The following is a 56961-nucleotide window of genomic DNA, read 5'->3' as shown; positions in this document are numbered from 1 at the left end:
ACTTCCGTCACGGTCTCTTCGAGGGTCAGCCCCTTGTGCGTGATCAGACTGATTCCGAGATTATGGACCTCCGCACCCGCTATTTCCTTCGGAAAGGAGCACAGGTCGTTGTACCAGGCGGCGAAATCCTGACTCAGCAATGCCGCCCGCCGAAAGGCCGGGTGCTTTCTCACGGAGTCCGGAAGTTCCGTTCCGGCACTCGGTTCCAGCAGATCGGTCCATATCGAGTGCGCGAAGGTGAGCCGCCGCAGTTCGAGATACTCCTCGACCGTCGGGATCCGCCCCTCGGCACGGTTGCGGAATTCCTGGTCGTACGCCTCTATCACCTGGTGGAAATGCCGTGCGAACCGCGCGTTCCAGGTGCCGGGCAGAAACGCGTACAGCCGCCCCACACTGTCCGCGAACCCCGCGACCAGCGGGTCCTCGTGGTGCCGGTGGTCCTCGGGGGAGTCCAGCGCCGTGTGCAACCGGATCCTGAGCCGGCGCCAGGCGGCCGGGCGGTGGTGGACGATGTCGCGGTCGTGGCGGTCGTCCCAGACGAAGAACCAGGCGCTGAAGTCCGCGATCGCCTGGAGGACATTGTCCGGGGCACCCGTGTAGTACCCGGCCATGAGGTCGGTGTAGCAAAGGCCGTCGGCATATTCCGCGACCTTGTCGGCCGGCATCAGCCGCTTCTCCAGCAGCCAGGCACGGGTCTTCTCCTGGAGCCTGGGCCAATACGGATGGAGTTGCCTGGGAAACGCTGCTTCGATCACCGGGAGAGAGAGCGACGGTGGAACCGGGGCCGCCGTCGATGTCGCTGTGGTGCTGTCCGAGAAAGCATGCACGAACAAACTCCTCTCAGCCGCCGTTCCTGCAGTCGCGCACACCCCTCCCGCTGAGCCCGGCGTGCGCCGTCGCGTATCCCCGCTCTCCCATTCAGCACCATAACTGACCGTTCTGGGAATGGATTTGCTTCTTTCACCACCCCTGGATGCCGCGAGTCTCACTCTTTATGACTGGATTTGGATCAGTACCTGCCTGTATGGGATCGAACAGGTGCCGGACATACGAACGGCGCCTGGTCAGGAAGGTGTCCCTGAACAGGCGCCGTGCGTAAGTGACTTGTGGGGCCCTCGACGAGGCTCAGTCGTTCGCGACCACGGGGTAGCGGGGCTCGTTCTCGGCCATCTGCCGCAGCGCGTCCTTGCGCTCCCGCTTGGAGAGGCGGTCGATGTAGAGGTAGCCGTACAGGTGGTCGGTCTCGTGCTGCAAACACCGGGCGAAGTACCCGGTGCCGCGCACCTTGATCGGGTTGCCCTTCTCGTCCTGCCCGGTGACCTCGGCGTAGTCGGGCCGGGCGAGCGGCGCGTACGCGGTCGGCACGGACAGGCAGCCCTCGTTGCTGTCGTCCAGCCGACGCCGGTCGGCGGGCAGCTCGACGAGCTTCGGGTTGCACACGACACCGACGTGCCGCCTGCCCTCGTCGTCCATGCAGTCGTAGACGAAGACCTTCAGATCGACGCCGATCTGGTTGGCGGCGAGTCCGACGCCCTCGGCGGTGCGCTGCGAGGCGAACATGTCCGCCACCAGCTGGTCCAGCTCCGCGCCGAACTCGGTGACGTCCTTGCACTCCCTGTGCAGCACCGGGTTCCCGACGACGGTGATCGGCCGCGAGGTGCCGCGCTCACGCCAGGCGTTCTCCCGCTCCTCCGTGTCCTCGGTGTCGACGACGAACCCCTCGTCGTCCACGGGGAGCACGCCCGCGTGCTGCTGCTCGGTGTCCTGCTGGGCCATGACCTACGGATCGCCTTCCTACACAAGAAAAGAGGGTGTGATGCTGATACAGGGTACGGGGGAGCGCCCCTTCAGGGGCGCGGGACTGTGCCGATATGCGGCTCCGCCGCGTGGGCGCGATCAGCCACGACGGAGCCGCAGCCTGCCGACGCCATCGCTCCTACGGCGACTAGCAGACCTCTTCCAAGTCCCGCCAATCCCGCGAATCCGGACTGTCCGCGACCCACCCGTCCAGCAAACCCCGCACCAAGGAGGCCGGGGCGGCAAGGCCACACTCCCGCTCCGGCACCCACAGCTGCCCGTCGGTCCGATGCCCGAGCGGCCCAGGATGCCCCGGCTCACTGTGATCGTGGGGATCGAGATGCTCCCCGTCCCCCTCGTCCGACGGCATACGCGACTCGGAGCACATCCGGCACAGCAGCCGCACCGACGAAGACCAGTCCTCCGCGGCGAAGCCGGCGTCCGCGGCGAGCTGCTCCAGCGCGTCCCGGTCGGCCTCCGTGGCGGCCTCCAGGAGGACCACCCACGTCGGCACCGGCGACGGCGCCCACAGCTCGATCTCGTCGAAGACGGGGTAGGCGTGCCCGGCCGACGTGGTCCGCTCCCCGTGCGGCACCCCGTCGTGCAGCACGACCTCGCCCCAGCGCCGCCCGGACGACGGCAGCGGGATGGACAGCACCTCGATCCGCGCGGGGTCCAGCCGCCGCCCCCAGACGACCTCGGCCTCCCCCTCCGGGGACAGCCGTACGGCCGCGCTGCCGAGGTCCATGCCGACCGGCTCACCGGAGTCGGTCGCGGCGCCGGGCACCCGCAGCCCGTACGCCTGCCAGGCCCGCCGGGCCAGCGGCCAGTCCTGCAGGGCGGTGGCCGCGATACCGACGTTCCACCAGTCGGGCGCCCCGGTCTCCCGGTCGAGCAGCGCCACCGCCCGCAGCCCGGCCGCGCGGGCCTGCTCCCAGTCGTGCCGGAACTTGTGCAGCAACGCGAGGTTGAACCAGGACTCGGAAAGCCAGGGCTCCAGATCGGCGGCCCGCGTCAGCAGCGCGCCCGCGTCCTCGTACCGGCCGTCGCCGATGAGCGTGAACGCGCGGTCGGTGGCCTGCCGCCAGGAGGCGGAGGGCCGGTGCCGTCCCTTGCCGAAGATCCTCACGATTCCCGCCTGCCAGTTCCGTGGAGTGGGCTGGCTAGTGCTCGCCCCCGGACACACTCTCATTCGCATCCAACCACGTACGGCTGGAAGGGCGCTCATTACCCATGGGTTACCCAACCACAGGGGGTGTCAGACAGTCTCTGGACAGCACCCGTGCGAGCGATCTGACCACCTCCGGCGCATAGTCCCCGGCGGTACCCAGCCGCAGCTCCTCCAGCGCCTTCAGCGGCCCTCCGGGCCCGGCGTCGCGCGTCTTCTCCTCGTAGGCGTTGACCGCCCGCACGATCCGCGCGGCGACCGGCTGCTCCGGGCAGGGGTCGGCGAGCCGCTCCACGACCATCGCCACCTGCGGGTTCACCCCGGTCTGCCGTACGACGGCCCCGCCCAGCAGCGCGATCCGGCGCTGCTCCTCGACGGGCAGGACGGCGGTCGCCCCGGCCGGCACCGGGTCGACCAGGCTGAGCTGCCCGATGTCATGCATCAGGGCCGCGTACTCCAGCACGGTGAGCTCGGCCTCGGAAAGTCCCAGGTCACGCCCCACCTCCCGGCTGAGCGCGGCCACCCGCCGGGCGTGTCCGGCCGGGGTGTACCCGGCGATCTCGGTGGCCCGGGCGAGGGAGGCGATGGTCTGCCGGTAGGTGGCCCGTACGGCGGCGTACCGGTGCAGGGACATCTGGGTGAGCAGAAGGGGGAGCGAGAAGACGGGCAGCGCCCACAGCCCGGCCACGGCGACCGCGAGCGCCGTCACCGCGCCCGTCGCGCAGACGGCCGAACCGATCCCGAGCGTCGCCCTCAGCTCGTCCCGCAGCAGCGGCCCGAACGGCCACCGGGTGCGGGAGTGCGCGAGCGCGGCGGCGAGGAGGACGTCGCACAGGGTGGTGAGGGTGAGGATCGCGAGCAGCAGCAGGGCGTAGGCGGTGCCCCAGCCGTGGAACGTGCCCTGGTTGTACAGCGGTTGGAAGCAGACGGCCGCGAAGCCGACGGTGAGGACGCGCCGGGCGAGGTGGTCGAGGACGGGGCGGCCGCGCGCGATGTGCGGCACGCTGCCGAGGAGCGAGGCGATGAGGACGACGCCGATCACCTGGGCGACGCCGTGCTGGGTGGACCGTCCGTCGTTCTCCCCCAGCAGGGCGTACGACAGCGCGGCGGCGGCGCCGAGCGGTGCGGCCTCCCTGCTCGCCGCTCCCGTCCAGCGGGCGAGCTCGCCGAGGGCGACGAGGATCCCGAAGGCGAGCGCCGTGCCGCGTTCGACGAGGCCGCCGGCCAGGGTGTCGACCAGGCAGACGGCGACGAGGAGGACGGCGCTCGCGTGCACGAGAGCGAGCAGGAGGCGCGGTCTCGGGGCGCTCATCGATGCGCGTCCGGAGTGCTGGGGACGGGTGGGCGGGGCGGGGGCACACACGTCTCGTCGGCGGTCACGGCAGGATGCCATCCCTGCTGTTCCACGGCTCGGACGAGGGCCGTGACCATCCGGGGGTCGAAGTGCGAGCCCGCGCACTTCTCCAGCTCCCGCAGGGCGACGGGCACGGGCCTGGCTCTCGAGTACGACCGGTTCGACGTCATCGCGTCGAACGCGTCGGCGACCGCCACCACCCGCGCCGACTCCGGGATCTGACCGCCCGCCAGCCCGTAGGGGTACCCGCTGCCGTCCAGCCGCTCGTGGTGGTGCAGTACGGCGGCCCTGGCCTCGCCGAGGAAGGAGATGCCCCGGACCATCTCGTGCCCGTACTCGGGGTGCAGCTCGATCACGCGCCGTTCCTCGGGCGTGAGCGGCCCGTCCTTGCGCAGCAGCCGCGTCGGCACCCCGAGCTTTCCGACGTCGTGCAGGATCCCGGCGAAGCGGAGCACCTCGACGCGTTCGTCGGCCATGCCCAGTTCACGCGCGATCATCATCGTGGCCTGTCCGACCCGCTCGCTGTGCCCCCGGGTGTAGCCGTCCTTGATGTCGACGGCCTGGACCAGCGCGCGGATGGTCGCCTGATGGGCCGCGCGTTCCCGGTGGTACTGGGCGAACACCCACCACGACACGCACATCGGCAGCAGCACGAGCAGCGCGGCGACCGGGCCGTAGGGGCTGCGCCACAGCACGGCCATCATCAGCCCGGCCAGACCGTGCACGGCGATCGGCGCGAGCGAGCGCAGGAACAGCCCGCGCCAGGCACGCCGAGCGGGGACGCGGTCGGCGAGCTTCAGGATGCCGCCGTCGAGCGCCGTCAGGACCAGGCAGAACGCCAGCACCGCGGCGCCGGCGGGCGCGAGCGCGTACGGGAAGTCGGACGCCTGGACGGCGTCGTGCTCGCCGAGCGCCCAGTGCACGCGGGCGGCCACCCACACCGCGATCACGAGCTGCGCCGCCCGCCACACCCGTCGCAGCGGGTCCGGCCGGCCGGCGACCGGGGCGATCAGTGCCCCCGGCACCGCGACCAGGGCGGCGGCGGACGGAGGCAGCAGGAAGGCGCCGGCGAGGAGCACGGGATAGAAGGAGCCGGACAACCACGCGCCGCCGGCGTACAGCGCGGCGAGCAGGGCCGGCGCCCACCAGGGGGTGGGCGTCGTCGGCAGGGTGTGCAGACAGAACAGGGCGCCGAGGGTGACACAGACGACGTAGCCACGGACCCGTGCGGGTGTCGCCCTGGGTGTCGCCTCCATAACGCCCCTCCCCGGCAACGCGCTTCAAGCACGGGACCCTAGGGCGGGCGGGGGAGGTCCGCAGTCCGGGACAGCGGGATTAGCACGTTCGGGTGACGGCCGTGCGTTCAGGATTCCTGCGGCGTCGCCGTCACGTCGTGGTCGGGGACGGCCTGGCCCGAGCGGATCAGGTCGAGTCGGCCCAGGACCTTGGCACGCAGGTCCGTCGGCACGTCGTCGTGTCCGCAGCAGCGCTTGACGAGCTTCTTCACGGCCTCTTCGAGCCCGTACTTCTCCAGGCACGGCGAGCACTCGCGAAAGTGCTGCTTGAACTTGTCGCGATCGACGTCCGGCATCTCACTGTCGAGGAACTCGTAGAGATGATCGAGTACCTCACTGCAGTCCGTCTCGTGCGGCTCTCCGCAGCTCATGAGCCCGAGCCTTTCGCTTCGTTCGACTCTCCGGCGCCGGCCGGGACCAGCCCGCGCTCACGCGCGTAGTCCTCGAGCATGCCGCGCAGTTGACGGCGGCCCCGGTGCAGCCGGGACATCACCGTACCGATGGGTGTCCCCATGATGTCCGCGATCTCCTTGTACGCAAAGCCCTCGACATCGGCGAGGTACACGGCGATACGGAATTCCTCGGGGATGGCCTGAAGTGCTTCCTTCACGTCCGAGTCGGGCAGGTGGTCGAGCGCCTGCGACTCGGCGGAGCGCAAGCCCGTCGACATGTGCGACTCGGCACGCGCGAGCTGCCAGTCCTCGATCTCCTCGGCCGCGGAGCGCTGGGGTTCACGCTGCTTCTTGCGGTACGAGTTGATGAAGGTGTTGGTGAGGATCCGGTACAGCCACGCCTTCAGGTTGGTGCCCTCGCGGAACTGGTGGAAGGACGCGTACGCCTTGGCGTACGTCTCCTGCACCAGGTCCTCGGCGTCGGCCGGGTTGCGCGTCATGCGCAGGGCGGCCGAGTACATCTGGTCGAGGAATTCGAGCGCGTCCCGCTCGAAGCGCGCGCTGCGCTCGGCGGTCGTCTCCGCGGACGTGTCCACGCTCATGCCCTGGCCCTCGGGCTGCTCCGCCTGGCCGTTGTCGGTCCCTGCGTCGGTACCGGGAACCGGACCCACCTCCTCAAGATTGCGGGCAGGGCCGAATCCGGTCCCACCTGAATCGGAGGATAGACGACCTGCCGTACCTGCCGCCCCTCGAATAGGAGCGGTCTTGGCCGCGTGCAGCACCGTCCAGTCCAGGTCGGCGCGGCTGCCGCGGCTCGAATCCAATGCTGCCGGGCGAAGCCCGTCCACGGGGTGGTGGTGGGAGACGGGCGGGCAGTGGGTCGAACCCATGCGGCGGACTTCCTCTCCTACGACGTCGGCGCCGGTGCTTGAGCACCGTCTGTCCGCCACAACAGAGGCCGGGCCCCCGGCATTCCCGGGCCTTTACCCGAGTGACCCGACCCACTTCAAGACACCGTCCGTGACAATCGCCACGGCCTCGTCCTGATCGAGGGGCGCCCGCTTGGGCATGGCGAACCCGTGGTCGCCGTACGGCACCTCGACCATCTCGAAGTCCCCGTCCGGGAACTCCTCGGGTTTCCCGAACGGATCGTTGCCGCCCTGTACGACGAGCGTCGGCACCCCGGCGCCGAGCAGCTCGTCGGCGCGGGATCTGTCGGGCTTGCCCGGTGGGTGCAGCGGGAAGCTGAGGGCGAGGACGGCGTGCGCCCCGAGTTCGACGGCCGTACGGCAGGCGACGCGGGCGCCGGCGCTGCGGCCGCCGGAGATCACGGGGAGCCCGGGCGCGGTGAGCGCGGGCCACAGGCCCCGCCAGCCGACGTCGAGGGTCTTCGGCGCGGGCGCCACCTTCTTCCCGGCCACGCGCCAGGGCTGCTCGACGCGTGCGACGGTCACCCCGTGGGCGGGCAGGACCTCGGCCAGCGCGCGTAGGTCGCGGGCCTCGATGCCGCCCCCGGCTCCGTGGCTCACCGCCAGCACGAGCCGGGGCTTCCGCGCCGGGTGCCAGGTGATCCGGGCGTCTCCCGCGTCCGTACCAACGATCTCGGTCGTCACATCAGTCACATCAGAACAGTGTGCCCTCTTCGGGCCCGTCCAGTTCCTTCAGCAGCTCCGGGCCGTTGTTGCGGACGTTGCTGACCAGCGTGGAGACGGGGTAGGCGCGCATCAGGCCGGCCGGCGGCGGGGTGAGCAGCGTGCGCAGTTCCTCGGGGTCGGTGCGGGCCGGGTCGAGCCAGGCGTCCCAGCGGTCCGGGGTGAGCATCAGCGGCATACGGGGGTGGATGTCGGCCAGCGAGTTCGGGCCCTCGGGTGACGTCACCGCCAGCGGCGTCGTCTCCGCCTCCGTCGTGATGACGGAGCAGGTCACCCACCAGGCCTGCGGATGCTCGTCCGGCAGCGTCCTGTCCCGCCAGAACTCGTACAGCCCCGCCATCGCGAAGACCGACCCGTCGGCGGGCAGCACGAAGTACGGCTGCTTGCGCGGCCGTTTGCGCCGGCCCTCCTGCTCCAGGTCCAGCTCCTGCCTGCCGGTGACCCACTCGTAGTAGCCGTCGGCGGGGATGACGCAGCGCCGGGAGGTGAAGGCCCGCCGGTACGACGGCTTCTCGTGGACCGTCTCCGCGCGCGCGTTGATCATCTTGAAGGCGGTCTCCGGGGTCTTGGACCAGCTCGGCACCAGCCCCCACTTCAGCTTGCGCAGCTGTCGAACCGGCCGCGGGTCCGGAGCGTCTTTCAGAGGGCGGTCGAGGACGACGTGGACCTCTTTGGTGGGGGCCACGTTGTAGTCGGGCTCCAGGGTTTCCTCGGGCTCCCATTTCTCGATCTCAAAGATTCCTGCGAGATCCTCGGGTCCACGACTGGCTGCATACCGTCCGCACATACGTGCCACACTGCCAGGCCCGCCCGTCGCCCGGCCACCACCCCTCGACCACAGGGAGTCATCGCCCTACATGGACAGCACCGCATCCGCCTCGCTCGCCTCCCTCTGGGACGAGGTCGCCGGCACCCAGCCCGACCCGGATCTGTGGGTGGTGGTCGCCACGCTGGTCGCCGCGCTCGTCGTGGTCGTCCCGCACGTCCTGTGGCGCCTCTCGCGCAACGCCATCACCATCGCCCACGAGGGCGGCCACGGCCTGGTCGCCCTGCTGACCGGCCGCACCCTGACCGGCATACGTCTGCACTCCGACACCAGCGGCCTCACCGTGAGCCGCGGCAAACCGCACGGCATCGGCATGATCCTCACGGCGGCCGCCGGCTACACCGCTCCCCCGCTCCTGGGCCTGGGGGGCGCCGCCCTCCTGGCCGCGGGCCGCATCACGCTGCTGCTGTGGCTGGCGACGGCCCTGCTGGTCGCGATGCTGGTGATGATCCGCAACGCGTACGGGGCACTGACGGTGTTCGTCACGGGTGGCACGTTCGTGCTGGTGAGCTGGCTGACCGGTCCACAGGTGCAGGCGGCGTTCGCGTACGTGGTGGTCTGGTTCCTGCTGCTGGGCGGGGTACGACCGGCGTTCGAGCTGCAGGCGAAGCGGGCGCGGGGTGGCGCGGGAGACTCGGACGCGGACCAGCTGTCGCGACTGACGCACGTGCCTGCGGGCCTGTGGCTGTTCCTGTTCCACGCGGTGTCGCTGTGTTCGCTGATAGGTGGGGGCAGGTGGCTCTTGGACGTATGACGCGCCCCGCAGGGGCGCAGGTCATAGGGGCGCGGGCCGGGGTCAATTTGCGGCTCCGCCGCGTGGGCGCGACCAGCCCCGGCGGCGCCGCACCCGAACGACGGCCTCCTTATAAAGTGAACCCATGGCCCAAAACCCCGCCGCACCCACCGCCCTCTGGCCCGCCCCGCACGCGAGCGGAGCCGTCGACGCGACGGTCCACGTGCCGGGGTCCAAGTCGGTCACCAACCGCGCCCTCGTCCTGGCAGCCCTCGCCTCGGAGCCGGGTTGGCTGCGCCGCCCCCTCCGCTCCCGCGACACCCTGCTGATGGCCGGCGCGCTGCGGGCGATGGGCGTCGGCATCGAGGAGGGCGTCGGCCCCGAGGGCACCGGCGAGGCCTGGCGGGTGCTCCCCGCGGGCCTGCGCGGACCGGCCACGGTCGACGTCGGCAACGCCGGCACCGTGATGCGCTTCCTCCCGCCGGTGGCCGCGCTGGCCGACGGGCCCATCCGGTTCGACGGCGACCCCAGGTCGTACGAGCGTCCCCTGCACGGCGTGATCGACGCCCTGCGTGTCCTCGGTGCCCGGATCGACGACGACGGCCGGGGCGCGCTGCCGCTGACGGTCCACGGCGGGGGTGCCCTGGACGGCGGCCCGGTGGAGATCGACGCCTCCTCGTCGTCCCAGTTCGTGTCGGCACTGCTGCTGTCCGGCCCGCGCTTCAACCAGGGCGTCGAGGTCCGGCACATCGGTTCCTCGCTGCCCTCCATGCCGCACATCCGCATGACCGTCGACATGCTGCGCTCGGTCGGCGCCCAGGTCGACACCCCGGAGTCCGGCGGCGAGCCGAACGTCTGGCGGGTCACGCCGGGCGCCCTGCTCGGCCGCGACCTGACCATCGAGCCGGACCTGTCCAACGCCCAGCCGTTCCTGGCAGCGGCGCTGGTGACCGGCGGCAAGATCCTCATCCCGGACTGGCCGGCCCGCACCACCCAGCCCGGCGACCGGCTGCGCGAGATCTTCACCGAGATGGGCGGTTCCTGCGAACTCACCGAGTACGGGCTCGTGTTCACCGGTTCGGGCGCGGTCCACGGCATCGATGTCGACCTGGGCGAGGTGGGCGAACTCACCCCGGGCATCGCGGCGGTCGCCGCCCTGGCCGACTCCCCCTCCACCCTCCGCGGGGTCGCCCATCTGCGTCTGCACGAGACGGACCGCCTGGCCGCGCTCACCAAGGAGATCAACGAACTCGGCGGCGACGTCACCGAAACCGCCGACGGCCTGCACATCCGCCCGCGCCGGCTGCACGGCGGCGTCTTCCACACCTACGAGGACCACCGCATGGCGACGGCCGGCGCGATCATCGGCCTCGCGGTCGAGGGCGTACGCATCGAGAACGTGGCGACGACGGCGAAGACCCTGCCGGACTTCCCCGAACTGTGGACCGGGATGCTCGGGGCGTAGGGACGCGGGGAAACAGCCATGCGCCGCTACGGCAAGCACACCGACGAGGACGACATCCGCACCCGCCCGGGCCGCCGGAACACCCGGCCCCGGACGAACATCCGGCCCAAGCACGAGGACGCCGCCGAGGGCATGGTCCTCACCGTGGACCGGGGCCGCCTGACCTGTCTCGTCGAGGACCGGGTCGTGATGGCGATGAAGGCCCGCGAACTCGGCCGCAAGGCCGCGGTGGTCGGGGACCGGGTCGCGCTGGTCGGCGACCTGTCCGGCAAGAAGGACACACTCGCGCGGATCGTACGGATCGAGGAGCGGACGTCGTTGCTGCGCCGTACCGCCGACGACGACGATCCCTATGAGCGCGTCGTCGTCGCCAACGCCGACCAACTCGCCATCGTCACCGCCCTCGCCGACCCCGAGCCGCGGCCCCGGCTGATCGACCGCTGTCTGGTGGCGGCGTTCGACGGCGGCCTGGAACCGCTGCTCGTGATGACGAAGTCGGACCTCGCGTCGCCGGACGAACTCCTGGAGCTGTACGGGGCGTTGGACATCCCGTACGTCGTCACCAGCCGGGAGGAGCTGGCGGTCGGGGGCGCGGCGGACCGGGTGCGGGAGTATCTGGAGGGCCGGGTCACGGCGTTCGTCGGTCACTCGGGTGTGGGCAAGACGACGCTGGTGAACGCGTTGGTGCCGGAGGAACGCAGGCGTACGACGGGCCATGTCAACGCGGTGACGGGGCGGGGGCGGCACACCACGACGTCGGCGTTGGCGCTGCCGCTGACGGTGACGGACGGCTGGGTGATCGACACTCCCGGCGTCCGCTCCTTCGGCCTGGCTCATGTCGACCCGTCCCGGGTCATCCACGCGTTCCCCGACCTGGAACCGGGAACCGAAGGCTGTCCGCGTGCGTGCAGCCATGACGAACCGGACTGCGCGCTGGACGGATGGGTGGCGGAGGGTCACGCCGATCCCGCCCGCCTGTACTCGCTGCGACGGCTGCTGGCGACGCGGGAACGCACGGAAGGCGACTGACCTCCGCGTTGTTTGTCCTCCTGCGAGTCCGGTAAAGGCATAATCGCACCGAGCCTGATCCAAGCCAGACGAAGCGGTCACAGAACGTGGGCATACGGGAGGACAGCACATGGCGTGGCTGCTGGTCATCGTGGCGGGGCTGCTCGAAACCGGTTTCGCCGTCTGCCTGAAACTGTCGCACGGCTTCAGCCGGCTCTGGCCGACGGTCGCCTTCTGCGTCTTCGCCCTCGGCAGTTTCGGTCTGCTGACGCTGTCGCTGAAGAAGCTGGACGTGGGGCCGGCGTACGCGGTGTGGACGGGGATCGGGGCGGCGGGTACGGCGATCTACGGGATGATCTTCCTCGGCGATCTCGTGTCGACGCTGAAGATCGTATCGATCAGTCTGGTGATCGTAGGGGTCGTGGGCCTGCAGCTGTCGGGCTCGGCACACTGATCTCCCCCGCCTCGGTCATCCCGCCAACTGCCGGTGCAGCGCGCTGCGTACGAGGTCGGCGACGCCACCTTCGCCGGGCGGGGCGGCGACGCAGGAGAGGGCCAGCCTGACGACGAGTTCGCATGACCGCGCGAGGTCCGCGATGTCGGACTTGTTGATGCCAGGCCCGGAGATGACCACCACGGCCCGGTCACGGACGAGGGCCACGAAGTCGCCGGGAGACGGGAGCGGGCCGTCGGCGCGGCGCTGTGCCGGTACGGCGGAGGTGGACGGTACGGCGGACAGCGTCGGTGAGGGCAGGCGCTCGCTCCAGCAGCCGGTGAGCATGGCGCGGACGAGGGCGTTGTCGCGGGCGAGTGCGGCGGTCCACTCCGCGGTGGCGGTGAGGCGTTCCCTGGCGTCGCTGTGGGTGGCCAGGGCGCGTTCCACACCGGCCAGGTAGCCGTCGGCCTCCCTCCTGACGAGCGCGCGGGCCAGCCCCTCCTTGCTCCCGAACTCGTTGTACAGCGTCTGCCGGGACACCCCGGCCGCCGCGGCCACGTCCACCATCCGCACGGCAGACCACGGCCGACGCGCCAGCGCCGTGTACGCGGCGTCCAGCAGGGATTCCCGCGCTGCAGGCATCATCGCCTCCCTGGGCCGAGCGGCTCTGCGCCCAGATTTGACGCGCACAGAGTCACTGTCAAGGGTTCACGAAGGCACGCGGGGGCGCGCGGGCCGATGCCTGCGGCGGCCTGTAGCGCGGTTCGGTGGGTTGGGGGGTCCACCCACCCACAGCGGCGACCCAGCCCCAGACACCCCCAGCCCATCCGGCGCATGAGGACGAGGCCCTGCCGTCCCGAGCCCGGCCCCACCCACAGGGGCATTTTCAGCCCGTCCGGCGTTTGAGGACGACGCCCTGCCGTCCCGAACCCCCACCCACCCACAGGGGCATATCCAGCCCATCCGGCGCATGAGGACGACGCCCCGCCGTCCCGAACCCCCACCCACCCACAGGGGCATATCCAGCCCGTCCGACGTATGAGGACGAGGCCCCGCCGTCCCGAACCCCCACCCACCCACAGGGGCATATCCAGCCCGTCCGACGTATGAGGACGAGGCCCTGCCGTCCCGAACCCCCACCCACCCGCAGGGGCATATCCAGCCCGTCCGACGTATGAGGACGAGGCCCGGAGGGCCGATGGTGGGGGTTTGGGGCGGCAGCCCCAGGGGGGTCGAAGGGGCAGAGCCCCTGGGGATGGGACGGGTAGGGGCGGCGGGGGCGAGGAAAGGCCGGGGGACTTGATCGGCTGGGCCTGTAGCCCCACCCCGACCACGACAGATACCGTTCGTTCCATGCCGGACTACCTCGACGACCTCCGCCTCGCCCACGTCCTCGCGGACAACGCCGACGCCGCCACCATGGACCGCTTCAAGGCCCTCGACCTCAAAGTCGAGACCAAGCCGGACATGACCCCGGTGAGCGAGGCCGACAAGTCCGCCGAGGACCTCATCCGCGGCCAGCTGCAACGCGCCCGCCCAAGAGACGCCATCCTCGGCGAGGAGTACGGCATCGAGGGCACCGGCCCCCGCCGCTGGGTCATCGACCCCATCGACGGCACCAAGAACTACGTACGCGGCGTCCCGGTCTGGGCCACCCTCATCGCCCTCATGGAGGCAGGCGAGGGCGGCTACCAGCCGGTCGTCGGCCTGGTCTCCGCCCCCGCCCTCGGCCGCCGCTGGTGGGCAGCCAAGGGCCACGGCGCCTACACCGGCCGCAGCCTCTCCTCCGCGACCCGTCTGCACGTCTCCCAGGTCTCGAAGCTGACGGACGCCTCGTTCGCGTACTCCTCCCTCAGCGGCTGGGAGGAGAAGGGCAAGCTGGGCGGCTTCCTCGACCTCACCCGCGAGGTGTGGCGCACACGCGCGTACGGCGACTTCTGGCCGTACATGATGGTCGCCGAGGGGGCGGTGGACATCTGCGCCGAGCCCGAGCTGTCCCTGTGGGACATGGCCGCCACCGCGATCGTCGTGACGGAGGCGGGCGGCACCTTCACCGGCCTCGACGGCCGTCCCGGCCCGCACAGCGGAAACGCCGCCGCGTCGAACGGCCTGCTGCACGACGAGCTCCTCGGATACCTCAACGAGCGCTACTGAACGCCCTCTTGTTGACCCCCTCTTTACCTGGCACCCTGAAAGTCCCCCCACTTGTGAATTTGTGCACCGTTCAATAGGCGCCTCCGGCGCCGGGCGTGAACAAACGGTGCGGGGGCACTTCAGGAGGTGGCTCCATCCATGCTCGTACGTGACGCCATGAGCACCGTGGTCCTCACCATCGGCCCCACCCACACCCTTCGCCAGGCCGCCGCGCTGATGTCCGCCCGTCGGATCGGCGCCGCCGTGGTCCACGACCCCGACGCCGGCGGCATCGGCATCCTCACCGAACGCGACATCCTCAACTCCGTCGGCCTCGGCCAGAACCCCGACCACGAACGCGCCCACGACCACACCACCAACGACGTCGTGTTCGCCGCCCCGGCATGGACCCTGGAGGAGGCGGCCCGCGCCATGGCGCACGGCGGCTTCCGGCATCTGATCGTCCTGGACCACGGCGAGCCGGTCGGCATCGTCTCGGTCCGCGACATCATCCGCTGCTGGGCACCCGCACGACAGCACGTACCGGCCTGACCACGCACGACGGGCCGGGCCCCCGAAGGAACCCGGCCCGTCCGCCACGGCAGGCGGTCCAGTGCTGGAGTCAGCCGCGCATGCCCTCGGAGCAACTCCGGCCGCTCCCGCCCGGTCGCCAGGACGATCTCAGCGCTCATTTAGATACTGTCTAAGTCAAGCCGAGATCTAAAGTCACACCCATTCGGAACCTGGTCGTCCTCTGTTAAAGTGTTCCGTATGAGCGACCTTCTGGAACGGCTGCGCGGACGCGGATGGCGTATGACCGCGCAGCGGCGCGTCGTGGCCGAGGTCCTCGCCGGTGATCACGTCCATCTGACGGCCGACGAGGTGCACGCGCGAGCCGTGGCCAAGCTGCCCGAGATCTCCCGCGCGACCGTCTACAACACGCTGGGCGAGCTCGTCACCCTCGGCGAGGTGCTCGAGGTCTCCACCGACAAGCGCGCCAAGCGATACGACCCGAACGCCCACCGGCCCCACCACCACCTGGTGTGCGCCCAGTGCGGCGCGATCCGGGACGTGCACCCGACGGGCAACCCGATGGCCGACCTCCCCGACTCCGAGCGCTTCGGCTTCACGGTCTCCGACGTCGAGGTGACGTACCGCGGCACCTGCCCGAACTGCGCGAAGGCCTAGCACCACCCTCGTCGAGCCCCGGCACCGATGCGTGCCGGGGCTTCGTGCTGCCCGCGCGCGGGCGGGGTTCCCGAATCTGACGGTCCGTCATATGGTCTACGGCACCCACACGTCCGTTCCGCACTCCGCGAGGAGACCGAAGTGGGAGAGCCGTACCCCAAACTGAGAGCGACCCACCTGACACGCGCCTTCGGCCGAACCCCCCACACCGTCCACGCCCTCGGCCCCCTCGACCTGACCGTCGCGCCCGGCGAGTTCGTCTGTGTCGTCGGCCCCTCGGGCTGCGGCAAGTCCACGCTGCTGCGGATCGCCGCGGGACTGCTCCGCCCGAGCACCGGCACCCTGGAGATCCGTACGACCAGTGCGCGGCCGGCCGCCATGATCTTCCAGGACTACGGCATCTACGACTGGAAGACCGTCCGCGCCAACGTCCGCTTCGGCCTGGACATCCAGCGCGTCCCGCGCCGCGAGGCGAACGCCCGTGCCGACGACTGGCTGGCCCGCATGGGCCTGTCGGACTTCACGGACGCCTACCCGGCCGCCCTCTCCGGCGGTATGCGCCAGCGCGTGGCCATCGCCCGGGCGCTGGCCGTGGAGCCCGAACTGCTGCTGATGGACGAGCCGTTCGCGGCCCTCGACGCCCAGCTGCGCACGATCCTCCAGGACGAGCTCCTCGACCTCACCCAGTCGCTGAGGACGACCACGCTGTTCATCACGCACAGCCTGGAGGAGGCGATCGTCCTCGGCGACCGCGTGCTGGTCATGTCCGCCCGCCCGGGCCGGATCATCGCCGAGCACCGCCCGCCCTTCCCCCGCCCGCGCACCGGCGACATCCGCGCCACCCCCGAGTTCACGGCGCTGAAGAGCGAGCTGTGGGACCTGCTGCGGAAGGAGGCGGTACCGGCATGACGACACTCACGAAGCCGCCCTCCGGTTCCGTCCTGGTCCGGCGCCCCGGCCCGCGGGAACTCCACCCCGTCCGCACCCACCGCCGCAGGCGAGCCCTGGAGCTGTCCCTGGCGCTCGCCGTCCCCCTCCTCCTCGTCCTCCTGTGGCAACTGGCCGCCACCCGGGCCTGGATCGACGACCGCGTCTACCCGGCCCCGTCCACGATCCTCGCCGACGGCTGGGACCGTGCCGCGGCCGGCAACCTCTGGCCTGATGTGTGGGCGACGCTGAAGCGCGTCCTCGCCGGATACGCGGCCGGCACGGCGGCGGGCTATGCCCTGGGCCTGCTGATGGGCTCCCTGTCTCTGGTACGAGCCGCCTTGGAGCCCCTCCTGGACGCGCTCTACGTCGTACCGAAGCTGGCCCTGCTGCCGATCTTCCTGAACATGTTCGGCCTGGGCGAGGGCCCGCAGGTCGCCCTGGTGGCGGCGACGGTGTTCTTCTTCGTCTGGATCTCCACGATGTCCGCGGTGATGTCCATCCCGTCCGGCCACCGTGACGCCGGCCAGGTCTTCGGCGCCTCGCGGTGGCAGATGTTCCGCCACGTCCTGCTCCCGGCGTCGCTCCCCGCCGTCCTGGTGGGCGCTCGGATCGCGGCGGGCGTGGCGGTCCTGGTGATCGTCGCGTCGGAGCAGATCGCCGCGACCGACGGCCTCGGCCATCTGATCTTCGACTCGCGCGCGCTCTTCCAGAACGACGTGATGTTCGTCGGCATCGTCTGCGTCGCGGTCCTCGGAGTGCTCTTCTCCGAACTGATCCGCTTCGCCGGCCGCCTGCTCACCCCATGGGCACCGAGGGACCGGGGACGGGGCCAGTCATGAAGGGAAGGGGGCACGCCATGCACAAGAGAACCCACGCCTACGGCACCGTCCTCACCGCGGTCACAGCCGCAGCCGCACTGCTGGCGTCGGCGGCCTGTTCCTCACCGTCCAGGCCGGACCCCTCCTCGAAGGCGGCCGCCGGACAGCGCACGGTCCGCCCGGTGGACGGCTGCGGCGCGAAGTCCTGGACGGACCCGAAGGATCTCTCCCCGACCCGCGCCCCTGCCCGCTGCCTCCCCGGCTCCCCTCCCCCACAGCCACTGCCCGAGCCCCGCAAGCTGACGATCGCGACGGGAACGCTGAGCGCGGAGTACGTGGCTCCCCTGCGAGTCGCCCTCGACAAAGGTGAGTTCAAGAAGGAGGGCCTGGACGTCGAACTGAAGGTCCTCCCCACCCCGGACGCGCTGCCCCTGCTGGCCAAGGGGGACATCGACGCCCTGTGGGCGGCCCCGGAGGCGGCCGTCATGAACGGCATCAAGGGCGGCTTCGACATCAAGTGGGTCGCCGCGAACTTCTCCCCCGATCCCAGGTCGAAGAGCGGCCTGTGGGTCCGCCTGAAGCAGGGTGAGAGCGCCGGCCGCGTCACCATGGCGGACCGCAGGCTCGGCACGATGATCGGCAAGGGCTCGGTGATCGCGTACGCCATGGAGAAGGCCCTGGAACAGCACGGCGGCGGCCTGGCCGACATCCAGTACCAGCAACTCGGCTCGGCCGACGTCCTCACGGCCCTGCAGAACGGCGGCGTCGACTCCGCCTGGCTCCTGGACCCGGTCTGGCGCAAGGTGGACGGCCGACAGGGCTACGCCTTCCTCGGCGGCCAGCCCCAGGGCGAACCCCTGGGCGGCATGCTCTACGGCCCCACCCTGCTCCAGGACGACCTCGACGCCGGCGTCGCACTCCTCAGGGCCTACATCCGCACGGTGAATTCGTACTTCGCGTCCGACTACAAGCAGAATGCGACTTTCGTCACATACCTTTCCAAACTCCTGAAGTCAGACGCATCCATCCTCCAGTCCGCCCCACCCCTCCGCATGGACTGGGAAATCCGCTCCGGCACGACCACCCGACTCCAGTCGGCCTACAAGGCCCAAGGCGTGGCGGAGGGCACCCCGCTACCGGAGTCACGCACCGTGAACCGCGCCCTGTACGAGGAGGCAGTGGGCCACGCGCCCGAGCGCTGAAACACCCACTAAAACCATGAAAAAACCTGGGGCCGGAACCCTTTCGGATTCCGGCCCCAGGCCTTCAGTAGCGGGGACAGGATTTGAACCTGCGACCTCTGGGTTATGAGCCCAGCGAGCTACCGAGCTGCTCCACCCCGCGTCGGTGAATGCAACATTACGTCAACCGACCGGCCAGAGCAAATCGCTTATCTTCCAGCCCCCCGCGCACCCGCAGGGGCGACGCCACACCAGGCACCCCCCACCCGTCCGGCGCTTTGAGGACGAGGCCCGGAGGGCCGTTGGCGGGGTCTGGGGCGGCAGCCCCAGCGGGGTCGAAGGGGCGGAGCCCCTTCAAGGGATGGGACGGGCAGGGGCGGCGGGGGCGAAGACCCCGGCGCCAACCTCACGCCGACAGTTCCTCCCGCAGAGCGTCCCGCAACCGCGCCGCCCGCTCCGCAACCTCCCGCGGCCCCAACACCACCGCCCGATCAGCCCACCGCTGCCCCTCCGCCAACTCCCCACGACGCGCGTAGACCAGAGCGAGCCGCAACGCCGACCGCCCATGCCCCGCATCCGCCGCCCGCGTCCACCACACCGCCGCCTCCGGCTCACTCCCCTCCCGAGCCAACAGCAGCCCCAGATTGAACGCCCCGTTCCGCGACCCCGCCTCGGCAGCCTTCCGGTACCACCGAGCCGCCTCCACCACATCGCCCCGCGCCGCCGCGAGCATCCCCACCCGCACCTGCGCACGCCGATGCCCCTGCGAGGCCGCCCGCTCGTACCACTCCTCGCACTCGGTCTTCTCGTGCACCGTCTCCCCGAGCTCATGCGCGGGCTCCGGCGGACGGCGAGCGTCCAGCACGGTCGCCAGCCGGTACGCGGCCTCCCCGCTGCCGGCCCCGGCCGCGCGCCGCAGATGCCGCTCGGCCGCATGCTCGTCGCCGTCCCGAAGCCGCGCGATCCCGACCTGGAGCGCGGCCTCCGTGTGCCCGGCGGCCGCGGCACGCTCGTACCACCGCAGCGCGGCCCGCTCCTCGCCCCGCCCGGCATGCAGGATGCCCAGGTTGAACGCGGCGTCCACGCTCCCGGCCTCCGCGGCCTTGGAGAACCACGGCTCGGCCCCCGTCGCGTCCCCGCCCTGAAGCAGCAGGATCGCCAACGCGTTCGCCGCCTCGCGATGCCCGGCGTACGCCGCCCGCCGGTACCACTGCTCGGCCGGTGCGGTGCGCCCCTGCTCGGCGCAGAGCAGCCCGAGGTTGTACGCGCCGTTCACATCGCCGGCGTCCATCGCGGCGCGGTACCAGCGCTCGGCGGTCTGTGTCTCACCGCGCTCGGCGTGCAGCGCGCCCAGCGCGTTCGCGGCGTTGCCGTCGCCGTCCTGCGCGGCCCGCAGCCACCACACGGCCGCGCTCTCGGTGTCCCCGGCGTCGCGCAGCAGGAACCCGAGCGCGCAGGCGGCACGCGCCTCGCCGTCCTTGGCGGACGTCAGATACCAGCGCCCGGCCTCCTTGAGCTCCCCGCGCTTCTCGAGGATCGCCCCGAGGTGCAGCGCGGCCCTGCGGTGTCCGCGCGCGGCGGCCTGGCGGTACCACTGCGCGGCCTCGTCCAGCATCGACTCGCTCGGCGCGACACCGATGTCGGTTCCCTCCTCGCCCGTGCGCACCGCCTGGCGGTCCAGCGCGCGCGCCAGCCGGTACGCCGCCTCCCGGTGCCCCCGCTCGGCCGCGGCCCGCATCCACTGCTCGGCCCCGGCGTCGCTGCGGTGCTCCAGCAGATCGGCGAGCGCGTAGGCGCCCAGCGCATGTCCCTGCTCGGCGGACTGCCGCAGCCAGTACTCGGCGGCGGGCTCGTCGCCGCGCTCACGGTGGTGGCGTCCCAGCGCGTGCGCGGCGGCGGCCGACCCCGCGACGGCGGCGATCCGCCACCATCCGGCGGCGTCGTCGGCGTATCCGCGCTGGTGGAGAAGGACTCCCAGGTTGTTGGCCGCGGCCCGGTCGCCCGCGGCGGTGGCGGCGCGCAGATGGGGCTCGGCTCCGTCGAGGTCACCGCGGCGCAGCAGCATGGCCCCGAGGACGCTCATCGCCTCCACGTCACCGGCCTCGGCGGCGAGCAGTTGCCGCGCCTCCTCGGCGGCCGCCCCGGTCTCGTCCGGGTCCGTCGGCCGGTCGAGGGCGAGTTCGCCCTCCTGCTGCGGGAAGTCGTCCACCGGCTGCGAGGCACCGTCCGTCGGCCGCGGCAAATCGCCCGTCGGCTGCACAAAGTCGGCAGGCTGCACAAACCGCCCTGTCTCCAACAGAGTTGCCTTGTCCCCCATAACGTCCATCGTCGCACCACCTGCAACCTGGGTACACCTGGTATACCGCAGCCAGTGAGGTCACTTCAGCGTTTTGTCGACATGCCCACAGAGAGACAAGTCAAACACAGTTCTCCCAACTCCCCACGGCGGCGCGACCGTCCCCCTGCCCGGCACATGCGTTCGCACACCACGAAGGCCCGGATCCTCTGGAGGATCCGGGCCTTCGCTGTCGTACGAGATACTCGTCGACTTCAGTAGCGGGGACAGGATTTGAACCTGCGACCTCTGGGTTATGAGCCCAGCGAGCTACCGAGCTGCTCCACCCCGCGCCGTTGTTCGGCAACCGTATCACGGCGCGGGGTGGGCTATTCGATCAATCGCCGTCCTTATCCGCTGGTGGGGCTGCCGGACGGGCTCGGACTCGAGCTCGGGCTCGCGCCGCCGCCGCTTTCGCCGCCGCCGCTGCCGCCCGTCTTGTCCGCCTTGGCCTGGGCGTCCTCGGCCCGCTTCAGCGCGTCCCCGAGGTCCTCCTGCGCCCGGCCGTACGCCTCCCAGTCACCCTTCTTCAGGGCTTCCTGGCCGGCCTCGAAGGCCTTCTGGGCGTCGTTGAGCGCGTCCTGGACGTTCGGGTTGCTGGACGTCGGCGGAGGTGTCGTACCGCCGCCGTCCTGGTCGCCCTCGTCCGGTGGCTCGGTGGTCGGGCCCTCGGCGCCGAAGACCTTGTTGAGCGCCTCGCCGAGGGTGTCCTCGAAGGCGGTGGTGCCGCCGTAGGAGACCAACACCTTTCGCAGCAGTGGGTACTTCAGTCCGCCACCGCGTACGTAGACAGGCTCCACATAGAGCAGTCCGCCGTCCAGCGGGACCGCCAGCAGATTGCCGTACTCGACCTCCGAGTCGCCGCCTCTCAGCAGCCTGATGGTCTCGGCGATGTTCTGTTCGGAGTTGAACTGGCTCTGGACCTGGCTGGGTCCGTTGACCGTGGTGTTGGTCGGCAGTTTCAGAACTCTGATCTTGCCGTAGTCACTGGTGCCCGCCTCCGCGTCGACGGCCATGAAGGCGCTGAGGTTGTCCCGGCCGTTCGGTGTGAACGTCGTCGTCAGCGAGAACGCCTGCGCCGCTTGGTCGGGCATCTTCATGCTCAGGTAGTACGGCGGCACCGCGCTGCCCGACTTGTTGGTCGGGTCGTCCGGCACCTGCCAGACCTCGCTGCCGCTGAGGAACGTCGTCGCGTCCTTCACGTGGTAGCGGGTGAGCAGCTCACGCTGGACCTTGAACAGGTCCTGCGGGTAGCGCAGATGGTCCATCAGGTCCTTGGAGATCTCGCTCTTGGATTCCACCGTGCCCGGGAAGGCCTTCATCCAGGTCTTCAGGACGGGGTCCTTGGTGTCCCACTGGTAGAGCTTGACCTCGCCGGTGTAGGCGTCGACCGTCGCCTTCACCGAGTTGCGGATGTAGTTGACCTGGTTCTGCTGGGCCACCACCGCGCGGTTGTCGTTGGTGGCGGTCAGCGAGTCGGCCGTGGTGTCACCGAGGGTCGTACGGGACGAGTACGGGTAGCCGTTCGTCGTCGTGTACGCGTCGACGATCCACTGGATGCGGTGGTTCACCACCGCCGGGTAGGCGTCGCCGTCGATGGTCAGCCACGGGGCGACCGCCTCGACGCGCTCCTTGGGCGTGCGGTTGTACAGGATCCGCGAACCGTCGCCGATCGCGCCGGAGTACAGGATCTGCGGCTCGCCGAACGCCACCGCGTACGCGGCCCGGTTGACCGGGTTGGAGAGGCTGACGCCGCTGTCGGCCTTGTAGCTGTAGGTCTTCTCACCGCTGTCGTCGGAGTAGTCGATCTCCTTCTGGGGACCGCCGACGATCGAGTACATGGTGGTCTTCTCGCCGTAGTAGACCCGCTGCTCGTATGTCCCGAGGTCGCCCTTGGACGGCAGGTCGGACTCGGTGAAGTCCGGTCGGCCCTGGGAGTCGGCGCTGGTGCCCTCGGCGGCGACCACGCCGTAGCCGTGGGTGTAGCGGAAGTGGTCGTTGATCCAGTTGCGCTTCGGAATGCCGTTGAGATTGATCTCACGCAGACCGATGACCGTGTCCTGGTCCTTGCCGTCCTTGCTGTACCGGTCGACGTCCAGGTTGGTCGGGAACGCGTAGTAGTTCCTGATCTGCTGGAGCTGCTGGAACGTCGGCGACACGATGTTCGGGTCCATGATCCGGATGCTCGCCGTGGCGTCCACGTCGTCGCGCAGCTGGGTCTTGTCCTCGGTCTTGCTCGTGCCCGGGTACTCGGTGACCTGCGCGCCGTCGATGCCGTAGGCCTCGCGCGTCGCCTTCAGGTTCTTCTCGACGTACGGCGCTTCCTTGGCCTGCTCGTTGGGCTGGACCTGGAACTTCTGGACGATCGCCGGGTACAGGCCGCCGATGAGGATCGCCGAGAGCACCATCAGGCCGAAGCCGATGACGGGCAACTGCCAGGTGCGCCGCCACAGCGTGGCGAAGAACAGCAGCGCGCAGATCACGGCGATGCAGAACAGGATCGTCTTGGCCGGCAGATAGGCGTTGGCGTCGACGTACCTGAGGCCCGTCCAGTTGTCGGTGGCCTTGAAGTCACTGGACTTCACCGCGAGCCCGTACCGGTCGAGCCAGTACGCGACCGCCTTCAGGGCGACGAAGATGCCGATCAGCACCGACAGGTGTCCGGTGGCCGCGGCCGTGGCGCGGGCGCCCGGGCTGGTGATGCGCAGCCCGCCGTACAGGTAGTGGGTCAGCGCGGCGGCGATCACGGAGAGGATCGCGGCGGCGAAGCCGAAGCCGAGCAGGAACCGGTACCAGGGCAGGTCGAAGGCGTAGAAGCCGACGTCCAGGTGGAACTGGGGGTCCTTCTCGCCGAACGGCACGCCGTTGACCCACATCAGCCAGGTACGCCACTGGCTGGAGGCGGAGGCGCCGGCGATCAGGCCGACCAGGGCGGTGATCGCGAGCAGCAGCCACTTCTTGTACGGCGCGATGCCCATGCGGTAGCGGTCGAGGCTCTGCTGCTCCATCGACATGGCGCTCAGCGGCGGGCGCAGCCGGTGCGCCAGCCAGATGTTGAAGCCGACCGCGAGGGCCATCAACAGACCGAATACGAAGAAGAGTCCGATCTTCGTCCACAGCGTGGTCGTGAACACCGACGAGTAGTTCACCGACCGGTACCAGAGCCAGTCCGTCCAGAAGCCCGCGAACATGGTGAAGGCCATGCCGAGGACGGCGAGGACGCCCAGTGTCATGAGCAGCGTCCGGACACGCCGGGACGGTCGGCCCACTCTGATCCGTGGCCCGGTCGGGCCTCCGCCGCGGTCCGGCATCTGGAAAGCCAAGGTTCGCACCCCGAGGTTCGCTGTTGATCCGTCAGGCCCGCGTCTTCGTGGACCCTCCGTGGCCCCCCGTGATCGCGGGCCCACACCTATGCAACTTACTCACCGTTTACTCAGTTCCCGATTCCGCCCAGGAACGAGAGAGGATTGTGACCATGTCCAACACTCCCATGGCGGCGAGCCCGCTCACCCGGGCCGTTCTCGAGATCGACGAGTACGCCTCCGGCCTCGGCTGGGACCAGCCCGCCCGCCTCTTCGCCCTCGTAGACACCGCACGGCTGCAGGCCCAGGAACCCGGCCTCGCCGCCCAGCTCGGCCTGGGGGACGAGCAGGAGTCCTCCGGCCTGACCCCGATCGAGCAGGACGAGATTGAAACGGGCAAGGCGCTCGATGAGTTCCTCGGCACCATCGCCTGGCCCGACGCGGTGGTCGGCTGCGCGCTCACCGTCGAGCGCCTCATGCTGCCGCCGTCCGCCGAGGCGCAGGTCCCGCAGGGTTTGAGCGACGCCAAGCTCGCGAAGTGGGTGGCGGACCACCCCGACCGCCAGGAGGTCCGCATGACGGTCGCGGTGCTGCGCGACGGCGCCCGCGAGTCGGCCCTGCGCCTGCGCGAGAAGGACACCCCGACGGAGGTCCTCACCGGCCCGGACCTGATCCCGGGTCTGGCGGAGGCGCTGGCGGCGACGTTCGAGGACTGAGGTCTTCCCGTACGGCATCGCAGCTCGTGAGTTCGACCTGTACGGCGGTGGGGCGCCCGCGATGCGAAGGGCGCCCCACTGCCGTGTGCGTGCTCGATACCTGCTCGCTCAGCTCTTGGTCGTGCACTTCGGCAGGCCGGCGGTGTCGCCGGAGCGGATGTCCTCAAGGGCGCCGAGGGCGTCGTCGATGGTGCCCACCTTGACCAGGGTGAGCCCGTCGGGGACGTCCCTGGCGGCGGTCGCGCAGTTGTCGGCCGGCGTGAGGAAGTACTGGGCGCCCTTGTCGCGGGCGGCGATGGTCTTCATCTCGATGCCACCGATTGGTCCGACCTTGCCCTCGTCGTCGATGGTGCCGGTGCCGGCGACGAACTTGCCACCGGTGAGGTTGCCCGGGGTGAGCTTGTCGTAGAGGCCGAGCGAGAACATGAGGCCGGCGCTGGGGCCGCCGACGTCGGCGAGCTTGATGTCGATGGTGAACGGGAAGGTGTGGTCGGTCCCGGCGGAGATCCCGACGATGGCGCGCTTCTCGCCGCTGTCGTCGGACTGGGCGGTCCTGATGGTGACCTTCTCGGTCTTCGTCGGCGTCCGGCGCTCCTTCTCGGCGGCCGCCTGCTCCTTGGCCGGCACGATCGTGAAGACGACGTCCTGCCCGGGCTTGTGCTTGGTCACCAGCTTGGCGACGTCGGAGGGTTCCTTCACCGTCGTACCGTCGACGGACTTGATGACGTCACCGGCGTGCAGTTCGCCCTCGGCCGGAGTTCCCTTGACGACCGTCGAGACGATCACCCAGCTCTGCACCGGAATGTCCAGCGCCTTCAGCGCGGCGACCTTGGCGCTCTCCTGGGACTGGCTGAACTCCTCGGCGTTCTCCTGGGTGGACTGCTCCTCGGTCTTGCCGTCCGGGTAGAGGGTGTCGTGCGGCACGACCTTGTTGTCGTGCGCGAGCCATCCGTAGACGGCCTCCACCAGGTTCATCTTGTAGTCGGCGCCGGTGACCCGGACGGTGGTCATGTTGAGGTGCCCGGAGGCCGGGTAGGTCTTGTGACCGGAGATCTGCAGCACCGGCTCGCCGTCGTGATCGCCGAGCGTGTTCACCGTCGGCCCCGGGGACATCTCCGAGTACGGCACGGGGATGAAGACTCCCGCGCACAGGAGCGCGATCAGCATCAGGGTGGAGGCGAGCATCGTCGCGGTGCGGCGTGGCATGCCACGACAGTACGTGACGGTCCTGTCAGTGCCCCGTCAGGGCCGTCTGACCGTGCTCCGTCAGGGCCGCCTCGCCCGCCCCCGTGATCACATGCGGGAGGGGGGCTTCTCCATGGCCGCCCGGAAACGGGCATAGCCGTCGAGCTCCGGCCCGTCACCCCGCGCCTTGCGGTTGCGGTTGGCCCAGCTGCCCCAAAGACCGGCACAGACCGCAGCCACAAGCGGAATCAGCAACCAGGCGAGCGCCGCCATGCCGTCCTCCCGTCCCCATTGCGCGACCGCAAACTGACTGATCAGCAGATTAACCGCTGGCACTGACAACGCTCGTGCCAGGGGTCCGGTTACGCAAGCGGAGTGGGGTGGACGGGTGCTGGAGGCCCGTCCCCGCCGGGGTTGTTGGGCGGCTTGTCGGGCGGGTCTGTGGGATGGGCGTGTTGGGCGGACGGACGGGGGGGGGCGTGTGGGGCGGACGGGCGGGCGTGTGGGGCGAGCCGCTCAGCAGGCGCCGACCCACTCCTCCGTCCCGTCGGAGAACTTCTGGTGCTTCCAGATGGGCACCTCGTGCTTGAGGTCGTCGATCAGCTTGCGGCAGGCCTCGAAGGCCTCGCCGCGATGGGGGCAGGAGACGGCCACGACGACGGCGAGGTCCCCGACCTGGAGGTCTCCGACGCGGTGCACGGCCGCGAGCGCCCGCACCGGGTACTCGGCGACGACCTTCTCGGCGACCCGCCGCATCTCGGCCTCGGCCGTGGGGTGGCAGGAGTACCCGAGCTCGTCGACGTCGACACCCCCGTCGTGGTTCCGCACGGTTCCCACGAACAAGGCGGTCCCTCCGGAGGCGTCGTCCCCGACGGCCCGGAAGACCTCGTCCACGGAGAGGGCCGTCTCGCGGATGCCGATGAGCTTGATCGGGTCCTGAGCGCCCTGCTCACCGGGGTGGTCGTTGGTAGGTGCCATGGCCCCATCGTGCCCCACGCGCGCGAGGACGGGGAATAGCGTTATCGCCCGGCACACGCGCGTACGTGTTTGGAGCCTCCTACATGCGCGAGGGCTTCCGTGGGCCGTCGCGTGAGGCCCCACCCGCTCAGATCCGCCGTCGCGCCTTCCGCGCCCGCCGCACCACGGCCGCAGCGCCCAGCAGGGCCACCGTCGCTCCCGCGGCACCGGCCGCCGTCGCGTCCTTGCGCCCGAGCCGACGCCCGGCGACGGTGTGCCGACCGGAGACCTCTTCCAGCAGCTCCGCCAGCACTTCCTCGTTGGTCCACTGCGGCCGCCAGCCCGCGTCATGGAGCCGGCTCCCGCTCACCACCCAGGGATACATCGTGTAGGCCAGGTCCCCGGCCGGAGAGGGCGTCAGTCCGATCCGGTGCAGCCGGGCCGCCGCGCCCAGCGCGACCGCCGACGGCAGTTCCATGCGCCGGATGCCGCTGAGCTCCTCGACCTCCTCCTGCTCCAGCCACCCGTCGCAGCCCACCGTGAGTTCCCCGTCGACCTTCTCCAGGACGGCGTACTCCAGGGCACTGCACAGATCCTCGACATGGCAGAACTGCCAGGCGGGCCGCGAGCCCGCGACGACAAGCAGCCGAGGTGACTCGAAGTACCTGGTCAGCGCGGTGTCGGTGCCGCCGACCAGTACCGCGGGCCGGACGACGGTGACATTAAGTCCCGGATGGGCCCGGGGCGCCCTGCGCGCGAGGCGCTCGATCTCCAGCAGGTCACCGACCCCGGTGGCCTCCGCCGTGGCCCGCAGCTCGGCGTCCTCGGACAGCGGCAGCTCGTTGTCCGGCAGCGCCCCGTAGACCATCGCCGAGGTGCACAGCACGACCCGGTGGATCCCGGCCGCCGCCGCGGCCGTCAGCACGGTCTGCGTCCCCCGAACGTTGTATGCCGTCCTGGCGGCGGGATCGGTCTCCAGATCGAGGTCGAGCGCCAGGTGCACGACCACGTCGGCGCCCCGCAGCTTCTCCGCGATGGCCGGATCCCGCACGTCCAGGATGTGCCACTGCGCCGCAGCGCACTCACCGCGCCGCTCGTCGATGGCGATGACCTGCTTGACCTCGTCGGACTCGACGAGCCGCTCCGTGAGCAGCGCGCCGATGCCGGACGCGGCACCGGTCACCGCGACGACGGGACCGCGCACGCCGCGCGCGGATGGGGTTGACTGGTTTCGCGCTGCGCGAACCTGCGGATCAGGGGAACTCACCGGGCGTCTCCAGCGGTTGTCTTCAGTACGAACGTGAGTGACGCGTACGTACCAGGTGGCATCCATCCTGCCGCAGGCCAAGAGTCGGCGAAGCACCGAGGCCCGATCGGCTCGCGGTGTCTACGCTGGGTGGTGTTATCGGGCAGCCGCGCCGCCGGTGCCAGCCGGTGGCCTTAACCAGCCGAGGAATCCCGTGAGTGACACCCCATTCGGATTCGGCCTTCCGCCGGAGGAGCCGGACGACGGCGACGAGGGCAAGAAGAAGGACCAGCAGAGCGGTGGTGGTCAGGGTCCGGCCAACCCGTTCGGTTTCGGCGGGCTGCCCGGTGCCGGGGGCATTGGCGGCCCCGGCGCGGACAATCCGTTCGCTGCCATGTTCGGTTCGCTGAACCCCACCGACCTGGGTGCCGCGTTCCAGCAGCTGGGGCAGATGCTCTCGTACGAGGGCGGCCCGGTGAACTGGGACATGGCCAAGCAGATCGCCCGCCAGACGGTCTCCCAGGGCACCGCGGACGGCACGAAGGACGCTAGCGTCGGCCCCGCCGAGCGCACGGCCGTCCAGGAGGCCGTACGCCTGGCCGACCTGTGGCTCGACGACGCCACGTCCCTGCCGTCCGGCGCGGGCTCCGCCGTGGCGTGGTCCCGCGCGGAGTGGGTCGAGGCGACCCTGCCCGCGTGGCAGGAGCTCGTCGACCCGGTCGCCGAGCGCGTCGGCACCGCGATGGGCGACGTCCTGCCGGAGGAGATGCAGGCCATGGCCGGCCCGCTGATCGGCATGATGCGCTCGATGGGCGGCGCCATGTTCGGCACGCAGATCGGGCAGGCCGTCGGCGTGCTCGCGGGCGAGGTCATCGGCTCCACCGACATCGGCCTGCCGCTCGGCCCGGTCGGCAAGGCCGCGCTGCTGCCGATCAACATCGAGACGTTCGGCAAGGACCTGGGCGTGCCGAAGGAGGAGGTGCGGCTGTATCTCGCCTTGCGCGAGGCCGCCCACCAGCGCCTGTTCGCACATGTGCCGTGGCTGCGCTCGCACCTGTTCGGCGCGGTCGACGGCTACGCGCGCGGGATCAAGGTCGACACCGCCAAGCTGGAGGACGTGGTCGGCCAGTTCGACCCGCAGAATCCCGAGCAGCTCCAGGACGCCCTCCAGCAGGGCATGTTCCAGCCGGAGGACACCCCGGAGCAGAAGGCGGCCCTGGCCCGTCTGGAGACGGCTCTGGCGCTCGTCGAGGGCTGGGTGGACGCGGTGGTGCACGCCGCCGCGAAGCCGCGCCTGTCGTCCGCCGACGCCCTGCGTGAGACGCTGCGCCGGCGCCGCGCCTCGGGTGGCCCCGCGGAGCAGACGTTCGCCACGCTGATCGGCCTGGAGCTGCGCCCGCGCCGCCTGCGTGACGCCTCCCGGCTGTGGGCCTCGCTCACGGACGCGCGCGGTGTCGACGGCCGTGACGCCCTGTGGCACCACCCGGACATGCTGCCGACGGCCACCGACCTGGACGACCCGGACGGTTTCGTGCACCGCGAGCAGATCGATTTCTCCGAGCTGGACAAGATGCTCGGCGAGGCGGCGGGCGGCTCGGCTGGCAAGCCGGACCTGACCAAGGACGACGAGTCCAAGGACGACGGCAAGGGCGACGGCGCGGAGTGAGCCTGTACGACGACGCGGTCCTCGTGCTGAAGGGGTACGAGGACCAGGAGGATCTGCGCCAGGCCTATCTGGACCATCTCGCCACGCATCCGGACGGCATGTGGAAGGCCTGCGAGGCCGGGCACATCACGGCGAGCGCCCTGGTCATCGACCCCTCGCGCGGGCGCGTGCTGCTGACCCTCCACCGGAAGCTGCGCATGTGGCTCCAGATGGGCGGCCACTGCGAGGCGCAGGACTCCTCCCTGACGGCCGCCGCCCTGCGCGAGGCCACGGAGGAGTCCGGCATCACCGGCCTGTCGCTGCTGCCCGGCGGCCCGGTGCGGCTCGACCGGCATCCGATCCCGGCACCCTGCAACTGGCACTTCGACGTGCAGTACGCGGTCCTGGCGCCTCAGGACGCCGAGCACGCGATCAGCGAGGAGTCGCTGGACGTGCGCTGGTTCGCCTACGGCGAGGTCGCGGACGTGGCCGACGAGTCGGTCGTACGGCTGCTGGAGGCGACGCGCGCGAGGCTGTGACCTTCGGGCACATGTAAGGGGCGACTGCCAATGGCGGTCGCCCCTTACGTCTGTTTTCCGGACGGTCAGCTCCAGACGTTGCCCTGGTTCTGCCCGCGGGCCCCCTGCTGCCCCATGCCGTACTGCGCGGCGAGGCCGGAGCCGATCTGGGCGTTCTGCGGCGGCAGCAGCTCGCTGGGCTGCACGATCGCGTAACCGCTGCCCATGAAGCTGAGCTCCCAGCCCTCACCGGTGTTGCCCCGGCGCCGCCACACCCCGGAGGAGTGCGTCTGGGCCTGCATCTGCACCCGCAGGCTCGTCGACCAGGCGACGATGGCGTCGGCGTCGCAGTTGACGTACTTGTCGGGCGTCACCTGCATCATCAGCGGCATGCCGGAGGTCATGAGGGCGACCTTGCCGCGGCCGGTGATGTTGAGCTGGTACTTCCCGGAGCCGGAGATGCCGTAGAGGCTGTCCACGGCGATGACCTCGTGGTGCAGCGAGGAGTCCATCGCCAGCACATAGCTGCTGTCGACGGTCAGCCCGTCCTGCTCCACGTCCACCAGGTGCACGTGCTGCTTGAGGTTGGCGAGGTAGACCGTGCCCTGCCCGTGGCAGCGCATGAGGTCGAGGCCCTCACCGGTGTGCGCACGCGCGCGTCCCTGCTGGTTGCTCTGGAATTCGGCGTCGAACTCGACCAGGCCCTGGTAGGCGACCATCGTGCCCTTGCGGGCGAGGATGTCGTCGTGGCCCTCCAGGGCGACGCGGAGCATCTGCTTGTTCTGCAGGCTCCAGCGGTCCTGGGTCTGCTGGTCGTTGTAGGCGAAAAGCGGACTCTGCATGGCGTTCTGGCTCCCCCTCAGCCCCGGACCCGGAGGCGGTCGGTGCTGTCCTCGCTGGGCTGGACGACGACGATGCCCTGGCCGGAGAAGGCCATCTGGTAGGCCTCGCCGCTGCCCCGGCCGATGAGCGACTGCGCCTTGAAGCTGCGCTTGCCCTTGACCTTGAGGTTGGGCGACCAGGCGACGAGCGCGTCGGGGTCGACGTACGTCTCGTCCTCGCCACCGCCGCAGTCCACGACGATCGGCTTGCCCCGGGAGGTCAGCGCGACCCAGCCCTGCCCGGAGATCTTGGTGTTCCACAGGCCCTGTCCGGCGAACTTCGCCAGGCCCTTCACCCGCTCCACGCCCCACGTCAGATGCGCGTCGAAGGCGAGCAGGTTGGTGGCGTTGACGGAGATGCCGTCGCCGTTGAGGTTGATGACGACGACATTGGCGCCGTAGTCGGCGAGGTAGAGCAGCCCGTCGCCGGTGCACTTCATCAGGGGCGCGCCCTCGCCGGTCATCCAGTCCTTGGCGATCTGGCGGACGGCCGGCGGGTTGGGCTCGTACTGGACGAAGCCCTCGTAGGCGACCATCGAGCCCACGCGCGCGAAGAGGTCGTTCCCGGTCTGCATGGCGATCTTCGCCATGTGGTTGCCGTGGTTCTCCATGCGGGCGGTGACGGGTGCGGGGGCGAAGCCCGCGAGTGGCTGGTTCATGACGGGCTCCCTCAGATCTCGTACGGCTGGACGACGATGAAGTTGCCGGGAGCGGCCCGGAACTGGAGGTTGACGCTCTCTCCGGTGTCGCCGGGGTAGGCGTTGCGACGCATCCGCACCTGGCTGGAGACGATCACCTGGGCGGCGGACGACCAGGCGACCACGGCGTTGGCGTCGGCGAACGTCGTGGGCGTGACCGGGAGGACCACGGGCGTGCCGTGTGTCTTCACGACGATCGTGCCGGTGCCGGTGAACTGCATCGTGAACAGCGCGCCGCCGGGGATCCCGTGGCCCTCGATGCGGCGGACCTCGTACTGGAGGCTTTCGTCGAAGGCGAGGACGTTCTCCGCGGAGACGCAGATGCCGTCGCCCTGGAGCTCGATGGGGTGCAGCATCGTGGAGTTCTCGGCGAGGAAGACCTGGCCCTGGCCGGTGCAGCGCATCAGCTGCATCTCCTGACCGGTCGCGTTGCCCACGATCCGGCCTGCGAAGCCGGCGCCCTTGTAGCTGAAGTCGACCTTGCCCTGGTAGAGCACCATGCTGCCCTGGCGGGCGAGCACTGGGTGACCGCCGACGCCGAGGTCGACGCGGACCAGCTTCTTGTTCTGCTGCGTCCAGCGCTGGCCGGTGGGCGTCTCCTTGAACTGCTGGAGAGCCGCGGCCACACCGGGGCCCTGCGGGGCACCTTGGGGAACGCCCTGAGGCGCACCCTGCGGGGCTCCGTACGGCGCCTGCTGGCCCGGGACCTGCCCGTAGGGGGGCTGCTGGCCGTAGCCCGGAGGCGGAGTCGGCTGGCCGTAACCGGGCGGCGGGGCGGGGGCCTGGGGCGCCTGCGGTGCCGGGGGTGCCTGGGGGTAGCCGTAGCCGGGCGGCGGCGGTGCGCTGGGCTGGCCGTACGGCTGCTGGTTCGGCTGGCCGTAGGGCGCGGGTGCCGGGGCGGGCGGCGCCGGGGCGCCGCCGGGCGGTGTCATGGGGGCGACGATGGTCGGCTGCGCGTGCACGGAGGGTGCCGGGCTCGGAGGCGGTGGCGTGGCTCCCGGCGGGGGCGCGAAGCCCTGGGCGGCCGGGGCGGGAGCGGGTGCCGGGGCGGGGGGCTGTGGGGCGGGAGCGGGGGCAGGGGTGCCGGCCGGGGCGCCGAACGCGGGCGGTGCGGTGGCCTGGGCGGGCGGTGCGAAGCCAGGGGCCGCGCCTGCCTGGGGCTGCTGAGGTGCGGCGGCGGGCGTCTCCTCCTCGGCGACCTCGCCGCCGAAGTTCCTCAGCAGCGCCTCGAGGCCGCCGTCGAAGCCCTGGCCGACCGCGGCGAACCGCCAGACGTCCTTGAGGTAGAAGTCGCCCAGCATGACGGCGCGCTCGGTGGAGAACTCCGAGCCGCTGAAGGCGTACCGGGCCACCTCCTCGCCGCCCGCGACGATGCGGATGTATCCGGGGCTGACCTGCGACATCTGTCCGGCGCCGTCGATCGTCGCCGTGAAGGACAGCTTCTGGATCTGCGGAGGGATCTTGTCGAGCGTGATCCGGAAGGACTCGGTGTCCCCGGCCTGGGCGCCGAGGAGCTGGATGGACTCCTCGGGGGACTTCGGCTGGTTGAAGAAGACGAAGTAGCGGTCGTCCGAGAGCCGTTCGTCGGCGTCGAGACCGAAGCAGCTGATGTCGAAGGTCAGCCCTGGAGCGGTGATCTGTACCCCTACGTACAGATCGGTGCCCGTGGTGAGGTCACTGATCCTGGCCTTGTGGCCGCGTTGGAATTCCCTGGCCATGCGTAACGACCGTCCCCCATCCCGAATGTGAGTGCGTCGCGCCAGGCTAACGGCAAACTCGGACATCGAGCGAAGCCGGTACAGACCCGGTACACAACCCTCGCCGGGCCGGACAGGGAGGTCGGGTCATTCGCCGCGCGCGCCGGGCAAATGGGGCAGCCGCTCGGCGGCGACCACACCTTCGAGATATCCCTTCGCCCGCTCGGTGCGCGGATACGCCTCCAGCAGCCGCCAGAAGCGCGGCCCGTGACCGGGCACCAGGAGATGCGCGAGTTCGTGCAGGAGGACGTAGTCGACGACGTACTCGGGCATGCCCTGCAGCCGGTGCGAGAGACGGATGCTGCCCTCGGCCGGGGTGCACGAGCCCCAGCGCGTGTTCTGGTTGGTGACCCAGCGGACCGAGCTGGGTCGGGCGCGGCCGTCGAAGTACTGTTCCGACAGCCGCTCGGCGCGCTCGGCCAGTTCGGTGTCACCGAGGACCCGCTTGCTCTCCTGGGCGGCCAGCTTGTCGAGCATGACGTTCACCCAGCGCTGCTCCTCCGCCTCGGACATCCGGGCGGGGATGAGCACGACGGTGCGGTCGCCCTCGCGGTACGCCGAGACGGTCCGGCGGCGCCGGGCGCTCCTGCGGACCTCGATCGCGCTCGCCCCCGAGCCGTTCGACGGCGGGCTCGTCGTACGGCGCTGCGGCGTTCCGGCGCGGTGCAGTGGGTCGGCGGACACGCCCCGACGTTACCCGCTGCACATGGGGGAAGTCCCGACTCCGGGACGGTTCGATGCCGATCCCCCACCATGCGTTTGATTTGTACGACGAATATCCACCGCCTGTGGACAACTTTCGGCGCCGAACGCCGCGGCGGGGCATGCTGGCAGTCACCGGCGGAGCTGCGACCGAGCTCCACCGGCACACGGGGACGCACCACGAGGGCTACGGGGGCCTGTTCATGCAAGCGACGGTTTCTACGGTTTCAGAGACTTCGGACGACTCGGCGGTACCGGTGGCTCCGCTGCTGAAGCCCGCGCTGCGGCGGGGCTGGCGGGATCTCAACACCGTGCAGTTCGGGATGACTCCGGCACACGCGCTGACGCTGGGTCCGATGGACACGGCGACGGGCAGCTTCCTCGATCTGCTCAACGGCACCCGCGGCCTGGAGCTGTTGCGGGAAGAGGGGCGCCGCATGGACCTGCCGGACGGTCATGTCGAGGGGCTGGTGCGGCGACTGGCAGGGGCTGGGCTTCTCGACGACGCGAAGGGCGGCGGTCCGGCCGCCGACACACTGCGCCGCAAGAAGGAGGTCCTGGACCGGCTGCGCCCCGATCTGGCCTCGCTGTCCCTGACCACGTCCGAGCCGGGCGAGGCGATCGGCCGGCTCGCCGCCCGCCGCTCACTGCGCGTGCAGGTCAGGGGGGCCGGCCGGGTAGGTTCGATGATCGCCTCATTGCTGTCGGGCGCCGGGGTCGGCGAGGTAGACGTGCGAGATGTCGGCCGTGTCGAGCCGGGGGACGTCGCGCCGGGCGGGCTGCCCGCGGAGGCGGTCGGCGAGCGCAGGGACGAGGCGGCGCGGCGAGCCGCCCGTCGCTGCGCACCGGACCGCCCACCGCGCCGCGGCTCACGGTCGGCTCGCGATCCGGACGGCACCGGCCACTCGCTGGTGATCATCGCGCCGAGAGACGACGTCGCGGTGCACGCACCCTCCCCGCCCGCCGCCGAACCCCTCATCTCCTCCGGTACGCCCCATCTGTACGCAGGCGTCGTCGAGGGCACCGGCGTGGTCGGCCCGTTCGTCCTGCCCGGCGAGACCGCCTGCGCCGGGTGTCTCCACGAGGGGCGAACCGACCGGGACCCGGTCTGGCCCCGCCTGGTCGCGCAATGGCGCTCGGGCCTGGGCCGGGCACACCAGGTGCCGCCCTGCGACCTCACACTGGCCACCACGGTCGCCGGACTGGCCGCGGCGCACGCCCTCGCGTTCCTGGACGGCCGGGTTCCGTCGAGCGCGGGTGCACGCTGGGAGGTGTCCCTGCCCGGTCTCAGCTGGCACGCGCGACCGGTGTGGGCACACCCCGCATGCCCGTGCGGCGTCACGGACAAAGGTGAGGGAGAACACCCCTCCGAGGACGAGGGGTCGCACGAGACAATGGCGGAGCAAGGGCCGTCGAAGGAGTTGCGCCGTAGGGCAGACGCGAAGCGGCCGGCTGGGACCAGGAGGGCGCATGTCTGATCTTCCCCGCAAGGCGGTCACCCGTACCGCCAAGCTCGCCGCGCTTCCGCTCGGCTTCGCCGGGCGGGCGACCTGGGGACTCGGCAAGCGGATCGTCGGCGAGTCCGCGGAGATCGTCGGCCGCGAGCTGCAGCAGCGCACCGCGGAGCAGCTGTTCAAGGTGCTCGGGGAGCTCAAGGGCGGCGCGATGAAGTTCGGGCAGGCCATGTCCGTCTTCGAGTCGGCCCTGCCCGAGGAGATCGCCGGCCCGTACCGCGCGGCGCTCACCAAGTTGCAGGAGGCGGCGCCCCCGATGCCGACGCGGACCGTGCACGCCGTGCTGGCGGAGCGGCTCGGCGAGGACTGGCACGAGTTGTTCCTGGAGTTCGAGGACAAGCCGGCCGCGGCGGCCTCGATCGGGCAGGTGCACCGGGGGGTGTGGCACGACGGCCGCGAGGTGGCGGTCAAGGTGCAGTACCCGGGGGCCGGCGAGGCCCTGCTGTCCGACCTGAATCAGTTGAGCCGTTTCGCCCGGCTGCTGGGTCCGCTGATTCCCGGCATGGACGTCAAGCCGCTGATCGCGGAGCTCAAGGACCGGGTCTCCGAGGAACTGGACTACGCCCTGGAGGCGCAGGCCCAGCAGGCGCACGCGGAGGAGTTCGCCGACGATCCGGACGTCGTCGTGCCGGCCGTGGTCCAGCAGTGCGATCAGGTCCTGGTCACGGAGTGGATCGACGGCATCCCGCTCTCCGAGGTGATCTCGGACGGTACCGAAGAGCAGCGCAACCGCGCCGGTCAGCTCCTGGCCCGCTTCCTCTTCTCCGGCCCGGCCCGCACCGGCCTGCTGCACGCCGACCCGCACCCAGGCAATTTCCGCCTTCTGCCGGGCGGCCCCGACGGTGCCGCCGACTGGCGGCTCGGCGTGCTGGACTTCGGCACGGTCGACCGGCTTCCCGGCGGTCTTCCGACACCGATCGGCGAGTCCCTGCGGATGACCCTGGACGGCGAGGCGGACGCCGTCTACGACCTTCTCCGCGCCGAGGGCTTCGTCAAGGAGTCCATCGACCTGGAGCCCGACGCGGTCCTCGACTACCTCCTGCCGATCATCGAACCGGCCCAGGTCGACGAGTTCACCTTCACCCGCGGCTGGATGCGCAGCCAGGCTGCCCGCGTGGCCGACCCCCGCTCCCCCGCCTACCAGCTGGGCAAGCGGCTCAACCTGCCCCCGGCGTACCTCCTGATCCACCGGGTGACGCTGAGCACGATCGGGGTGCTGTGCCAGCTGGGCGCGACGGTGCGGCTGCGGGAGGAACTGGAGGAGTGGCTGCCGGGGTTCGTTCCGGAGGAGATGGCGGACGAGGGGGATTCGGCGGCCGAGGCGTGAGCCGGTCTACCACCAGGCCGAGTCGAGCCGCCCCTCGATCGCTCTGAGATTCTCCCGGGAGCAGGTGTCGCAGATGTAGTGGCGGGCGCCGTTCTCCACGGAGCAGGTCCAGGTGGGCTGCGGGGCGTCGGCCCGGGCGCCGCAGCGGGCGCACACGAGGAGCTGGGGCTCGGTCGCGGAGCCGCGGTTGTCACTGCCTCCGGAAGGACTCGTCACTCGGCGACGATACCGCCGCAGCTCGCTGATCAGCGGTCACAACGCACCGCGGGGGCCGGTCCGTTCGCACGGACCGGCCCCCGCGGGGAGCTATCGCCTCCCGGGTCGGGAGGCCACCACCGGGTGGTGTGGTCGGTTACTGCATGACCGCCATGGCGAGCGCGCGGCGGGCGCGCAGCGAGGCACGCTCGGCCCTGCGCTGCATGCGGCGAGCGGTCGCCAGGCGCATGGCCCGGCGTTCCTGCTCGGCCTCCTGGTGCCGCTCGTGCATATGCGCACGTGCCAGGGCTTCTTGGATGAGTTGCATCTCTCGGTTCCTGTTCTGACGCGAGTCGTTCGCGCCACTGGTGGTGAAGTCTTCAGGCGCGGAGCCTGCGAGTTCGTGGGTGGACGGCTTCATCGGGGCCTGCTTCTGGGGGTCGTGCGTGAGGGGGCGGTCGATCGTTCCTGCGGTGTTCATGCCGTGACCGGGTTCTTGCGCGGGCGACCACGCGGCCGCTTCCGGGCGACGACGACACCCTGGACGAACAGCTCGCCACCCCAGACGCCCCAGGGCTCACGCCGCTCCTTGGCGCCGGCGAGGCAGGCCTCCATCAGCGGGCAGGTGCGGCAGAGGGACTTGGCGTACTCGACGTCCGCCGGCGACTCGGCGAAGAAGACCTCCGGGTCGTAGGAGCGGCAGGGGACGGGTACGCCGAGGTTCTCGATGGCGTCGTCGAGCGCGGTGAGGGGGGTCAAGGTGGAGTCCTCCGTGAAGCCGGGCTTGGGGATCGCGTCTGAGGGCGGTACGGACGGGGCGTGCGCTTCGAGTTGCACGGTTCGTCTTCCTCGTCTTTTCGTTCCGGTCCTGTGGGACCGGGTGGCGGCTGGTACCGGGTTTTTCCTTGTCCCGAGGCCCCTTCGCTCCGTCGTCCCCGTTCGGGGACAAACAGAAGGGCCGCGGATCCCGGATGGGGTTCCGCGGCCCTGAAGGCGCCGGCCTGATCGGCGATCAGGCTGGATCACTCCAGGGTTCTGGCCCACGGAAGGCCCACATCTGGTGGTGCTGCGTCGTCTGCTTCCGGAATCCGGCACCGGTCGCCGTGAAGGCATAGGCCTGCGCCTTTGCCTCTACTGCCGCTTCCAGTGCCTTGGTCGGTCGCTCATTGCGCTCACGGACAGGGAGACCCGCGAGCGACAGGGAGGACGCCGGGCGGTCGGCACGGATGCCGGACAGACCGGTGCCCTGGTTGGAGGCGCCGAGCATGCACAGGGAAGCGACGACCGAGCGATCGGTCATTTTCACGATGCTGATGGTGTTGATGCTGATCACTGGACTCGCCTCCTCTCGGCGTCTAAGGGGACTGGGGTGAGCCAGTCCGACGGGTATGTAAGTAGAACACGGAATTGGGGCCTCCGAGAAGGCCTCCGTTCCCGTGGCTAAGAACCTATGGGGATTGCTGGGGCATGCGCAAACTATTTTTTCGACGAGTTCGTGTCATTCCCCGTCGGCGTCCTCCCCAACCTCCTGGCCTGCGCAGATGGCCAGCACATCGGCTCCGTAGCGGTCGAGCTTGCGCTTGAGGACACCGGGGATGCGGGACAGCTCAACCGGACTGACCGGCTCCGCCTCGGCGATGGCCATCAGGGTTCTGTCCGTGAAGACACAGAAGTCCGGCTGGCCGCTGAGGCGGGCCTGGACCCCGCGCCACTCGCGGAGTCGTTGGTAGAGGCCCTCGTCCATGTCCGAGGGGCAGGTCTCGCAGCGCATCAGCTTCATCTCACCGGCGTCGGTGAGGGTGCGCCCGCAGACACGGCAGCGCGCCGGAGTGCGCTGGGTGCGTCTCGGGGCCGCCGCCGGCGTACTGGTGAATCCGCGCAGCACGCCTCCGGAGCCGCCCGCGGCGGCGCGTCCGGCGGTGGCGGTGGAGCCGGGGCGCAGTCCGTCGAGGAAGCGGCTGGGGCGGCGGTTCGGGCGGCCGCCGGGCGCGCGGGTGAGCGCCCAGGAGACATGCAGGTGCCGTCTGGCCCGGGTGACGCCGACATAGAGGAGGCGGCGCTCCTCCTCGATCTGCTCGTCGGTCTTTGCGTAGGTGATCGGCATCATGCCCTCGGCCACCCCGACCAGGAAGACGACGTCCCACTCCAGGCCCTTGGCCGAGTGCAGGGAGGCCAGGGTGACGCCCTGCACGGTCGGGGCGTGCTGGGCGGTCGCCCGCTCGTCGAGCTCCGTCACGAGGTGGGCGAGGGTGGCGTCAGGTTTGGCGGCGGCGAAGTCCTGGGCGAGGTTCACCAGTGCGGCCAGCGACTCCCAGCGCTCTCTGACGGCACCGGAACCGGCCGGCGGCTGGGTGGTCCAGCCCTCCCCCGACAGCACGGCACGCACCTGCGAGGGGAGGTCGGGGGCGTCGTCGAGGAGTGTGTCGTTGCCGCCGAAGCGGGCCGCGCCACGCAGGGCGATACCGGCCTTGCGCACCTCGGGGCGGTCGAAGAACCGCTCGGCACCGCGCAGCTGGTAAGGCACGCCCGCGTCGGCGAGGGCCTGCTCGTAGGTCTCGGACTGGGCGTTCGTACGGAAGAGGATGGCGATCTCGGCGGCCGGGACGCCGGAGTCCATGAGTTCGCGGATGCGGCGGGCGGCGCCTTCGGCCTCGGCGGGTTCGTCGGTGTACTCGGTGTAGACGGGCTCGGGGCCCGCATCGCGCTGGGAGACCAGTTCCAGGCGGTGGTCGGCGGCGCGGCCCCGGGCCTGGGCGAGCAGACCATTGGCGAGATGGACCACCTGGGGGGTGGAGCGGTAGTCGCGGACCAGCTTGACGACGGTCGCACCGGGGTGGCGGGTGCGAAAGTCCAGCAGATGGTCGGGAGTTGCGCCTGTGAACGAGTAGATCGTCTGGCTGGCGTCGCCGACCACGCACAGGTTGTCACGGTCGCCGAGCCACAGCTCCAGCAGGCGCTGCTGGAGCGGGCTGACGTCCTGGTACTCGTCGACCACGAAGTGCTGGTACTGCGAGCGGACCTGGTCGGCGATGTCGTGCCGGTCCTGGAGGATGGCGACCGTGAGCAGCAGGACATCCTCGAAGTCGATGACGGAGCGGTCCCGCTTGAGGTCCTCGTAGACGTTGTAGATCTGGGCGATCTCGGCCGGGTCGCGGGGGGCGTCGCGGCCGGCCTTGGCGATGGCGGGCGGATAGTCGGCGGGAACGGTCTGGGTGACCTTGGACCACTCGATCTCGGCGGTGACGTCCCGCAGCTCGTTCCGGTCGAGGCGGATGCGGCAGGCGGCGGCCGCGTCCGCGACGAGCTGGATCTTGCGGTCGACCAGCCGGGGCATGGAGCCACCGACTGCTTTCGGCCAGAAGTACTGGAGCTGGCGCAGGGCGGCCGAGTGGAAGGTGCGGGCCTGGACCCCGGCGGCACCGAGCTGGCGCAGCCGTCCGCGCATCTCTCCGGCGGCCCGGTTGGTGAAGGTGACGGCGAGCACGCTGGAGGGCTGGAGGATGCCGGCGCGCACCCCGTAGGCGATGCGGTGGGTGATCGCCCGGGTCTTGCCCGTGCCGGCGCCCGCGAGCACGCACACCGGACCCTGCAGGGCGGTGGCCACCTCGCGCTGCTCGGGGTCGAGCCCTTCGAGCACCGCGTCGGCAGAGTCCGGTACCTGCGGGAAAAGGGTGGAGTGCGTTGCTGCTGTCACACCGCCATGCTGCCAGGTCGCCGGAGACGACTGTGCCGGTTGTCCACAGGCAGGCATCGGTAGTCGTACTAATGCGGCAGGCGTCACGTGCCGGGCATACCCCGGGTGGGAATGGCGCCCCGGTCACGTACGTTGCCCCTCTGAACGACCTGTTTCCCCGAGCCATCAGAGGAGCGCGCGAGACATGCAGGGCACTGTGACGATGTACAGCACCACGTGGTGCGGCTACTGCCAGCGGCTGAAGAAGCAGCTGGAGCGTGAGGGCATCGCCTACACCGAGATCAACATCGAACAGGATCCGGCGTCCGCCGCGTTCGTCGAGAAGGCGAATGGCGGAAACCAGACGGTCCCGACCGTGCTCTTCGCGGACGGTTCGACGCTGACGAACCCGTCGCTGGCTCAGGTGAAGCAGAAGATCGGCGTGTGAGCGACGCGCAGAAGCAGAAGAGGAAGGGTGGCGGTCCCGAGCCGGGACGGCCACCCTTCCTCTTTGTTCTACATGCCGTTCTTTCTGCTGTTCTCTCTGCCTTCATGGCCGACTAGACGCTGCGCGTCGGCAGTGGCTTGCCGTACCAGAGCTCGATCAGGCGGGCCGCGATCGAGATGCCGTACGGCGGCATGACCTCGCCGGAGTCGAAGGCGGCGCGCAGCTCGTCGCGGGAGAACCAGCGGGCCTCGTGGATCTCGTCCCCGTCGACCTGGACCTCGGTGGAGGTGGCATGGGCCATGAAACCCAGCATGAGGCTGGACGGGAAGGGCCACGGCTGGCTGGCGACGTACTCGACCTCTCCGACGGTGACACCGGCCTCCTCGAAGACCTCCCGACGCACCGCCTGCTCGATGGACTCCCCAGGCTCGACGAAACCGGCGAGTGTCGAGAAGCGGCCCTCGGGCCAGTGGACCTGGCGGCCGAGGAGGATGCGGTCGTCCTCGTCGGTGACGGCCATGATCACGGCGGGGTCGGTGCGCGGGTAGTGCTCGGCGCCGCAGGCGGGGCAGCGGCGGATGTGGCCGGCCGCGGCGATCACCGTGCGCTCGCCGCAGCGGGAGCAGAAGCGGTGGGTGCGCTGCCAGTTCTCCAGGCCGACGGCGTGCACCATCAGACCGGCGTCACGTGGCGACAGCAGCAGGCCCGCCTCGCGCAGCCCGGCCGCGCGCGCGGACTGGTCGATGCGGCCGGGCAGCGCGTCCTTCTGGAGGGCGAAGTAGCTGACGCCCTCCTCGTCGATGCCGAGGAAGTAGCGGTGTGCCTCGGTGAGGGGGGCCTCGAAGGAGGGGGTCATGACGAGTTCGGTACGCCCGTCCGCCGTCTCGTCGATGAGGACCTGGCCGCCGGAAACCACGAAGCAGCGGGTCGTGGGGTGGCTCCATGCCGCCGCGAGCCAGGCCTCGTCGAGCCGGTGGTGGGCGGCGCGGTCGATGCCGCTCGGGGCGGTGAGCGAGATGGGTCGGTCGGCGGTGTGGTCGGTCGAGGTGGTCACGGGTGCTTCCAACTCCCCCAGTGGAACGGTGTGCTTCGGCGGGCGTATCGGCGGGACGTGGGACGGAAGGCGAGCGGGTGCGGCAGGGGTCGGCGGTGCGGGGGCGGCCTTCTCAGTGTGCCCCGCGCGCGATGCCCCTTCGGACGGCCCGGACGGGTCAGGGCTCATGGCGCCAGTTGGCGGCAAGGTCGCCCCAGAGGTATGCGGTGGTCTCGACGCCTTTGAGGAGCAGGGCGAGCTCGACCTTCTCGTTCGGGGCGTGCCAGCCGTCGGAGGGGACGGAGATGCCGAGGAAGAGCACGGGTGCGCCGAGAATGTCCTGCAGGTCTGCGGCGGGTCCGGAGCCGCCCTCACGCGTGAAGCGGACGGGCCCCTCGAAGGCGCGGCCCATGGCCCGTACGACGGACTGGAGGGCCGGGTGGTCCAGCGGCGTCAGACAGGGGCGCGTGGCCCCGCCGAACGTGATCTCACAGCGGATCCCGGCGGGTACCTGGGCATCGGCCCAGGCACGGACGGCCTTCTCGACGTGGTCGGGGTCCTGCCCCGCGACCAGCCGGAAGGAGAGCTTCACCATGGCAGAGGACGGGATGATCGTCTTGCTGCCGGGGCCCTGGTAGCCGCCGCCGATGCCGTTGACCTCGGCGGTGGGGCGGGCCCAGACGCGCTCCAGGGTGGTGTGGCCGACCGCGCCCCAGGTGGCGTACGACTTGGCGGTGCGCAGCCACCGCTGCTCGTCGAAGGGCAGTTCGGCGAAGAGCTCGCGCTCGCGGTCGGTCAGCTCGACGATGCCGTCGTAGAAGCCCGGGATCGCCACGCGCGCCTGCTCGTCGTGCAGGGCGGCGACCAGGCGGGCGGCGGCGGTCGCGGGGTTGGGGACCGCGCCGCCGAAGGACCCGGAGTGGATGTCCTGGTCGGGGCCGTACAGCTGGATCTCGCACTCGGCGAGGCCGCGCATGCCCGTGCACACCGTCGGGGTGTCCTCGGACCACATGCCGGTGTCGGACACGATCACGGCGTCGGCCGCGAGCCGCTCGGCGTGCTCCTCGACGAGGGCGCGGAAGTTCGGGGAGCCGGACTCCTCCTCGCCCTCGATCAGCAGCTTCAGGTTGACCGCCGGGGTGGTGCGGCCGGTGGTGGCGAGGTGGGCGCGGACGCCGAGTGTGTGGAAGAACACCTGCCCCTTGTCGTCGGCCGCCCCGCGCGCGTACAGGCGTCCGTCCCGGACGACGGGCTCGAAGGGTTCGCTGTCCCAGCCGTCCTCGCGGGCGGCCGGCTGCACGTCGTGGTGGCCGTAGACGAGGACCGTGGGCGCCTCGGGGTCGTCGGAGGGCCACTCGGCGAAGACGGCGGGCGCTCCCGGCGTGGGCCAGACCTCGGTGGTCGGGAAGCCGGTCTCCTTGAGCTTGGCGGCGAGCCAGTCGGCGCTGCGGCGTACATCGGGCGCGTGGTCGGGCTGGGCCGACACGGAGGGGATGCGCAGCCACTCGGCGAGGTCGTCGAGGAAGGCGGCACGATGCTGATCGATGTACGTGCGGACGGCGCTGTCCGGGGTCTGGCTCATGGTCACGAGCCTATCGGCCCGAACCGACATCCTCGGTGGGCGGTTCCTCACACCCCGCCCCCGCGACCGGCTCTTCGGTCAGCAGCCGCTCCAGCGCGGCCCGGCCCGGCAGGTCGTCCGGGCGTACGACCTCGCCGCTGCGGACGTACAGGAACACGGCGTCGACCGACTCCGGGGGCACTCCCTGCTGCTCGGCCCACGCGAGTCGGTACAGGGCGAGCTGGAGCGGGTCGGCGGTGCGGGTGCGGTTGGTCTTCCAGTCGACGATCTCGTACGTCGTCGCCCCCTCGGCGTCGACGTCCTTGTACACGGCGTCGATCCGGCCCCGTACGACGCGGCCGGCGATCACGAGCTGGAAGGGGGCCTCGACCCGGTACGGCGTGCGGTGCGCGTACTCCGTGCGCTCGAAGGCGTCCTTGAGGGCTTCGAGGTCGCGTTCGTCGGCGATCTCGGCCTCGCTGCCGGGCAGGTCCTCGGGCTCCAGCATGGGCAGCGTCAGCTCCTCGAAGCGGGCCTCCACCCAGGCGTGGAATCGGGTGCCTCGACGTGCGGCGGGTTGTGGGGGGCGCGGCATGGGGCGCGCGAGTTCCTGCGCGAACCCGTCCGGGTCGGCGGCCAGCCGCAGCAGCTGCGACGCGGTCAGGGACGCGGGCAGGGTCACGTCCGTGACGCTCGCGCGGGCGCGCAGGAGCTCCCCGGTGAGGGCGTCGAGGTCGCGGTCCCAGGAGGCTATGGTGCGGGCTTCCTCCGGGGTGAGCGCCGGTTCGGTGGGGTGGGGGCGAGCGGGACCGGCGGGGGGCTCCAAGGGTGTCGCCTGGTGCGGGACGGTCGGGACGCGCGCGGCTGTCGGGCGGTCCGTGGCCCAGGAGTCCCAGTCACCGGGGTTCTCCTCGTACGCGTGATCCCCTTCGAAGGGGTCGCCGTCCCCGGAGAACTCGTCGGGGACCACCTCGGGGAACTCGTCGCGAGCCACCCCGGGGAACTCGTCCTCGAACGCCTCGTCGTCCGGTGGCGGAGGCCATTCCGGATCCTCGTAGATGTCCGGATAGTGCGTCGCGGCGGGGTGGCCCTCCTCGTGGGAGCCGAGGCTCTCCAGGTGGGCCAGGACGGTCTCGGCGGCAGCGCGGCGTCGGGCCAGGGCGGCGTCGTCGAGGGGCAGGGGCCACACCTGGTCGGCGGTCTCCCGATGCAGGGCCGGGTTCTCCGCGTCCTCGGCCGGCTCGTCGGCCCACGCCTCGATCTCGCCGTACCCGGCGACGCAGTGGCCGTACAGGGCTTGGAGGAAGTCGGAGGGGCCGCGGGGCTTCTTCTGGCTCGGGCCCCACCAGTGCCCGGAGCCGAGGAGCAGGGAGCGGGGGCGCGTGAAGGTGACGTAGCCGAGGCGGAGTTCCTCGGTGTGCTGGTGCTCCTTCATGGCTTCGTGGAAGGCCTTCAGGCCGCGGGAGTCCCATGAGGTGACGTCGGGGAGCGTGTCGGTGTCGCCGCGCAGTTCGTGCGGCAGCACCTTGCCCTGCGCGGTCCACTTCTCGCGGCCCTGGGTGCTGGGGAAGGTGCCGGTGACCAGGCCGGGGACGGCGACGACGTCCCACTCCAGGCCCTTGGACTTGTGCGCCGTGAGCACCTTGACGGTGTTCTCGCCGCCGGGCAGGGCGTTGTCCAGGCCCTTCTCGTACTGGGCGGCGGTGCGCAGGAAGGCCAGGAAGGCGAGCAGGGTCGCCTCGTGGTCGCCGGCCGCGAACGAGGCGGCGATGTCGAGGAAGTTGGAGAGGGTCTCACGGCGGCGGGCGGCCAGTGCGTGCGGGGACGCCGACAGCTCCACTTCCAGACCGGTGACGGCGAGGACGCGGTGCAGGACGTCCATCAGCGGGTCGGACAGGGAGCGGCGCAGGTCTCGCAGTTCGGTGGCCAGGCGCGCGAACCGCACGCGCGCGTCCGGCGAGAACGGCAGCCTGTCGTCGTCACCGTCGCCGTCCAGCGGCGTCTCCAGGAACGTGTCGAGGGCGTCCGCGAGGGAGATCACCTCGGCGGGGTCGACTCCCTCGACCGCCTCGGCGAGCCGACGGTCCGGGTCGTCGTCGCCCTCCACGCGCGCGTGGGACACCAGCATCCGGGCGCGGCGGCCCAGGAGGGCGAGGTCGCGCGGGCCGATCCGCCAGCGCGGGCCGGTCAGCAGGCGGACCAGGGAGGCGTTGGCGCCGGGGTCCTGGAGGACCTCGCAGACGGCGACCAGGTCGGCGACCTCGGGCAGGTGGAGCAGCCCGGACAGTCCGACCACCTCGACGGGGACGTCCCGGGCGACGAGCGCGCCCTGGATCTCGGCGAAGTCCGTCGCCGTCCGGCACAGGACGGCGATCTCGCCGGGCTCCTTGCCGGTGCGGACGAGGTGTGCGACGGAGTCGGCGATCCAGTCGATCTCCTCGGCGTGCGTCGGCAGCAGCGCGCAGCGGACCGTGCCGTCGCGCTCGGCTCCCGGGGCCGGGCGGAGGGCCTCCACGCCCGCGTGCAGGGCGCGCAGGGGCTCGGCGAGGCCATTGGCGAGGTCGAGGAGACGGCCGCCGCTGCGGCGGTTCTCGCTGAGTGCCTGGCGGGTGGCCGGGCGGCCGTCGGCGTGGGCGAAGTGCTCGGGGAAGTCGTCCAGGTTGGCGACGGAGGCGCCGCGCCAGCCGTAAATCGCCTGGCAGGGGTCGCCGACGGCGGTCACCGGATGCCCGGTGCCCTCGCCGAACAAACCTGCCAGGAGGACTCGTTGGGCGACGGACGTGTCCTGGTACTCGTCCAGGAGGACCACGCGGAACTCGTCGCGCAGGACGCGGCCCACCTCGGGGAGGCCGGCGAGCTGTGCCGACAGGGCGATCTGGTCGCCGAAGTCGAGCAGATCGCGCTCCCGCTTGGCGGCGCGGTAGCGGACCACGAGCTCGGCGAGTTCCCGGCGCGCGGCGGCCGCCTCAGGGACCTTGCGCAGGTCGGCGTTGGTGAGCTTGGCGCTCTGGAGGCCGAGCAGCAGTTCGGCGTCGTACGCGCGCAGGGCCTCGGGCCTGACGAGGTGCTCGGCGAGTTCGGAGTCCAGGGCGAGGAGGTCGCTGACCAGGTCGGCGAAGGAGCGGGTGAGGGCCGGGTACGGGCCCGGGGCCTCGCGCAGCACGCGCGCGGCGAGCTGGTAGCGGGTGGCGTCGGCCAGCAGGCGGGAGGTCGGTTCGAGGCCGATGCGCAGGCCGTGGTCGGTCAGCAGACGGCCCGCGAAGGCGTGGTACGTCGAGATCACCGGCTCGCCCGGCGGGTTGTCCGGGTCGATGACGTCGGGGTCGGTGACGCCGGCCTTGACGAGCGCCTTGCGGACGCGTTCGGCGAGTTCACCGGCGGCCTTGTTGGTGAAGGTCAGGCCGAGGACCTGTTCGGGGGCGACCTGGCCGGTGCCGACCAGCCAGACCACGCGCGCCGCCATCACCGTCGTCTTGCCCGATCCGGCTCCGGCCACGATCACCTGCGGGGCGGGCGGCGCGGTGATGCAGGCCGTCTGCTCCGGCGTGAACGGGATGCCGAGGAGCTCCTTGAGCTGTTCGGGATCGGTGATACGGGCGGGCACATCGAGAGAGGCTAGCCGCGGGCACTGACAGGGGGTGCCGGATCACCCCTCAGGGACGGGAGAAGCGCAGGTCAGCACGGGAGGTGCGATCGGTCACTCCGGTCGCTGACGAGGCGTCACTCGACCACGTGCCGCCCCTCCGGCCGCGCGCTGCAGGACGCCCGGAACGCGCAGTGGGTGCAGTGCTGGCCCGCGGTGGGTGTGAACCGTTCGTCGAGGACCTTGCCCGCGGCCGTGGCGAGCAGGTCGCCGACCCACTCCCCCTCGCCGCCGTCCAGGGGCTCCTGCCCCTGCACCTTGGGCAGGGTGTCGCCGCCGTCCCGTTTGGCGGCGCCCTGGCGCAGCTGGACCAGTTCGGCGCCGCCCGGTCGGGGGCGTACGCCGTCGAAGGCCTCGTCGACGGCGCCCTCGTGGACGGCGAGCTGGTAGACGGCGAGCTGCGGGTGGCGGGCCACCTCGGCCGCGCTGGGTGCCTGCTTTCCGGTCTTGAAGTCGACGACGTAGGCACGTCCTTCGCCGTCGGCCTCGACGCGGTCCATCTGGCCGCGGATGCGTACCTCGAAGTCGCCCGCCTCCAGGGTGACGTCGAAGTCGTGTTCGCTGGCCACCGGGGTGCGGCCCGCGCGGTCCATCACATGCCACTTCAGGAAGCGTTCGAGCGCCACGCGCGCGTTGGCCTTCTCCTGCGCCGACTTCCATGGCGCGTCGAAGGCCAGGGCGTTCCACACGGAGTCGAGGCGCTCCATGAGGACGGCGAGGTCGGCCGGGGTGTGCCCGGAGGCGACCTCGTCGGCGAGGACGTGCACGACGTTGCCGAAGCCCTGGGCGACGGTCGCGGGCGCGTCGGCCTTCACCTCGCGGCCCAGGAACCACTGCAGGGAGCAGGTGTTGGCGAGCTGGTCGAGGGCGCTTCCGGAGAGCACCACGGGCTGGTCACGGTCGCGCAGCGGCACCTTGGACTCGGTCGGCTCGAACATGCCCCACCAGCGGTAGGGATGCGCGGAGGGCACCAGCGGGCGGCCGTCCTCGTCGGCGAGCGCGGCGAGCCGGGCCAGCCGGCGGGCGGCGGCCTGCCTGAGGGTGTCCGACGCGCGCGGGTCGACCGTCGTCGCCCGCAGCTCGGCGACGAGCGCGGCGACAGCCAGGGGGCGGCGCGGGCGGCCCGTGACGTCCCTCGGTTCGACGCCCAGCTCGGTCAGGAAGCGCGAGGGCTGGTCGCCGTCGTCGGCCGGGGCCTTCACCGCCGTGACGACGAGGCGTTCACGCGCGCGTGTGGCCGCGACGTAGAACAGGCGGCGCTCCTCCGCCAGCAGGGCCCCCGGGGTGAGCGGTTCGGCGAGTCCGTCGCGGCCGATGCGGTCGGCCTCCAGGAGGGAGCCACGGCGGCGCAGGTCCGGCCACAGGCCCTCCTGGACGCCCGCGACGACGACCAGGCGCCACTCCAGCCCCTTGGAGCGGTGCGCGGTCATCAGGCGCACGGCGTCGGGGCGTACGGCCCGCCGCGTGAGGGTGTCGGCGGCGATGTCCTCGGCCTCGATCTCCGCCAGGAAGTTCAGGGCACCCCGGCCGCCGGTGCGCTCCTCCGCGCGGGTCGCTGTCGCGAACAGGGCGCATACGGCGTCGAGGTCACGGTCGGCGTTGCGTCCGGCGGCGCCGCCGCGCCGGGCGGCCCGCTCCAGGCGGGTGGGCCAGGGCGTGCCCTCCCACAGGTCCCACAGCGCCTCCTCGGCCGTACCGCCGCCCGCGAGGCGCTCACGGGCCTTGCGGAGCAGCGCGCCGAGCCGCTGGGCGCCACGCGCGTACGTGGGGTCGTGCACCGCGAGCCGCTCCGGCTCGGCGACGGCCCGCGCGAGCAGCTCGTCCGAGGGCGGAGGCAAGGGGTTGCCCGCGGCCCGCTCCTCGTCGCGCAGGGCCCGCCCGAGACGGCGCAGGTCGGCGGCGTCCATGCCGGCGAGGGGGGAGGCGAGCAGGGTGAGGGCGGTCTCGGTGTCGAGCCAGGAGGGCTCCGGCTCCTCGGCCGAGATCTCGGTGCCGAGCAAAGACGGCACCGGCTCCTCGGCCGAGGTCTCGGCCTCGGCCTCGGCCTCCGGACGTCCCGAGGCCTCCGCCGTTGCCACCGCCCGCAACGCCGTCAGCAGCGGCGCCACCGCCGGCTCGTGCCGCAGCGGCAGATCGTCGCCGTCGATGTCCAGAGGAACCCCGGCCGCGGTGAGCGCCCTGCGCACCGTCGGGATCGTGCGCGACCCCGCGCGTACCAGGACGGCCATCTCACCCCAGGGCACGCCGTCCTCCAGGTGGGCCCTGCGCAGGATGTCGGCGATGTTGTCCAGTTCGGTGCCGGCTGTCGGGTAGGTGAAGACCTCGACGCGGCCGCCCTCGCTGACCGGGGCGAGCTCGCGGTGGGCGCGGACCTTCTCGGCCGGGAGCCGGGTGAGCGGCATGCGCTGGGTCAGCAGCCGGGTCGCGGCCAGGAGGGCGGCTCCGGAGCGACGGGAGGTGCGCAGGACCTCGACGGGCGCGGGGCGGCCGTCCGCGCGCGGGAAGGCGTGCGGGAAGTCCAGGATGCCGTTCACGTCGGCACCCCGGAACGCGTAGATCGACTGGTCGGGGTCGCCGAAGGCGACGAGGGTGCGCCCGTCCCCGGCGAGGGCGTGCAGCAGCCGTACCTGGGCCGGATCGGTGTCCTGGTACTCGTCGACGTACACGGCGTCGTACTGCGCGGCGAGCCGCTGGGCGGCCTCGGGGCGGCGGGCGAGGAGCACCGCGCGGTGGACGAGTTCGGCGTAGTCGAGGACGCCCTGCATGTCGAGCACGTCGAGGTACTCGGCGAGGAAGGAGGCCGCGGCGCGCCAGTCGGGGCGGCCGATGCGGCGGGCGAAGGCGTCCAGCGCGTCGGGGCCGAGGCCGAGTTCACGGCTGCGGGCGAGGACCGCGCGGACCTCGTCGGCGAAGCCGCGGGTGGTCAGGCAGGCGCGCAGCTCGTCCGGCCAGCGCACATGGGCGAGTCCGAGCCGCTCCAGGTCCGGCTGGCCCGCGAGCAGCTCCCGTACGGTCACGTCCTGCTCGGGACCGGACAGCAGCCGCATCGGCTCCACGAACAGGTCGCTGTCCTGGTGGGCGCGGACCAGGGCGTAGCAGAACGAGTGGAACGTGGTCGCCCGGGGCGCGCGGGCCGCGCCCATGCGCAGCGCCATACGGTCGCGCAGCTCCACGGCCGCCTTGCGGCTGAACGTCAGCACCAGGATGCGCTCGGGGTCCCCGCCACGGGCCACGCGGGCCGCCACCGACTCGACGAGCGTGGTGGTCTTGCCGGTGCCCGGGCCTGCGAGAACGAGCAGCGGGCCGGTGGAGTGGTCAACCACGGCGCGCTGTGCCGCGTCCAGACGAGGGGGAGCCGTTCGCACGACGGGAGCACGCACCAGCCGGTAAGCGCCACGGGTCCCCTGTCGCACCTGGGGGTGCGACAGGCGCCTGGTGGAGGAAGAGGAGCTCACGTGGTTCGCCGGTCCTGGTGGGTGTGCTGGTGGAACGCCCCTCGCGCGCGGAGGGCGGTGGCCGCGGGGTGAGGGGGACACGCGCAGCCGACGCTACGCCGACGGATGGTGCGGAAGCAGGGCTTCCGATTCATCCCTCGGTTCACTTGGGACACGTACGTCCCTCACCTCACGAACGTACGTCATGCCACGGACGTGCCCTCTTTCCCCCGTACGGATCACGGGTCACACAGCGGGGCCTGCGATGGCGGAAGCTGTCAGGTGTGACCCTGTGCGCGTTCGCCGCCGTCCCAGCGCGCCCGCCTCATGTCGAGGCGCGGCAGGTGGCCTTCCGCGGCCCTGCTCGCCTCCTTCAGCGGCGTGCCCTCCGCGCGGTAGTGCTCCAACGCCCGCAGCTCGTGCCCGGGCAGCAGGACCCCGTCCGCGCGGACCACCCGCCACCACGGAACGGCGCCCCCGTAGAGGGCCATCACCCGGCCGACCTGGCGGGGCCCGCCCTCCTCCAGCCACTCCGCGATGTCCCCGTACGTCATGACACGGCCCGGCGGAACCAGCTCGGCGACCTCGAGGACCCGCTCGGCGTACTCCGGCAGCGCGTCAGCGTGCTCCGGGCGGACGTCGTGGTCCGGGGGGACGTCGTCGCGATCCGGACGATCATGGTCCGGGAGACTCTCCTCACTCATCCGGCCCATCCTGCCCCACCCCACCGACAATGTGGCGCGCTCGCCACTGTGCGTGTGCCTCGCCCCGCGGCGGCCCTTCGGGCAGACTGTGCGCCCCCGCATTTGCACCCTGATGCCCCCGTGTGTCGGCGGAGCATGCCACCATCGTGCGGGCGGTGACTGGTGATACGAGATCAAGAAGAGACGATGAAGCAGCAGGGTGTGCACCCGGAGGGCGCGGAAAGCACCTCTGACGCTTCGTCGCGCCCGGGCACCGCGAACGCCGGCAAGAAGGACACCGGCGACGGCGGCGACAAGGGCGGCGACGGCGGCACCGGCAAGAAGGACGAAGCCGCGTACGACCTGGACGAGGCGCACGTCGACGAGGTCGAGGGCGACGAACCGCTGCTCCCCGCGCGCGTGCACCGTCCCTCCGACCTGATGCGGCTCCTCGTGGGCGTGCTCGGCATCGTGCTGCTGCTCGCGATCGCCGCGTTCGCGCACGGCACCACCTCGGGCCTCGAACAGGACATCAACAAGGGCACCGGCCAGGCACCCGACGTGTTCAGCAAGATGGCCGGGCTCGTCTCCAGCATCGCCATCCTCCTGGTGCCCGTCGCCTTCGCGATCGAGCGGCTCATCAAGCGGGACGGACTGCGGATCGCCGACGGTGTCCTCGCCGCCGTCCTCGCGCACGGGGTGACGCTCGCCACGGACCTGTGGGTCGCGCGGGCCGCCCCGGAGTCCATCCGGGACGCCCTCACCCAGCCCTCCCCCGGCGACATCGGCTCCCTCACCGACCCGGTGCACGGGTATCTCGCGCCGGTGATCGCGTACATGACCGCCGTGGGCATGTCCCGCAGACCCCGCTGGCGTGCGGTGCTCTGGGCGGTCCTGGTCCTCTACGCCTTCTCCATGCTGGTCACCGGCTACACCACGCCGTTCTCGATCCTCCTGACGCTGCTGATCGGCTGGACGGTCGCCTACGGCACGCTGTACGCGGTCGGCTCGCCCAATGTCCGTCCCACCGGACGGACCCTGATGGCGGGCCTCAGGCACGTCGGCTTCCGCCCGGTGAGCGCGGCCCGCGAGGAGATCTCCGACACCCAGGAGACCGGCGACCGCGGCCGGCGCTACTTCGTCACCCTGGAGGACGGTCCGCCGCTGGACGTCACCGTGGTCGACCGGGAGCAGCAGGCCCAGGGCTTCTTCTATCGCGCGTGGCGCAATCTGACGCTGCGCGGCTTCGCCACCCGCAGCAGCCTCCAGTCGCTCCGGCAGGCCCTGGAGCAGGAGGCGCTGCTCGCCTACGCGGCCATCGCGGCCGGGGCCAACGCGCCCAAGCTGATCGCCACCTCCGAGCTCGGCCCGGACGCCGTGATGCTCGTCTACGAGCACACCGGCGGCCACACGCTGGACTCGCTGGCGGACGAGGAGATCACCGACGACCTGCTGCGCGACACCTGGCTCCAGGTCAAGGCGTTGCAGTCCCGGCGCATCGCGCACCGCAGGCTGGTGGGTGACGCGATTCTGGTGGATCGTTCCGGCAAGGTGATCATCACCGACCTGCGCATCGGTGAGATCGCGGCGAACAGCCTGCTGCTGCGCATGGACATCTCCCAGCTGCTGGTGACCCTCGGCCTGCGCGTGGGCGCCGAGCGCGCGGTGGCCTCGGCGGTGAGCGTGCTCGGCCCCGACGCGGTCGCCGACTGTCTGCCGATGCTCCAGCCCATCGCCCTGAGCCGCTCCACGCGCGCGACGCTGCGCAGACTCGCCCGGGAGAGGGCCCAGCGCGAGCGGGACGCCGTACTGGAGGCGTCCAAGCACGCGAAGCACGCCCGCAGCGAGGAGGCCCCGAGCGAGGCCGGGGCGGCCCTCGACAAGCCGGACAAGAAGACCGTGAAAGCGCAGGCGCGGGCCGAGAAGCGGGCCATCGACGAGGCCCTGGACGAGGCGCGCGAGGAGGATCTGCTCACCCAGATCCGCCACGAGGTGCTGCGGATCAGGCCGCAGGCGCCGGTCGAACCGGCCCGCCTGGAGCGGGTGCGGCCGCGCACGCTGATCAGCTTCATCGCCGGTGCGATCGGCGCGTACTTCCTGCTGACCCAGCTCACCCACATCGAGTTCGGCCCGCTCATCTCCAACGCGCAGTGGGGCTGGGTGGCCGCGGCGGTGCTGTTCTCGGCGGCCAGCTACTTCGCGGCGGCGATGGCGCTGCTGGGCTTCGTGCCCGAGCGGGTGCCGTTCCGGCGGACGGTGGCGGCGCAGGTCGCCGGGTCCTTCGTGAAGATCGTCGCGCCGGCCGCGGTCGGCGGGGTCGCCCTGAACACGCGTTTCCTCCAGCGCGCGGGAGTGCGGCCGGGGCTCGCGGTGGCGAGTGTCGGCGCCTCGCAGCTGTTCGGGCTCGGCTGCCACATCCTGATGCTGCTGTCCTTCGGCTACCTGACCGGCACCGAGAAGACACCGTCGCTGTCGCCGTCCCGGACGGTCATCGCGGGTCTGCTCACGGTGGCGGTGCTGGTGCTCGTGGTGACCTCGGTGCCATTCCTGCGGAAGTTCGTCGTCACGCGCGTGAGGTCGCTGTTCGCGGGTGTCGTCCCGCGCATGCTCGACGTGCTGCAGCGGCCGCAGAAGCTGGTCACCGGCATCGGCGGCATGCTGCTGCTGACGGCCTGCTTCGTGATGTGCCTGGACGCCTCGATCCGCGCGTTCGGCAGCGAGGGCACCTCGCTCAGCATCGCCAGCGTGGCCGTCGTCTTCCTCGCGGGCAACGCGCTCGGCTCCGCCGCGCCCACCCCGGGCGGCGTCGGCGCCGTGGAGGCGACCCTGACCGTCGGTCTGATCGCCGTGGGCCTGCCCAGCGAGGTCGCCGCGCCCGCGGTGCTGCTGTTCCGGCTCCTGACGCTCTGGCTGCCCGTGCTGCCGGGCTGGCTGGCCTTCAACCACCTCACCCGCAAGGGCGCGCTGTAGCGCGGGACGGCGTACGCGGTACAGCGGGGCTTGTCGTACGACAACCTCGGCGTCGTACGTTGTGAGGCACGGAACAGGCCCAGGCGCCGCCGTCCCTCGTACGGCTCGCGCCCCGAGCGCCCCACCCCGTACGACCCCAGGATGGGACCATGCCGAACCCGCCCCGGACGCGTGCCGCTGCCCTGACCGCCGCCGCTCTGCTGCTGTCCTCCTTGCTGGCGGGATGCGGCGACGACTCCGGGGACGAGGACAGGGACCTGACGGCCCAGGAACTGAGCTGGAAGGCCTGTCCGGCCCCGTCCCAGGCACAGGGCGGCGCGGGCAGTCCGTCGCCTCTGCCGGACGGCGGGTCATGGCAGTGCGCCACGATGAAGGCGCCCCGCGACTGGGAGGACCCCAAGGGCGCCACGATCGGCATCGAGCTGATCCGGGCGAGGACCAGCGGCGACGAGAACAGGCGGATCGGCTCGCTGATCTTCAACTTCGGCGGCCCCGGCCTCTCGGGCGTCACCACACTGCCCTCCTTCGGCGACGCCTACGAGAAGCTGCGCACCCGCTACGACCTGGTGAGCTTCGACCCGCGCGGGGTCGGCCGCAGCTCGCCCGTGCTGTGCGAGAACGACCAGCAGCTCGACGCCTTCTTCCAGCAGGACACCACGCCGGACGACGCCGCCGAGCGGACCGAACTGCTGGACAGCACCAAGGAGTTCAACGACGCCTGCGAGGAGAACTCCGAAAAGATGCTCCCGCATGTGCGCACCACCGACGCGGCCCGCGACATGGACCTGATGCGACAGGTACTCGGCGACGACAAGCTGTACTACTTCGGCATCTCCTACGGCACCGAACTCGGCGGCGTCTACGCCCACCTGTTCCCGCAGAACGTGGGCCGCGCGGTCTTCGACGCGGTGGTCGACCCGACACTGAACTCCGAACAGGGCACATTCGGGCAGGTCAAGGGCTTTCAGCTCGCGCTCGACAACTTCGCCGAGGACTGCACCTCCAAGACCGAGGACTGCCCGATCGGCGACACCGCCCAGGACGTCAAGGCCCGCATCGCGAAGCTGCTGAAGGACCTCGACAGCAAGCCGATCCAGGGCGTCTTCCCGCGTGATCTGACGCAGAGCGCGGCGACCAACGGCATCGCGCAGGCGCTGTACTCGAAGGACCTCTGGCAGTACCTCACCGAGGGTCTCGAGCAGGCGTACGACGGCGACGGCAGGATCCTGATGCTGCTCTCCGACTCGCTGAACGGGCGCAGCGAGAACGGTGAGTACAGCAACATCACCGCCGCCAACATCTCGATCAACTGCGCCGACGACAAGTCGCGGTACACCCCGCGGGACGTCGAGCGGAGGCTGCCCGCGTTCCGGGCCGCCTCTCCGCTGTTCGGCGACGCCTTCGCCTGGTCCCTGCTCAGCTGCACCGACTGGGCCGTGCCGGGCGCCGCCGAGCATCCGGACGTCAGCGCGCCCGGCGCGGCACCGATCCTCGTGGTGGGGAACACCGGCGACCCGGCCACGCCGTACGAGGGCGCGCAGCGGATGGTGGAGGCGCTGGGTGCGGGGGTGGGTGTGGAGCTGACGTACAAGGGTCAGGGGCACGGGGCCTACAACAGCAAGAACAAGTGCGTGCAGGACGCGGTGAACGGATACCTGCTGGACGGGAAGGTGCCGGCGACCGGCACGGTCTGCTCCTGAGATCGACCAAGCACCGAAAAGTGCAGGTCAGCGAGTTATCCACAGGCGCCGACGGTCTTTTCGTGATCCGCCTACTATGGCCAGACCGCCATCCGCGGCACGGTGCGGACGGCCTGCGAGGGGGGAAGTGAGATGGCGCGTTTCGTACGGTGGACGGCCCTGACGGCGGCCGCCGCCCTGTTGGCCACGGGCTGCAGCGGCGGCTCGTCGGACAGCACGGATGCCGAGGGGGAGACGGGCGGTAACGGCTCGTCGGCGTCCTCCGACGGGTCGGTGGACGCACTGCCGTCGTCACTGACCTCGCAGAAACTCGACTGGGGGCGCTGCGAGGCCACCGACGACTCCCCCGCGCCGGGCGACGAGTGGCAGTGCACGACGCTGAAGACGCCGCTGGACTGGTCCGAACCGAAGGGCAGGACGATCGACCTCGCGTTGATCCGCGCCAAGGCCACCGGCGACGAC

At 71.1% G+C, this 56961-nt stretch carries 49 protein-coding genes and 2 tRNA genes (2 of these 51 cut by a window edge); 19 read left to right on the top strand and 32 right to left on the bottom strand.

Translation table 11 applies throughout. The annotated features are described in order from the left end of the window. From cyc1 to ACFZBP_RS33400, 9 genes are all read right to left on the bottom strand, one after another. On the bottom strand, window positions 1-827 hold the 5' portion of the coding sequence (gene cyc1, locus ACFZBP_RS33440) for an epi-isozizaene synthase (protein ID WP_391418709.1). The gene continues 259 nt to the left of window position 1, outside the view; 827 of the gene's 1086 nt are visible here — the first part of the coding sequence; it begins with the start codon at window positions 825-827; its stop codon lies beyond the left edge, outside the window. A 298-nt stretch (window positions 828-1125) separates the two neighbouring features. Continuing rightward, complete coding sequence (gene def, locus ACFZBP_RS33435) at window positions 1126-1776, bottom strand: peptide deformylase (RefSeq protein WP_391418707.1); 651 nt, start codon at window positions 1774-1776, stop codon at window positions 1126-1128. A 169-nt stretch (window positions 1777-1945) separates the two neighbouring features. Beyond that, window positions 1946-2926 carry a tetratricopeptide repeat protein gene (locus ACFZBP_RS33430; RefSeq protein ID WP_391418704.1) on the bottom strand — a complete coding sequence of 327 codons (981 nt, stop codon included), beginning with the start codon at window positions 2924-2926 and terminating at the stop codon, window positions 1946-1948. A 109-nt stretch (window positions 2927-3035) separates the two neighbouring features. Further along, window positions 3036-4277 (bottom strand): HD domain-containing protein, encoded by a 1242-nt coding sequence (locus ACFZBP_RS33425; protein ID WP_391418702.1) that lies wholly within the window; start codon window positions 4275-4277, stop codon window positions 3036-3038. Beyond that, complete coding sequence (locus ACFZBP_RS33420) at window positions 4274-5575, bottom strand: HD domain-containing phosphohydrolase (RefSeq protein WP_391418698.1); 1302 nt, start codon at window positions 5573-5575, stop codon at window positions 4274-4276. Before ACFZBP_RS33420 ends, ACFZBP_RS33425 begins: the two co-directional genes overlap by 4 nt. A gap of 107 nt (window positions 5576-5682) precedes the next feature. Further along, window positions 5683-5985 (bottom strand): mycothiol system anti-sigma-R factor, encoded by a 303-nt coding sequence (gene rsrA, locus ACFZBP_RS33415; protein ID WP_234768038.1) that lies wholly within the window; start codon window positions 5983-5985, stop codon window positions 5683-5685. Beyond that, window positions 5982-6677 carry an RNA polymerase sigma factor SigR gene (sigR, locus tag ACFZBP_RS33410; RefSeq protein ID WP_234768037.1) on the bottom strand — a complete coding sequence of 232 codons (696 nt, stop codon included), beginning with the start codon at window positions 6675-6677 and terminating at the stop codon, window positions 5982-5984. The genes rsrA and sigR overlap by 4 nt, the downstream gene beginning before the upstream one ends. A 312-nt stretch (window positions 6678-6989) precedes the next feature. Next, a complete protein-coding gene (locus ACFZBP_RS33405; RefSeq protein WP_391419088.1) occupies window positions 6990-7619 on the bottom strand; it encodes an alpha/beta family hydrolase in 630 nt (209 codons plus the stop codon). A 10-nt stretch (window positions 7620-7629) separates the two neighbouring features. Beyond that, on the bottom strand, window positions 7630-8445 hold the full coding sequence (locus ACFZBP_RS33400) for an SOS response-associated peptidase family protein (protein ID WP_391418690.1): 816 nt from the start codon (window positions 8443-8445) through the stop codon (window positions 7630-7632). Between the two features lie 70 nt (window positions 8446-8515). Between ACFZBP_RS33400 and ACFZBP_RS33395 the strand changes: the two genes are divergently transcribed. From ACFZBP_RS33395 to ACFZBP_RS33380, 4 genes are all read left to right on the top strand, one after another. Then, a complete protein-coding gene (locus ACFZBP_RS33395) occupies window positions 8516-9238 on the top strand; it encodes a M50 family metallopeptidase (RefSeq protein ID WP_383451694.1) in 723 nt (240 codons plus the stop codon). Between the two features lie 124 nt (window positions 9239-9362). Continuing rightward, complete coding sequence (gene aroA / locus ACFZBP_RS33390; protein WP_383451692.1) at window positions 9363-10682, top strand: 3-phosphoshikimate 1-carboxyvinyltransferase; 1320 nt, start codon at window positions 9363-9365, stop codon at window positions 10680-10682. Window positions 10683-10700: 18 nt separating this feature from the next. Continuing rightward, window positions 10701-11711 carry a ribosome small subunit-dependent GTPase A gene (rsgA, locus tag ACFZBP_RS33385; RefSeq protein ID WP_383451690.1) on the top strand — a complete coding sequence of 337 codons (1011 nt, stop codon included), beginning with the start codon at window positions 10701-10703 and terminating at the stop codon, window positions 11709-11711. Window positions 11712-11820: 109 nt separating this feature from the next. Then, the gene (locus ACFZBP_RS33380) at window positions 11821-12144 is read left to right on the top strand and encodes a DMT family transporter (RefSeq protein WP_383451688.1); all 324 of its coding nucleotides are present in this window, start codon (window positions 11821-11823) and stop codon (window positions 12142-12144) included. A gap of 15 nt (window positions 12145-12159) precedes the next feature. Here the strand turns inward: ACFZBP_RS33380 and ACFZBP_RS33375 are convergent, their stop codons facing one another. Continuing rightward, a complete protein-coding gene (locus ACFZBP_RS33375; RefSeq protein ID WP_391418686.1) occupies window positions 12160-12771 on the bottom strand; it encodes a TetR family transcriptional regulator in 612 nt (203 codons plus the stop codon). A 708-nt stretch (window positions 12772-13479) separates the two neighbouring features. Between ACFZBP_RS33375 and hisN the strand changes: the two genes are divergently transcribed. The 6 genes from hisN (at window position 13480) to ACFZBP_RS33345 (ending at window position 18397) form a co-directional block, all read left to right on the top strand. Then, window positions 13480-14280: a histidinol-phosphatase gene (gene hisN, locus ACFZBP_RS33370; protein ID WP_383451684.1), complete on the top strand. Its 801-nt coding sequence runs from the start codon at window positions 13480-13482 to the stop codon at window positions 14278-14280. A gap of 138 nt (window positions 14281-14418) precedes the next feature. Beyond that, a complete protein-coding gene (locus ACFZBP_RS33365; RefSeq protein WP_383451682.1) occupies window positions 14419-14811 on the top strand; it encodes a cyclic nucleotide-binding/CBS domain-containing protein in 393 nt (130 codons plus the stop codon). A gap of 219 nt (window positions 14812-15030) precedes the next feature. Continuing rightward, window positions 15031-15447: a Fur family transcriptional regulator gene (locus ACFZBP_RS33360; RefSeq protein WP_048582111.1), complete on the top strand. Its 417-nt coding sequence runs from the start codon at window positions 15031-15033 to the stop codon at window positions 15445-15447. Window positions 15448-15588: 141 nt separating this feature from the next. Continuing rightward, window positions 15589-16356, top strand: a complete 768-nt coding sequence (locus tag ACFZBP_RS33355) for an ABC transporter ATP-binding protein (protein ID WP_383451678.1) — start codon at window positions 15589-15591, stop codon at window positions 16354-16356. Further along, window positions 16353-17216 (top strand): ABC transporter permease subunit, encoded by an 864-nt coding sequence (locus ACFZBP_RS33350; protein ID WP_391418682.1) that lies wholly within the window; start codon window positions 16353-16355, stop codon window positions 17214-17216. The genes ACFZBP_RS33355 and ACFZBP_RS33350 overlap by 4 nt, the downstream gene beginning before the upstream one ends. A 17-nt stretch (window positions 17217-17233) precedes the next feature. After that, a complete protein-coding gene (locus ACFZBP_RS33345) occupies window positions 17234-18397 on the top strand; it encodes an ABC transporter substrate-binding protein (RefSeq protein WP_391418679.1) in 1164 nt (387 codons plus the stop codon). Window positions 18398-18465: 68 nt separating this feature from the next. On the opposite strand, the gene ACFZBP_RS33340 is transcribed toward ACFZBP_RS33345, so the two are convergent. The 4 genes from ACFZBP_RS33340 to ACFZBP_RS33325 all read right to left on the bottom strand — a co-directional run bounded on the left by ACFZBP_RS33340 (window position 18466) and on the right by ACFZBP_RS33325 (window position 24022). Next, window positions 18466-18539: transfer RNA gene (locus tag ACFZBP_RS33340), tRNA-Met, on the bottom strand. A gap of 243 nt (window positions 18540-18782) precedes the next feature. Continuing rightward, the gene (locus ACFZBP_RS33335) at window positions 18783-20702 is read right to left on the bottom strand and encodes a sel1 repeat family protein (RefSeq protein ID WP_391418676.1); all 1920 of its coding nucleotides are present in this window, start codon (window positions 20700-20702) and stop codon (window positions 18783-18785) included. A gap of 228 nt (window positions 20703-20930) precedes the next feature. Next, window positions 20931-21004 (bottom strand) — tRNA-Met (locus ACFZBP_RS33330). A 57-nt stretch (window positions 21005-21061) separates the two neighbouring features. Next, window positions 21062-24022, bottom strand: coding sequence for a UPF0182 family protein (locus ACFZBP_RS33325; protein ID WP_383452037.1), 2961 nt, complete (start codon window positions 24020-24022; stop codon window positions 21062-21064). 164 nt (window positions 24023-24186) lie between these two features. Here ACFZBP_RS33325 and ACFZBP_RS33320 point away from each other — a divergent pair, with 164 nt between their 5' ends. Continuing rightward, window positions 24187-24729, top strand: coding sequence for a PPA1309 family protein (locus ACFZBP_RS33320; RefSeq protein WP_383451670.1), 543 nt, complete (start codon window positions 24187-24189; stop codon window positions 24727-24729). 108 nt (window positions 24730-24837) lie between these two features. Here ACFZBP_RS33320 and ACFZBP_RS33315 read toward each other — a convergent pair whose 3' ends face one another. The 4 genes from ACFZBP_RS33315 to ACFZBP_RS33300 form a co-directional block, all read right to left on the bottom strand. After that, entirely contained in the window at window positions 24838-25935 is a 1098-nt protein-coding gene (locus tag ACFZBP_RS33315) for a PDZ domain-containing protein (protein ID WP_383451668.1), read from the bottom strand. An 87-nt stretch (window positions 25936-26022) separates the two neighbouring features. Beyond that, window positions 26023-26187, bottom strand: coding sequence for a hypothetical protein (locus ACFZBP_RS33310; protein WP_383451666.1), 165 nt, complete (start codon window positions 26185-26187; stop codon window positions 26023-26025). A gap of 243 nt (window positions 26188-26430) precedes the next feature. After that, window positions 26431-26892, bottom strand: a complete 462-nt coding sequence (locus ACFZBP_RS33305; protein WP_383451664.1) for a molybdenum cofactor biosynthesis protein MoaE — start codon at window positions 26890-26892, stop codon at window positions 26431-26433. Window positions 26893-27019: 127 nt separating this feature from the next. After that, a complete protein-coding gene (locus tag ACFZBP_RS33300) occupies window positions 27020-28138 on the bottom strand; it encodes an NAD-dependent epimerase/dehydratase family protein (RefSeq protein WP_391418673.1) in 1119 nt (372 codons plus the stop codon). A 193-nt stretch (window positions 28139-28331) separates the two neighbouring features. Here ACFZBP_RS33300 and ACFZBP_RS33295 point away from each other — a divergent pair, with 193 nt between their 5' ends. Beyond that, window positions 28332-29783 carry a zinc-dependent metalloprotease gene (locus tag ACFZBP_RS33295; RefSeq protein ID WP_383451660.1) on the top strand — a complete coding sequence of 484 codons (1452 nt, stop codon included), beginning with the start codon at window positions 28332-28334 and terminating at the stop codon, window positions 29781-29783. Beyond that, on the top strand, window positions 29780-30301 hold the full coding sequence (locus ACFZBP_RS33290) for an NUDIX hydrolase (protein WP_383451657.1): 522 nt from the start codon (window positions 29780-29782) through the stop codon (window positions 30299-30301). Before ACFZBP_RS33295 ends, ACFZBP_RS33290 begins: the two co-directional genes overlap by 4 nt. A 65-nt stretch (window positions 30302-30366) precedes the next feature. Here ACFZBP_RS33290 and ACFZBP_RS33285 read toward each other — a convergent pair whose 3' ends face one another. From ACFZBP_RS33285 to ACFZBP_RS33270, 4 genes are all read right to left on the bottom strand, one after another. Beyond that, window positions 30367-31122, bottom strand: a complete 756-nt coding sequence (locus tag ACFZBP_RS33285; RefSeq protein WP_062718092.1) for an AIM24 family protein — start codon at window positions 31120-31122, stop codon at window positions 30367-30369. 17 nt (window positions 31123-31139) lie between these two features. After that, window positions 31140-31820: an AIM24 family protein gene (locus tag ACFZBP_RS33280; RefSeq protein WP_062718094.1), complete on the bottom strand. Its 681-nt coding sequence runs from the start codon at window positions 31818-31820 to the stop codon at window positions 31140-31142. 11 nt (window positions 31821-31831) lie between these two features. Continuing rightward, window positions 31832-33577, bottom strand: a complete 1746-nt coding sequence (locus ACFZBP_RS33275) for a TerD family protein (RefSeq protein ID WP_391418667.1) — start codon at window positions 33575-33577, stop codon at window positions 31832-31834. Window positions 33578-33703: 126 nt separating this feature from the next. Beyond that, window positions 33704-34300, bottom strand: a complete 597-nt coding sequence (locus tag ACFZBP_RS33270; RefSeq protein WP_383451652.1) for a M48 family metallopeptidase — start codon at window positions 34298-34300, stop codon at window positions 33704-33706. 275 nt (window positions 34301-34575) lie between these two features. Here ACFZBP_RS33270 and ACFZBP_RS33265 point away from each other — a divergent pair, with 275 nt between their 5' ends. Together ACFZBP_RS33265 and ACFZBP_RS33260 are read left to right on the top strand one after the other, a co-directional pair. Next, window positions 34576-35796 carry a TOMM precursor leader peptide-binding protein gene (locus ACFZBP_RS33265; RefSeq protein WP_391418663.1) on the top strand — a complete coding sequence of 407 codons (1221 nt, stop codon included), beginning with the start codon at window positions 34576-34578 and terminating at the stop codon, window positions 35794-35796. Continuing rightward, window positions 35789-37159, top strand: a complete 1371-nt coding sequence (locus ACFZBP_RS33260; RefSeq protein ID WP_391418660.1) for an AarF/UbiB family protein — start codon at window positions 35789-35791, stop codon at window positions 37157-37159. Before ACFZBP_RS33265 ends, ACFZBP_RS33260 begins: the two co-directional genes overlap by 8 nt. Before the next feature lie 6 nt (window positions 37160-37165). Here the strand turns inward: ACFZBP_RS33260 and ACFZBP_RS33255 are convergent, their stop codons facing one another. From ACFZBP_RS33255 to ACFZBP_RS33235, 5 genes are all read right to left on the bottom strand, one after another. Beyond that, window positions 37166-37375, bottom strand: a complete 210-nt coding sequence (locus ACFZBP_RS33255) for a hypothetical protein (RefSeq protein ID WP_383451646.1) — start codon at window positions 37373-37375, stop codon at window positions 37166-37168. 136 nt (window positions 37376-37511) lie between these two features. Continuing rightward, entirely contained in the window at window positions 37512-37835 is a 324-nt protein-coding gene (locus tag ACFZBP_RS33250) for a hypothetical protein (RefSeq protein WP_391418658.1), read from the bottom strand. Then, a complete protein-coding gene (locus tag ACFZBP_RS33245) occupies window positions 37832-38191 on the bottom strand; it encodes a WhiB family transcriptional regulator (RefSeq protein ID WP_391418655.1) in 360 nt (119 codons plus the stop codon). Before ACFZBP_RS33245 ends, ACFZBP_RS33250 begins: the two co-directional genes overlap by 4 nt. Before the next feature lie 175 nt (window positions 38192-38366). Beyond that, a complete protein-coding gene (locus ACFZBP_RS33240; RefSeq protein WP_383451637.1) occupies window positions 38367-38687 on the bottom strand; it encodes a hypothetical protein in 321 nt (106 codons plus the stop codon). Between the two features lie 165 nt (window positions 38688-38852). Beyond that, window positions 38853-41048: a UvrD-helicase domain-containing protein gene (locus ACFZBP_RS33235; protein WP_391418652.1), complete on the bottom strand. Its 2196-nt coding sequence runs from the start codon at window positions 41046-41048 to the stop codon at window positions 38853-38855. Window positions 41049-41232: 184 nt separating this feature from the next. On the opposite strand from ACFZBP_RS33235, the gene ACFZBP_RS33230 reads away from it, so the two are divergent. Next, window positions 41233-41475 carry a mycoredoxin gene (locus ACFZBP_RS33230; protein ID WP_037886733.1) on the top strand — a complete coding sequence of 81 codons (243 nt, stop codon included), beginning with the start codon at window positions 41233-41235 and terminating at the stop codon, window positions 41473-41475. Between the two features lie 112 nt (window positions 41476-41587). Here ACFZBP_RS33230 and nudC read toward each other — a convergent pair whose 3' ends face one another. From nudC to ACFZBP_RS33205, 5 genes are all read right to left on the bottom strand, one after another. Further along, entirely contained in the window at window positions 41588-42529 is a 942-nt protein-coding gene (gene nudC, locus ACFZBP_RS33225) for an NAD(+) diphosphatase (RefSeq protein ID WP_391418647.1), read from the bottom strand. A 157-nt stretch (window positions 42530-42686) separates the two neighbouring features. Continuing rightward, complete coding sequence (locus ACFZBP_RS33220) at window positions 42687-44090, bottom strand: dipeptidase (RefSeq protein ID WP_391418645.1); 1404 nt, start codon at window positions 44088-44090, stop codon at window positions 42687-42689. Window positions 44091-44100: 10 nt separating this feature from the next. Beyond that, window positions 44101-47673 carry a UvrD-helicase domain-containing protein gene (locus ACFZBP_RS33215; RefSeq protein WP_391418643.1) on the bottom strand — a complete coding sequence of 1191 codons (3573 nt, stop codon included), beginning with the start codon at window positions 47671-47673 and terminating at the stop codon, window positions 44101-44103. 116 nt (window positions 47674-47789) lie between these two features. Beyond that, window positions 47790-51167: a UvrD-helicase domain-containing protein gene (locus ACFZBP_RS33210; protein WP_391418640.1), complete on the bottom strand. Its 3378-nt coding sequence runs from the start codon at window positions 51165-51167 to the stop codon at window positions 47790-47792. Window positions 51168-51424: 257 nt separating this feature from the next. Further along, window positions 51425-51850: an MGMT family protein gene (locus ACFZBP_RS33205; protein WP_391418638.1), complete on the bottom strand. Its 426-nt coding sequence runs from the start codon at window positions 51848-51850 to the stop codon at window positions 51425-51427. Window positions 51851-52036: 186 nt separating this feature from the next. Here ACFZBP_RS33205 and ACFZBP_RS33200 point away from each other — a divergent pair, with 186 nt between their 5' ends. The 3 genes from ACFZBP_RS33200 to ACFZBP_RS33190 all read left to right on the top strand — a co-directional run. Next, a complete protein-coding gene (locus ACFZBP_RS33200) occupies window positions 52037-54799 on the top strand; it encodes a lysylphosphatidylglycerol synthase domain-containing protein (RefSeq protein ID WP_391418635.1) in 2763 nt (920 codons plus the stop codon). A 149-nt stretch (window positions 54800-54948) separates the two neighbouring features. After that, a complete protein-coding gene (locus ACFZBP_RS33195; protein ID WP_391418633.1) occupies window positions 54949-56499 on the top strand; it encodes an alpha/beta fold hydrolase in 1551 nt (516 codons plus the stop codon). Between the two features lie 132 nt (window positions 56500-56631). Further along, a protein-coding gene (locus tag ACFZBP_RS33190; protein WP_391418630.1) for an alpha/beta fold hydrolase crosses the window boundary here: on the top strand, window positions 56632-56961 show its beginning. Its footprint extends 1218 nt past the window's final position; 330 of the gene's 1548 nt are visible here — the first part of the coding sequence; the start codon lies at window positions 56632-56634; its stop codon lies beyond the right edge, outside the window.

This window comes from Streptomyces sp. NPDC008086 (assembly GCF_042957325.1).
In the GTDB taxonomy this organism is placed as follows: Bacteria; Actinomycetota; Actinomycetes; order Streptomycetales; family Streptomycetaceae; genus Streptomyces.
The sequence above is the reverse complement of the archived record's forward strand: the minus strand, read 5'-3'. Positions and strand labels throughout refer to the sequence as shown.

Excerpts from the sequence above, each read along its gene's own strand:
- def (WP_391418707.1), bottom strand. The coding sequence starts at position 1,776 with ATGGCCCAGCAGGACACCGAGCAGCAGCACGCGGGCGTGCTCCCCGTG.
- ACFZBP_RS33425 (WP_391418702.1), bottom strand. The coding sequence starts at position 4,277 with ATGAGCGCCCCGAGACCGCGCCTCCTGCTCGCTCTCGTGCACGCGAGC.
- ACFZBP_RS33420 (WP_391418698.1), bottom strand. The coding sequence starts at position 5,575 with ATGGAGGCGACACCCAGGGCGACACCCGCACGGGTCCGTGGCTACGTC.
- rsrA (WP_234768038.1), bottom strand. The coding sequence starts at position 5,985 with ATGAGCTGCGGAGAGCCGCACGAGACGGACTGCAGTGAGGTACTCGAT.
- ACFZBP_RS33400 (WP_391418690.1), bottom strand. The coding sequence starts at position 8,445 with ATGTGCGGACGGTATGCAGCCAGTCGTGGACCCGAGGATCTCGCAGGA.
- ACFZBP_RS33395 (WP_383451694.1), top strand. The coding sequence starts at position 8,516 with ATGGACAGCACCGCATCCGCCTCGCTCGCCTCCCTCTGGGACGAGGTC.
- aroA (WP_383451692.1), top strand. The coding sequence starts at position 9,363 with ATGGCCCAAAACCCCGCCGCACCCACCGCCCTCTGGCCCGCCCCGCAC.
- rsgA (WP_383451690.1), top strand. The coding sequence starts at position 10,701 with ATGCGCCGCTACGGCAAGCACACCGACGAGGACGACATCCGCACCCGC.
- ACFZBP_RS33380 (WP_383451688.1), top strand. The coding sequence starts at position 11,821 with ATGGCGTGGCTGCTGGTCATCGTGGCGGGGCTGCTCGAAACCGGTTTC.
- ACFZBP_RS33375 (WP_391418686.1), bottom strand. The coding sequence starts at position 12,771 with ATGATGCCTGCAGCGCGGGAATCCCTGCTGGACGCCGCGTACACGGCG.
- hisN (WP_383451684.1), top strand. The coding sequence starts at position 13,480 with ATGCCGGACTACCTCGACGACCTCCGCCTCGCCCACGTCCTCGCGGAC.
- ACFZBP_RS33365 (WP_383451682.1), top strand. The coding sequence starts at position 14,419 with ATGCTCGTACGTGACGCCATGAGCACCGTGGTCCTCACCATCGGCCCC.
- ACFZBP_RS33360 (WP_048582111.1), top strand. The coding sequence starts at position 15,031 with ATGAGCGACCTTCTGGAACGGCTGCGCGGACGCGGATGGCGTATGACC.
- ACFZBP_RS33350 (WP_391418682.1), top strand. The coding sequence starts at position 16,353 with ATGACGACACTCACGAAGCCGCCCTCCGGTTCCGTCCTGGTCCGGCGC.
- ACFZBP_RS33345 (WP_391418679.1), top strand. The coding sequence starts at position 17,234 with ATGCACAAGAGAACCCACGCCTACGGCACCGTCCTCACCGCGGTCACA.
- ACFZBP_RS33335 (WP_391418676.1), bottom strand. The coding sequence starts at position 20,702 with ATGGACGTTATGGGGGACAAGGCAACTCTGTTGGAGACAGGGCGGTTT.
- ACFZBP_RS33325 (WP_383452037.1), bottom strand. The coding sequence starts at position 24,022 with ATGCCGGACCGCGGCGGAGGCCCGACCGGGCCACGGATCAGAGTGGGC.
- ACFZBP_RS33320 (WP_383451670.1), top strand. The coding sequence starts at position 24,187 with ATGTCCAACACTCCCATGGCGGCGAGCCCGCTCACCCGGGCCGTTCTC.
- ACFZBP_RS33315 (WP_383451668.1), bottom strand. The coding sequence starts at position 25,935 with ATGCCACGCCGCACCGCGACGATGCTCGCCTCCACCCTGATGCTGATC.
- ACFZBP_RS33310 (WP_383451666.1), bottom strand. The coding sequence starts at position 26,187 with ATGGCGGCGCTCGCCTGGTTGCTGATTCCGCTTGTGGCTGCGGTCTGT.
- ACFZBP_RS33305 (WP_383451664.1), bottom strand. The coding sequence starts at position 26,892 with ATGGCACCTACCAACGACCACCCCGGTGAGCAGGGCGCTCAGGACCCG.
- ACFZBP_RS33285 (WP_062718092.1), bottom strand. The coding sequence starts at position 31,122 with ATGCAGAGTCCGCTTTTCGCCTACAACGACCAGCAGACCCAGGACCGC.
- ACFZBP_RS33280 (WP_062718094.1), bottom strand. The coding sequence starts at position 31,820 with ATGAACCAGCCACTCGCGGGCTTCGCCCCCGCACCCGTCACCGCCCGC.
- ACFZBP_RS33275 (WP_391418667.1), bottom strand. The coding sequence starts at position 33,577 with ATGGCCAGGGAATTCCAACGCGGCCACAAGGCCAGGATCAGTGACCTC.
- ACFZBP_RS33260 (WP_391418660.1), top strand. The coding sequence starts at position 35,789 with ATGTCTGATCTTCCCCGCAAGGCGGTCACCCGTACCGCCAAGCTCGCC.
- ACFZBP_RS33250 (WP_391418658.1), bottom strand. The coding sequence starts at position 37,835 with ATGAACACCGCAGGAACGATCGACCGCCCCCTCACGCACGACCCCCAG.
- ACFZBP_RS33230 (WP_037886733.1), top strand. The coding sequence starts at position 41,233 with ATGCAGGGCACTGTGACGATGTACAGCACCACGTGGTGCGGCTACTGC.
- ACFZBP_RS33220 (WP_391418645.1), bottom strand. The coding sequence starts at position 44,090 with ATGAGCCAGACCCCGGACAGCGCCGTCCGCACGTACATCGATCAGCAT.
- ACFZBP_RS33205 (WP_391418638.1), bottom strand. The coding sequence starts at position 51,850 with ATGAGTGAGGAGAGTCTCCCGGACCATGATCGTCCGGATCGCGACGAC.
- ACFZBP_RS33200 (WP_391418635.1), top strand. The coding sequence starts at position 52,037 with ATGAAGCAGCAGGGTGTGCACCCGGAGGGCGCGGAAAGCACCTCTGAC.
- ACFZBP_RS33195 (WP_391418633.1), top strand. The coding sequence starts at position 54,949 with ATGCCGAACCCGCCCCGGACGCGTGCCGCTGCCCTGACCGCCGCCGCT.